The organism is Streptomyces sp. NPDC047917, from assembly GCF_043204345.1.
Taxonomy (GTDB): domain Bacteria; phylum Actinomycetota; class Actinomycetes; order Streptomycetales; family Streptomycetaceae; genus Streptomyces; species Streptomyces sanglieri.
The window spans coordinates 342,596-398,242 of record NZ_JBIDCA010000011.1; the positions used below are offsets into that span (position 1 = coordinate 342,596).

At 70.9% G+C, this 55,647-nt stretch carries 52 protein-coding genes and 2 pseudogenes (2 of these 54 only partly in view); 33 read left to right on the forward strand and 21 right to left on the reverse strand.

Annotated features, from left to right (window positions below):
* Window positions 1-408: the beginning of a chitinase gene (locus tag ACGF8B_RS27475; RefSeq protein ID WP_392743661.1), read on the reverse strand. Its footprint begins 639 nt before the window's first position; 408 of the gene's 1,047 nt are visible here — the first part of the coding sequence; it begins with the start codon at window positions 406-408; its stop codon lies beyond the left edge, outside the window.
* A gap of 308 nt (window positions 409-716) precedes the next feature.
* On the opposite strand from ACGF8B_RS27475, the gene ACGF8B_RS27480 reads away from it, so the two are divergent.
* From ACGF8B_RS27480 to ACGF8B_RS27490, 3 genes are read left to right on the forward strand one after another with little or no spacing between them, the layout of a single operon-like run.
* Window positions 717-1,130: a hypothetical protein gene (locus ACGF8B_RS27480; protein WP_392743664.1), complete on the forward strand. Its 414-nt coding sequence runs from the start codon at window positions 717-719 to the stop codon at window positions 1,128-1,130.
* Window positions 1,127-3,427 carry a bifunctional polysaccharide deacetylase/glycosyltransferase family 2 protein gene (locus tag ACGF8B_RS27485; protein ID WP_392743667.1) on the forward strand — a complete coding sequence of 767 codons (2,301 nt, stop codon included), beginning with the start codon at window positions 1,127-1,129 and terminating at the stop codon, window positions 3,425-3,427. The genes ACGF8B_RS27480 and ACGF8B_RS27485 overlap by 4 nt, the downstream gene beginning before the upstream one ends.
* A gap of 59 nt (window positions 3,428-3,486) precedes the next feature.
* Entirely contained in the window at window positions 3,487-4,626 is a 1,140-nt protein-coding gene (locus ACGF8B_RS27490; protein ID WP_392743669.1) for an acyltransferase, read from the forward strand.
* A 55-nt stretch (window positions 4,627-4,681) separates the two neighbouring features.
* Here ACGF8B_RS27490 and ACGF8B_RS27495 read toward each other — a convergent pair whose 3' ends face one another.
* Window positions 4,682-5,188 carry a DinB family protein gene (locus ACGF8B_RS27495; protein ID WP_392743671.1) on the reverse strand — a complete coding sequence of 169 codons (507 nt, stop codon included), beginning with the start codon at window positions 5,186-5,188 and terminating at the stop codon, window positions 4,682-4,684.
* 37 nt (window positions 5,189-5,225) lie between these two features.
* The gene (locus ACGF8B_RS27500; protein ID WP_392743674.1) at window positions 5,226-5,774 is read right to left on the reverse strand and encodes a helix-turn-helix domain-containing protein; all 549 of its coding nucleotides are present in this window, start codon (window positions 5,772-5,774) and stop codon (window positions 5,226-5,228) included.
* A gap of 236 nt (window positions 5,775-6,010) precedes the next feature.
* Here ACGF8B_RS27500 and def point away from each other — a divergent pair, with 236 nt between their 5' ends.
* Complete coding sequence (gene def / locus ACGF8B_RS27505; RefSeq protein WP_392743677.1) at window positions 6,011-6,670, forward strand: peptide deformylase; 660 nt, start codon at window positions 6,011-6,013, stop codon at window positions 6,668-6,670.
* A gap of 147 nt (window positions 6,671-6,817) precedes the next feature.
* On the opposite strand, the gene ACGF8B_RS27510 is transcribed toward def, so the two are convergent.
* Window positions 6,818-7,378 carry a hypothetical protein gene (locus ACGF8B_RS27510; RefSeq protein WP_392743679.1) on the reverse strand — a complete coding sequence of 187 codons (561 nt, stop codon included), beginning with the start codon at window positions 7,376-7,378 and terminating at the stop codon, window positions 6,818-6,820.
* A 216-nt stretch (window positions 7,379-7,594) separates the two neighbouring features.
* On the reverse strand, window positions 7,595-8,197 hold the full coding sequence (locus ACGF8B_RS27515; protein WP_392743682.1) for a TetR/AcrR family transcriptional regulator: 603 nt from the start codon (window positions 8,195-8,197) through the stop codon (window positions 7,595-7,597).
* 132 nt (window positions 8,198-8,329) lie between these two features.
* Between ACGF8B_RS27515 and ACGF8B_RS27520 the strand changes: the two genes are divergently transcribed.
* Entirely contained in the window at window positions 8,330-9,370 is a 1,041-nt protein-coding gene (locus ACGF8B_RS27520; protein ID WP_392743684.1) for an aldo/keto reductase, read from the forward strand.
* 15 nt (window positions 9,371-9,385) lie between these two features.
* Here ACGF8B_RS27520 and ACGF8B_RS27525 read toward each other — a convergent pair whose 3' ends face one another.
* From ACGF8B_RS27525 to ACGF8B_RS27540, 4 genes are all read right to left on the reverse strand, one after another.
* Window positions 9,386-10,129 carry a class I SAM-dependent methyltransferase gene (locus tag ACGF8B_RS27525; RefSeq protein WP_392743687.1) on the reverse strand — a complete coding sequence of 248 codons (744 nt, stop codon included), beginning with the start codon at window positions 10,127-10,129 and terminating at the stop codon, window positions 9,386-9,388.
* A gap of 131 nt (window positions 10,130-10,260) precedes the next feature.
* Window positions 10,261-12,720 carry a SpoIIE family protein phosphatase gene (locus tag ACGF8B_RS27530; protein WP_392743690.1) on the reverse strand — a complete coding sequence of 820 codons (2,460 nt, stop codon included), beginning with the start codon at window positions 12,718-12,720 and terminating at the stop codon, window positions 10,261-10,263.
* A 203-nt stretch (window positions 12,721-12,923) separates the two neighbouring features.
* Complete coding sequence (locus tag ACGF8B_RS27535) at window positions 12,924-15,389, reverse strand: MFS transporter (protein ID WP_392743693.1); 2,466 nt, start codon at window positions 15,387-15,389, stop codon at window positions 12,924-12,926.
* Between the two features lie 188 nt (window positions 15,390-15,577).
* A complete protein-coding gene (locus tag ACGF8B_RS27540) occupies window positions 15,578-16,021 on the reverse strand; it encodes an SRPBCC family protein (protein ID WP_392743696.1) in 444 nt (147 codons plus the stop codon).
* Between the two features lie 149 nt (window positions 16,022-16,170).
* Between ACGF8B_RS27540 and ACGF8B_RS27545 the strand changes: the two genes are divergently transcribed.
* The 3 genes from ACGF8B_RS27545 to ACGF8B_RS27555 all read left to right on the forward strand — a co-directional run bounded on the left by ACGF8B_RS27545 (window position 16,171) and on the right by ACGF8B_RS27555 (window position 19,586).
* On the forward strand, window positions 16,171-17,211 hold the full coding sequence (locus ACGF8B_RS27545) for an Rv2578c family radical SAM protein (protein ID WP_392743699.1): 1,041 nt from the start codon (window positions 16,171-16,173) through the stop codon (window positions 17,209-17,211).
* A 150-nt stretch (window positions 17,212-17,361) separates the two neighbouring features.
* A complete protein-coding gene (locus ACGF8B_RS27550; RefSeq protein WP_392743702.1) occupies window positions 17,362-18,969 on the forward strand; it encodes an alpha/beta hydrolase in 1,608 nt (535 codons plus the stop codon).
* 56 nt (window positions 18,970-19,025) lie between these two features.
* Window positions 19,026-19,586, forward strand: a complete 561-nt coding sequence (locus tag ACGF8B_RS27555) for a GNAT family N-acetyltransferase (RefSeq protein WP_392743705.1) — start codon at window positions 19,026-19,028, stop codon at window positions 19,584-19,586.
* A gap of 13 nt (window positions 19,587-19,599) precedes the next feature.
* Here the strand turns inward: ACGF8B_RS27555 and ACGF8B_RS27560 are convergent, their stop codons facing one another.
* A complete protein-coding gene (locus ACGF8B_RS27560; RefSeq protein ID WP_392743707.1) occupies window positions 19,600-20,181 on the reverse strand; it encodes a HEAT repeat domain-containing protein in 582 nt (193 codons plus the stop codon).
* Between the two features lie 407 nt (window positions 20,182-20,588).
* Between ACGF8B_RS27560 and ACGF8B_RS27565 the strand changes: the two genes are divergently transcribed.
* The 14 genes from ACGF8B_RS27565 to ACGF8B_RS27630 all read left to right on the forward strand — a co-directional run bounded on the left by ACGF8B_RS27565 (window position 20,589) and on the right by ACGF8B_RS27630 (window position 35,655).
* On the forward strand, window positions 20,589-22,370 hold the full coding sequence (locus tag ACGF8B_RS27565) for a 3-hydroxyacyl-CoA dehydrogenase family protein (RefSeq protein ID WP_392743710.1): 1,782 nt from the start codon (window positions 20,589-20,591) through the stop codon (window positions 22,368-22,370).
* A gap of 139 nt (window positions 22,371-22,509) precedes the next feature.
* Window positions 22,510-23,325, forward strand: a complete 816-nt coding sequence (locus tag ACGF8B_RS27570) for a TetR family transcriptional regulator (protein WP_392743713.1) — start codon at window positions 22,510-22,512, stop codon at window positions 23,323-23,325.
* A gap of 88 nt (window positions 23,326-23,413) precedes the next feature.
* Window positions 23,414-24,208: a GNAT family N-acetyltransferase gene (locus ACGF8B_RS27575; protein WP_392743716.1), complete on the forward strand. Its 795-nt coding sequence runs from the start codon at window positions 23,414-23,416 to the stop codon at window positions 24,206-24,208.
* A gap of 365 nt (window positions 24,209-24,573) precedes the next feature.
* Entirely contained in the window at window positions 24,574-25,911 is a 1,338-nt protein-coding gene (gene ccrA / locus ACGF8B_RS27580; protein ID WP_392743719.1) for a crotonyl-CoA carboxylase/reductase, read from the forward strand.
* A gap of 1 nt (window position 25,912) precedes the next feature.
* Window positions 25,913-27,925: a protein meaA gene (locus ACGF8B_RS27585; protein ID WP_392743722.1), complete on the forward strand. Its 2,013-nt coding sequence runs from the start codon at window positions 25,913-25,915 to the stop codon at window positions 27,923-27,925.
* Window positions 27,922-28,941 (forward strand): HpcH/HpaI aldolase/citrate lyase family protein, encoded by a 1,020-nt coding sequence (locus ACGF8B_RS27590; protein WP_392743725.1) that lies wholly within the window; start codon window positions 27,922-27,924, stop codon window positions 28,939-28,941. The genes ACGF8B_RS27585 and ACGF8B_RS27590 overlap by 4 nt, the downstream gene beginning before the upstream one ends.
* A 2-nt stretch (window positions 28,942-28,943) precedes the next feature.
* Entirely contained in the window at window positions 28,944-29,477 is a 534-nt protein-coding gene (locus ACGF8B_RS27595) for a MaoC family dehydratase (RefSeq protein ID WP_392743728.1), read from the forward strand.
* Complete coding sequence (locus ACGF8B_RS27600; protein WP_392743731.1) at window positions 29,474-30,679, forward strand: acyl-CoA dehydrogenase family protein; 1,206 nt, start codon at window positions 29,474-29,476, stop codon at window positions 30,677-30,679. Before ACGF8B_RS27595 ends, ACGF8B_RS27600 begins: the two co-directional genes overlap by 4 nt.
* Window positions 30,680-30,860: 181 nt before the next feature.
* A complete protein-coding gene (locus ACGF8B_RS27605; protein WP_392743734.1) occupies window positions 30,861-31,508 on the forward strand; it encodes a phosphatidylserine decarboxylase in 648 nt (215 codons plus the stop codon).
* Window positions 31,509-31,530: 22 nt separating this feature from the next.
* Entirely contained in the window at window positions 31,531-32,352 is an 822-nt protein-coding gene (gene pssA / locus ACGF8B_RS27610; RefSeq protein ID WP_371094961.1) for a CDP-diacylglycerol--serine O-phosphatidyltransferase, read from the forward strand.
* A 152-nt stretch (window positions 32,353-32,504) separates the two neighbouring features.
* Window positions 32,505-32,903 (forward strand): DUF6221 family protein, encoded by a 399-nt coding sequence (locus tag ACGF8B_RS27615; RefSeq protein ID WP_259929501.1) that lies wholly within the window; start codon window positions 32,505-32,507, stop codon window positions 32,901-32,903.
* Window positions 32,904-33,133: 230 nt separating this feature from the next.
* Complete coding sequence (locus ACGF8B_RS27620; protein WP_392743738.1) at window positions 33,134-33,979, forward strand: PP2C family protein-serine/threonine phosphatase; 846 nt, start codon at window positions 33,134-33,136, stop codon at window positions 33,977-33,979.
* Window positions 33,980-34,078: 99 nt separating this feature from the next.
* Window positions 34,079-35,017 (forward strand): MASE1 domain-containing protein, encoded by a 939-nt coding sequence (locus tag ACGF8B_RS27625; RefSeq protein ID WP_392743741.1) that lies wholly within the window; start codon window positions 34,079-34,081, stop codon window positions 35,015-35,017.
* A gap of 128 nt (window positions 35,018-35,145) precedes the next feature.
* On the forward strand, window positions 35,146-35,655 hold the full coding sequence (locus ACGF8B_RS27630) for an SRPBCC family protein (protein ID WP_392743744.1): 510 nt from the start codon (window positions 35,146-35,148) through the stop codon (window positions 35,653-35,655).
* 226 nt (window positions 35,656-35,881) lie between these two features.
* Here ACGF8B_RS27630 and ACGF8B_RS27635 read toward each other — a convergent pair whose 3' ends face one another.
* On the reverse strand, window positions 35,882-36,997 hold the full coding sequence (locus ACGF8B_RS27635) for a glycerate kinase (RefSeq protein ID WP_392743747.1): 1,116 nt from the start codon (window positions 36,995-36,997) through the stop codon (window positions 35,882-35,884).
* Window positions 36,998-37,131: 134 nt separating this feature from the next.
* Here ACGF8B_RS27635 and ACGF8B_RS27640 point away from each other — a divergent pair, with 134 nt between their 5' ends.
* From ACGF8B_RS27640 to ACGF8B_RS27650, 3 genes are all read left to right on the forward strand, one after another.
* Window positions 37,132-37,626, forward strand: coding sequence for an NUDIX domain-containing protein (locus ACGF8B_RS27640; protein ID WP_385207060.1), 495 nt, complete (start codon window positions 37,132-37,134; stop codon window positions 37,624-37,626).
* A 166-nt stretch (window positions 37,627-37,792) separates the two neighbouring features.
* The gene (locus ACGF8B_RS27645) at window positions 37,793-39,007 is read left to right on the forward strand and encodes a hypothetical protein (RefSeq protein WP_392743751.1); all 1,215 of its coding nucleotides are present in this window, start codon (window positions 37,793-37,795) and stop codon (window positions 39,005-39,007) included.
* Window positions 39,008-39,054: 47 nt separating this feature from the next.
* Window positions 39,055-39,816, forward strand: coding sequence for an NAD-dependent deacetylase (locus ACGF8B_RS27650; protein ID WP_392743753.1), 762 nt, complete (start codon window positions 39,055-39,057; stop codon window positions 39,814-39,816).
* A 30-nt stretch (window positions 39,817-39,846) separates the two neighbouring features.
* Here the strand turns inward: ACGF8B_RS27650 and ACGF8B_RS27655 are convergent, their stop codons facing one another.
* A complete protein-coding gene (locus ACGF8B_RS27655) occupies window positions 39,847-40,251 on the reverse strand; it encodes a (2Fe-2S) ferredoxin domain-containing protein (protein ID WP_392743755.1) in 405 nt (134 codons plus the stop codon).
* A gap of 337 nt (window positions 40,252-40,588) precedes the next feature.
* Here ACGF8B_RS27655 and ACGF8B_RS27660 point away from each other — a divergent pair, with 337 nt between their 5' ends.
* The gene (locus ACGF8B_RS27660; RefSeq protein WP_392743759.1) at window positions 40,589-41,173 is read left to right on the forward strand and encodes a TMEM165/GDT1 family protein; all 585 of its coding nucleotides are present in this window, start codon (window positions 40,589-40,591) and stop codon (window positions 41,171-41,173) included.
* A gap of 85 nt (window positions 41,174-41,258) precedes the next feature.
* On the opposite strand, the gene ACGF8B_RS27665 is transcribed toward ACGF8B_RS27660, so the two are convergent.
* Window positions 41,259-41,783 (reverse strand): methylated-DNA--[protein]-cysteine S-methyltransferase, encoded by a 525-nt coding sequence (locus ACGF8B_RS27665; protein ID WP_392743762.1) that lies wholly within the window; start codon window positions 41,781-41,783, stop codon window positions 41,259-41,261.
* 19 nt (window positions 41,784-41,802) lie between these two features.
* A complete protein-coding gene (locus ACGF8B_RS27670; protein WP_392743765.1) occupies window positions 41,803-43,275 on the reverse strand; it encodes an AlkA N-terminal domain-containing protein in 1,473 nt (490 codons plus the stop codon).
* A 747-nt stretch (window positions 43,276-44,022) separates the two neighbouring features.
* Between ACGF8B_RS27670 and ACGF8B_RS27675 the strand changes: the two are divergent.
* The 3 genes and pseudogenes from ACGF8B_RS27675 to ACGF8B_RS27685 all read left to right on the forward strand — a co-directional run.
* Window positions 44,023-45,000: pseudogene (locus tag ACGF8B_RS27675) on the forward strand (class E sortase); the annotation flags it as partial.
* A gap of 918 nt (window positions 45,001-45,918) precedes the next feature.
* Entirely contained in the window at window positions 45,919-47,331 is a 1,413-nt protein-coding gene (locus ACGF8B_RS27680) for a Cys-Gln thioester bond-forming surface protein (protein WP_392743768.1), read from the forward strand.
* Between the two features lie 620 nt (window positions 47,332-47,951).
* Entirely contained in the window at window positions 47,952-49,508 is a 1,557-nt protein-coding gene (locus ACGF8B_RS27685; protein WP_392743770.1) for a PAS domain-containing protein, read from the forward strand.
* Window positions 49,509-49,853: 345 nt separating this feature from the next.
* Here ACGF8B_RS27685 and ACGF8B_RS27690 read toward each other — a convergent pair whose 3' ends face one another.
* The 3 genes from ACGF8B_RS27690 to rpmB all read right to left on the reverse strand — a co-directional run bounded on the left by ACGF8B_RS27690 (window position 49,854) and on the right by rpmB (window position 50,751).
* The gene (locus tag ACGF8B_RS27690) at window positions 49,854-50,039 is read right to left on the reverse strand and encodes a hypothetical protein (RefSeq protein ID WP_392743772.1); all 186 of its coding nucleotides are present in this window, start codon (window positions 50,037-50,039) and stop codon (window positions 49,854-49,856) included.
* Between the two features lie 170 nt (window positions 50,040-50,209).
* A complete protein-coding gene (gene rpsN / locus ACGF8B_RS27695; RefSeq protein WP_392743774.1) occupies window positions 50,210-50,515 on the reverse strand; it encodes a 30S ribosomal protein S14 in 306 nt (101 codons plus the stop codon).
* Entirely contained in the window at window positions 50,515-50,751 is a 237-nt protein-coding gene (rpmB, locus tag ACGF8B_RS27700; protein ID WP_392743777.1) for a 50S ribosomal protein L28, read from the reverse strand. The genes rpsN and rpmB overlap by 1 nt, the downstream gene beginning before the upstream one ends.
* A gap of 67 nt (window positions 50,752-50,818) precedes the next feature.
* Here rpmB and rpmG point away from each other — a divergent pair, with 67 nt between their 5' ends.
* From rpmG to ACGF8B_RS27715, 3 genes are read left to right on the forward strand one after another with little or no spacing between them, the layout of a single operon-like run.
* Window positions 50,819-50,983, forward strand: coding sequence for a 50S ribosomal protein L33 (rpmG, locus tag ACGF8B_RS27705; RefSeq protein ID WP_266687626.1), 165 nt, complete (start codon window positions 50,819-50,821; stop codon window positions 50,981-50,983).
* A gap of 30 nt (window positions 50,984-51,013) precedes the next feature.
* A complete protein-coding gene (locus tag ACGF8B_RS27710) occupies window positions 51,014-51,268 on the forward strand; it encodes a type B 50S ribosomal protein L31 (protein ID WP_392743781.1) in 255 nt (84 codons plus the stop codon).
* Window positions 51,268-52,422, forward strand: coding sequence for a CobW family GTP-binding protein (locus tag ACGF8B_RS27715; RefSeq protein ID WP_392743784.1), 1,155 nt, complete (start codon window positions 51,268-51,270; stop codon window positions 52,420-52,422). The genes ACGF8B_RS27710 and ACGF8B_RS27715 overlap by 1 nt, the downstream gene beginning before the upstream one ends.
* Before the next feature lie 98 nt (window positions 52,423-52,520).
* On the opposite strand, the gene ACGF8B_RS27720 is transcribed toward ACGF8B_RS27715, so the two are convergent.
* Window positions 52,521-52,661, reverse strand: a complete 141-nt coding sequence (locus ACGF8B_RS27720) for a hypothetical protein (RefSeq protein WP_392743786.1) — start codon at window positions 52,659-52,661, stop codon at window positions 52,521-52,523.
* 416 nt (window positions 52,662-53,077) lie between these two features.
* Here ACGF8B_RS27720 and ACGF8B_RS27725 point away from each other — a divergent pair.
* Window positions 53,078-53,399, forward strand: a pseudogene (locus tag ACGF8B_RS27725) (IS5/IS1182 family transposase); the annotation flags it as partial.
* Here the strand turns inward: ACGF8B_RS27725 and ACGF8B_RS27730 are convergent.
* The 3 genes from ACGF8B_RS27730 to ACGF8B_RS27740 form a co-directional block, all read right to left on the reverse strand.
* Complete coding sequence (locus ACGF8B_RS27730) at window positions 53,395-53,622, reverse strand: hypothetical protein (RefSeq protein ID WP_392743789.1); 228 nt, start codon at window positions 53,620-53,622, stop codon at window positions 53,395-53,397. The pseudogene ACGF8B_RS27725 and the gene ACGF8B_RS27730 sit on opposite strands and share 5 nt — an antisense overlap.
* Window positions 53,623-53,792: 170 nt before the next feature.
* On the reverse strand, window positions 53,793-54,251 hold the full coding sequence (locus ACGF8B_RS27735; protein WP_392743791.1) for an SMI1/KNR4 family protein: 459 nt from the start codon (window positions 54,249-54,251) through the stop codon (window positions 53,793-53,795).
* A gap of 471 nt (window positions 54,252-54,722) precedes the next feature.
* Window positions 54,723-55,647, reverse strand: partial view of a phytoene desaturase family protein gene (locus tag ACGF8B_RS27740; RefSeq protein ID WP_392743794.1) — the 3' portion only. Its footprint extends 491 nt past the window's final position; 925 of the gene's 1,416 nt are visible here — the last part of the coding sequence; the start codon falls outside the window, past its right edge; it ends in the stop codon at window positions 54,723-54,725.

Below are 55,647 nucleotides of genomic sequence, written 5' to 3' on the forward strand. Positions count from 1 at the left end.
CTCGTTCCCCGCGGCCCCACCGAAGGAGACCCGGACGTTCGCGCCGGTCGCGGTGAGCGCGGCGATCCGCGAGGCCACCGCCCGGTCGCCGGCCTCCGCGGTGCCGCCCCACAGCGGGGTGCAGTCATCGCCGTCGGCGACGACGAAGGCCAGGTTGTACGTGTCCGGGGAGCCTTCCGGGTCCGTGCCGGCGGCGGTCGTGGCGCTGACGTACGGGCTGTACGCCGTGGTGGCAGCGGAGGCGCCGGGGCCGGGGGCCTTGCGGGCGCCCCGGTCCTGGTCCGCCACCGCGCCGGTCGAGCAGGCGGAGCAGGCGAGTCCGAGGGCGAGCAGCCCGGCGACGACCGGGGCGGCACGCCGCCTGCGGCCTGTCCCGTGATCGGGCGAACGCTTCGATGAAATCCGCATGGTGTTTGCACCTGCTCTCGTGAAGGGTTTCCGGAAACGGCAAGGGACAAGGGACCGGAACACACCGGAAACCTCTCACACGGGCGTACCGCTCCCACTCACAGGAAATTCACGGCCGGAGGCCGGAGAGCACTGACCACTGTCATCAAGTCCCGTTCCAGCAGTGCTTTTCGGGTACGCGGAACAGGAGTACGGAACAGTCTCGGCGGCGCTCGTACTCTCAGCTCGTCACAGGTTGGCCGCCCATCCACAGCGGCCGGCCAGAAATGGCCCAGGTTTCGCACATCGCCGTTCGCCAGCATGCGCACATGCAATCCGTCACCTCCATCGAGAACGACCCGACGCCGTCCGGGCGCCGCCGCAAGCACGCCGGAGCGCCCAAGCCCCGTGCCGGGACGGGAGCCGGAGGCCAGGAGGGGCCCGTATTCGTGGACAGCACCGGGCGCCGCGCCAGACTGCTTCGCCGTGCGGGCATCGCGCTGGGTGTCGCCTGTGCCGGTTACGCGGCCGTGCTCGGGCTCGCCTTCGTGGGAGGCATCTCCGTGTCGCCCTCGCAGCTCCTTCCCTTCGGCGGCGCGCCCGCCTCGCGGGGCGGGCCGGCCGGGAACATGCCTCCGGGCACGGAGGGCGCGCAGCCGGACGCCCGGCCCGGCGTCGGAGCGGGCGGGCCGCCCTCGGCCGCTACCTCGCCCTCCGCCTCCGCCACCGGGGCGGCCCGATGAGCATGCTCCACGGCCGTTCCCCGGCCGGGCGACGGCACGCCGCACCGAGCAGGATCGGACGGGTCCGCCGTCAGGCCGCTCCCCGGCCGCGGGTGGTCGTCGCCCTTCTGCTGCTGCTCGGACTCGTCTCGGTGATGTTGCTCGACGGCTATCTGCGGGCCGAGGTCGGAAACGACCAGCGGGTCCGCTCCGGCGCCAGTTCGAGCAAGGTTCCGCGGAGCGTCCTGGACGGCGGCCCCTTCCTCAGCTTCGAGGGCGGTACTGCGCGCACGCAGTCGGTGCCGGACAAGACCATCGTGCTGACCTTCGACGACGGCCCGGACCCCGAGTGGACACAGCAGGTGCTCGACATCCTGGACGACAACGACGTGCCGGGCACGTTCTTCCTGGTCGGCTCGATGATCTCGCGCTACCCGGACGTGGTGCGCCGGATGGTGGACGACGGCAACGAGGTGGGTGTCCACACCTTCACCCACATCGATCTCTCGTACCAGAGCTCCGCGCGCGTCACCCGTGAGATCGCCCAGACGCAGCTCGCCCTCGCAGGGGCCGCGGGCATCACGACGACGCTGTTCCGCGCCCCGTACTCCTCCACCAACGACGCCATCGACAACTACAGCTGGCCCGTCTACAAGAAGCTCGGCGCCCTGGGCTACACCAGTGTCTTCATCGACACCGACAGCGAGGACTGGCAGAAGCCGGGCGTCGGCAAGATCATCAAGTGGGCCACTCCGAAGGACGGAAAGGGCGCCTCGGTGCTCTTCCACGACGCCGGCGGCGACCGGGCCCAGACCCTCAAGGCGCTGCCGCAGTACATCAAGAAGATGAAGGCGAAGGGCTACACCTTCACCACGGTCAGCGGCGCCCGGAACGCGCAGTCCACGCAGCGGACCCGGAACTCCCCTGACGCGCAGACCGCACCGAGCGCGCGGGCGACACGGCACACGCAGGACGCACCGGCCGCCCCGGGCGACGCCCGGCAGAGCAACCCCGATCAGGCCGCCCACCGGACCGCCGACACCGCGACCCGCTGGGAGGGCCGCGCCCTCCTCGCCGCGGTGGCCGTCGCCGAGTGGACCGTGCCGGGCCTGGCCGCCGCACTGGTGGTGGTGGGAATCGCCGTGATGGCCAGATTCGGCATGATGCTCCTCCTCGCCCGGCGCCACCACCGGCAACGCAACAGCGGCCGGTTCAGCTGGGGGCCCGCGGTCACGGAACCGGTGACTGTGATCGTCCCCGCGTACAACGAGAAGGAGTGCATCGCCAACACGCTCGGCTCCCTCGCGGCGAGCACCCATCCGATCGAGATCATCGTCGTCGACGACGGTTCGACCGACGGCACCGCCGAGATCGCCGAGTCGCTGGGACTGCCCAACGTACGCGTCGTCCGCCAGGAGAACGCGGGCAAGTCCGCGGCGCTCAACAACGGTGTGCGGCAGGCGCGTTACGGCATCGTCGTGATGATGGACGGCGACACCGTCTTCGAACCCGACACCGTGCACCGGCTCGTGCAGCCGTTCGGCGACCCGGAGGTCGGCGCGGTGGCCGGGAACGCCAAGGTCGGCAACCGCAACACCGTGATCGGCGCCTGGCAGCACATCGAGTACGTGATGGGCTTCAATCTCGACCGCCGGATGTACGACCTGCTGCGCTGCATGCCCACCATCCCGGGCGCGATCGGCGCGTTCCGCCGCGAGGCCCTGCTGGCGGTCGGCGGAATGAGCGAGGACACGCTCGCCGAGGACACCGACATCACGATCGCCCTGCACCGCGCCGGCCGGCGGGTCGTGTACGCCGAGCACGCACGCGCCTGGACCGAGGCACCCGCGTCGCTGGGGCAGTTGTGGCGGCAGCGCCACCGCTGGAGCTACGGCACGATGCAGGCGCTCTGGAAGCACCGCGGATCGGTCACGGACCGCGGACCCTCGGGCCGCTTCGGCCGGGTCGGCATGCCCCTGGTCGTGCTCTTCCAGATCGTCACGCCCGTCTTCGCGCCGCTGATCGACGTGTTCACGCTGTACGCGATGGTCTTCGTGGACTTCCGGATGTCGCTGCTGGCCTGGACCGCCGTGCTGCTGGTCCAACTGGTCTGCGCGGCCTACGCGTTCCGTCTCGACGGCGAGAGGTACCGCTACCTGCTGATGCTCCCCCTGCAGCAACTGGCCTACCGGCAGCTGATGTACCTGGTGCTGATCCACTCGTGTGTCACCGCCGCGACCGGCGGCCGGCTGCGCTGGCAGAAGCTGAAGCGCACCGGTGAGGTGGGTGCCCCCGCGTCCGGCACGGAGTCGGGCTGATGGCGGGCGCACACCGCAGGCGTACACACCGCCGGGGCGCACCACCCCGTACGCCGCACATGAAAGACGCGACAGACACTGCGGACACCGCGGAGACGGCGGACGGGAGGAACACGAAGGGCACGGCAGCGACGAAGAACGCCGGGGAGCGCGCGGCGCCCCGCGCCCCCAAGGCCCCGGGTGGCGGTCGGGACCGCTACTTCGACGCGCTGCGGGCGTTCGCCCTGGTGCGCGTGGTCACCTATCACACCTTTGAATGGCCGTGGCTCGGGCTGGTCTTCCCGTCGATGGGGGTGATGTTCGGGCTCGCCGGTTCGCTCATGGCGCGTTCCCTGGAACGGCCCGCCGAGCAGGTGGTCCGCGGCCGGCTGCGCAGGCTGCTGATCCCGGTGTGGGCGTTCGGCCTGGTGCTGGGTGCGGCGATGCTGCTGCACGGCTGGCGGCCCGGTACCGACATCCTGTACTGGGTGCTGCCGGTGGGCGACCCGCCCGGCAACGCGTGGGGCGAACAGGCATGGGCGGTGCTCTGGTACCTGCGCACCTACCTGTGGTTCGTGCTGCTGTCTCCCCTCCTGCTGCGCCTCTTCCGTCTCGCCCCGCTGTCCGCGCTCGCCCTGTCGCTGGTCCCCGTCGTGCTCCTGACCGTGGTGTGGAGTGTGCCGGACGGGCGTACGGGTGCCGCGCTCAGCGACCTGTCGGTCTTCCTGTTCTGCTGGCTGCTGGGTTTCGCGCACCGGGACGGCGCCCTGGACCGGTTGCGACCCGCGGCCGTCCTGGCCTGTGCTCCGCCCCTGATGGCGGCGGGCGGCTGGTGGGCCCTCCGCCACCGGGTGGACGGTTCCTACGACCTCGACGACATCCCGCTCGCCCAGGCGTTGTGGTCGGCGGGGTTCGTCCTGCTGCTCCTGCGCTTCCGACCGGACTTCGGGTGGCTCGCCCGCCGTCGGGTGGCGGACCGGATCGTGCGGGTCTTCAACGCCCGTGCCGTGACCGTCTATCTGTGGCACGAGATCGCGCTGATGGTGAGCGTGCCGCTGATCGACCTGCTGTGGAACGTGCCGGCCTTCGAACGGGGGCTGCCGCTGGACAGCGTGTGGTTCCAGTTCGCGGTCGTCTGGGTGCTGATAGCCGCGGCGGTGGCCCTGTTCGGCTGGGTCGAGGACCTGGCGGCGAAGCGGGGTCCTCGACTGCTGCCTTGATCCGCTGCCGCCGTGCATCCGCGCGAGCGCCGGTCTCCGTGGCGCGGTCCGGCGGCTACTCGCCGGTGACGCCGTCGATGCGCTCCCGGATCAGGTCGGCCTGGCCGTTGTGCCGCGCGTACTCCTCGATCATGTGCGTGAGGATGTAGCGGAGCGAGAACACCTCGTCGCCGTAACTCCCGGTGATGTCGAGGGACTCGGCGGCATCGACGACGGCCCGGGAGCGGGCGCACTCCTCGTGCCAGATACGGAACGCCTCTTCGGTGTCGGCGTCCGCGACCTCGAACTCGGCGAACTCGCCGGGATTCGGCCCCGGCCAGTGCGCCGGCGCGACCTCGTCCCTCAACACCCTTCGGAACCAGGACCGTTCGACCTCGGCGAGATGCCGGACGAGCCCCAGCAGCGTCAGGTCCGAGGGGGGAACAGCCGACTCCCGCAGCTGCGCGTCGGTGAGCCCCTCGCACTTCATGGCCAGGGTCTCGCGCTGGTACTGGAGAAAGCCGGTCAGCGAGGCGCGCTCGCCGCCCACCTGCGGAGGTCTGTTCCTCGGGTCGTCGTTCATCACGCCATGATGGCAACCACGGCGGCTGCGCGCCCGGTCATTTCGCCCTCCGCCGCGGTGCGGGACGCTCGGCCAGCAGGGGGAAGAGCCTGGTGACCGCGGCCACGGCCACGGTACCTGCCGGGCGCGCTCCGGGCCGCTGGTCCCGTTCGCGGTAGCCGGCCAGCAGATGGCGGATCGAGGCGGCGAGTTCGGCCGTCTCCGCCGGGGTGAGGTGGACCACGGCGCTGAAGGATTCGTCGTGCTGCCACTCGGCGGGTGCCCGGTCCCGGTGGGCCAGCCAGTGCTGGTAGCTCTCGTCCTCCAGCCCGCGGGCGAGCGCATCGAACTGTTCCGGTGCCGACTCGTCCGGCTGGTGCCCGGAGTCCCAGCGCAGCCGCCACGGCCGGGCCCGTCCGCCCCGGTGCGGGACTTCCTCGATGAGGCCGTGCCGGGCGAGTTGGCGCAGATGGAACGAGCAGAGGCCGGAACTGTGGCCGAGACGGGCCGCGGCCTGCGTGGACGTGACGGTGCCGACCTCGGCGAGCAGGTCCAGCAGGGCGATGCGTACGGGATGGTCCGGGAGCGAGCGCCGGGCCCGTTGCACGGGCGGTAGCTCCGACCGGGCACTTCGGCCCTCATGGCTATGGACCGCGTCCTGCCGGCGTTTGTCCTGCCGGTCTTGGTCCTGCCGGTCTTCGCTCTGCCGGTCTTCGCTCTGCCTGTTCTCATCGCTCACTTTGCAAAGCCTGCTACTTTGCAAAGCATTCGGTCAAGTGGCCTGCTGCCGGAGGGGGTTCCTCCCGGGCCGGTTCGGGCATGCGCGGAAGGCGTTGATGATCCATGGCTGTCGGTTCCGGTGACACCTCGCAGGACCGCCGGGTGCGCCTGCAGGGCGAACCCGTCGAGTCCTTCCCCCGGTTCGCGCCGGAGGTGGGGCGGGGTTCGGTACGCCGCATCACCGTGGTCGGCGAGGAGATCCTGCGCCGCCGGTGCCGGGAGATCAGTGAGTTCGGCACGCCGGAACTCTCACGGCTGGTCGACGACATGTTCGCCACGAACCAGGTGGCGGAGGGCGCCGGGCTGGCCGCCAACCAGGTGGGCGTGGACCTTCAGTTGTTCGTGTGGGACATCACGGACGAGTGGGGAGTGCGCCACGTGGGGCACATCACCAATCCCGTACTGGACGAGGTGCCGGCCGAGCAGCGTGGGCTGATCGACGAATCCGAGGGGTGTCTGTCCGTTCCCGGACCCTACCGCGTGGTGCCGCGGCTCGACCGGGCAGTCGTACGGGGCCGCGACAAGGACGGCAGATCGCTGGTGATCGAGGGCAGGGGCTACTTCGCCCGCTGCCTCCAGCACGAGACCGACCACCTGCACGGCCGCCTCTACCTGGACCGGCTCTCCCAGCGGGAACGCAGAACGGCCCTGCGTGAAATGGCCGGGGCCAGGGACGACACCTTCGCCCGGCGCGCCGCGTTGGCCGCGAAGCTGGGCAAGTAGGGGGCCGCGCGGACCGTCGCGTACCCACGCTCGACGGTTCCGGGGTCGGGGCCTTCCGGGCTTCGGAATCTCCGGCGTTCGGGCATTCGGGCGTTCCGGCGTTCCGGCTTCCGTGGGGATGAGCCCGGGTCGGGGGAACCGGGCGGCTCAGTCGTGGAGAGTGACGCCGGGCAGCGGGAGGCCGGCGGCGTCGAACAGCGCGGTTCCGCATTCGCAGCGCTCGTCCGCCAGGGTCTGGTTCGCCGCCAGCTCCCAGACCAGCATCGACGAGCAGTCCGGGCAGTCCAGACTGATCAGGGCCCCATCGGGTTCCGAACCCCAGGCCCGCACCGGGAAGCCCTGGTGCGTCAGCCCGGTCGGCTCGTTCCCTCCGGTCAGCGCGACCAGTACCTCGTAGGTGTCGGTGCCGCTGTCACACACAAGGAGCGTACAGCCGAGATTCGCCAGCACACCGGACAGATGATCGAGCTGACGGACCGGGAAGTCTCCGCGACGCGCGGTCGGTTCGGATTCGGCCGCACGGTAGACGGCATCGGTGTCGACATCCACCGGCTCCACCCCGAAGGCCCGCACCCGCCCGGCCGCGAACTCCGCCAGCAGACCCGGTGATTCCTCACCGGTCCAGTCCATCTCGAACACCACACTGTCGACCCGAGTCTCCCGGGCCCGCTCGCCGGGGGTCAGGACCAGCTCTTCCAGTTCTGTCACGACGAGCACGCTATCAACTGCCGGATTCTCGGACCGGTCGGATGCCGCACCGCCGTCGTGCCGTTGTGTCGTTGCGCCTTCGCGCGTTCGTGCCGTCGTGCCTTTGCGCCGTCGTGCCTTTGTGCCTTTGTGCCGTCGTGCCTTTGCGCCGTCGTGCCTTTGTGCCTTTGTGCCGTTGTGCCTTTGTGCCGTCGTGCCTTCGTCGCACATGCCCGATCACACTCCCGCGAGCCCCGCCGGCCCTCCCGTCCCGCGCAACAGGGTGTCCACGACGCGCGTGGCCAGCACGTCGGTGTCGCCACCGCCTGCCCCCTCCTTGGCGGCCTCGTGGATGAGGGCGTAGTAGACGCGCCGGGTCCAGTCGAGATCGATGTCGGGCCGGAGCACGCCGGCTTCCTGTGCGCGGCGGAAGACCCGGGCGCAGGTGGAGCGGACCTCGGCATGGATGCGGGCCGCCTCGGGGTGGGTGTCGTCGGCCGTGCGGTTCATGGCGAACGACCAGTCGGTCTTCACGCGGAGGACGTTGGCGGTGACCTGATAGAGGGCGACGAGCGGCGGGGCGGCGTCCGGGCGGGCGGTGTCGACGGCCTCGGCGAACTGGCGGGCGGCCCAGCCGGTGAGCTCGTCCAGCAGCGCATCCCGGGTGGCGAAGCGGCGGTGGACGGTGGTCCGGGCGACGCCGGCGGCCCGCGCGATCTGCTCCATGCTCGCCGCCGGGTTGACCGCGAGGACCTGCTCGGCCGCTTCCAGGATCGTCCGCACGGTCCGTTCGCTGTCGGCCCGGAGCGGCCGTTTCGTCTGCTGCTTCTGCTCCGTCATGCCGACACGCTACATCAGTACCCCTCTAGAGCCCCTACTTGCATCACTCATGTCGCAGGTTGTAAGTTTTCGGCATCGGGGAAGTAGCGACTCCGCGTCCCGTTCGTGAGGAAACGACATCAGGGAGCAGTGATGCAGCATCGGATTCTCGGCCGCACCGGCATCTCCGTCAGCAAGTTCGCCCTGGGCACCCTGCGCCTGGGCGCCTGGGGGAACAGCGACCACGACGATGCGGTCCGGTTGATCCGCACGGCGCTGGACGGCGGGATCAACTTCATCGATACCGCCGACCAGTACTCCGGCGGCGAGGCCGAGGTGATCGTCGGCAAGGCCCTCCACGGCCGTCGCGACGACGTGGTGCTCGCGACCAAGGGCCACTTCCCGGTCCGGATGGGGGACGACGACCCCAACCGGCGGGGCAACTCCCGGCGCCGGCTCACCCGGGCCGTCGACGACAGCCTGCGGCGGCTGGGCACCGACCGCATCGACCTCTACCAGGTGCACCGCCCCGACCCGGCCACCGATATCGACGAGACGCTCTCCGTGCTCTCCGATCTGGTCCGCGCGGGCAAGATCATGGCGATCGGCACCTCGGACTTCCCCGCCGAGCAGCTCGTCGAGGCCCAGTGGGCCGCCGACCGGCGCAACCACATCCCCTTCCACACCGAGCAGCCGCCGTACTCGCTGTTCGTGCGTGGCATCGAGGCCGATGTGCTGCCCACGGCACGGAAGTACGGGCTCGGCGTGCTGACCTGGAGCCCGCTCAACAGCGGCTGGCTGGCCGGGCGGTTCCGCGGCAACCAGCCGATCGAACTGGACGCCTTCCGCCGCGTGGTGGCGCACAAGTTCGACCTCGAACTGCCCGGCAACCGGCGCAAGCTCGAAGCCGTGGAGGAGCTGCTGGTCGTGGCGCGGGACGCGGGCGTCCCGCTGACGCACCTGGCGCTGGCGTTCGCCGCGACGCATCCGGCGGTGTCCTCGGTGATCCTCGGGGCCCGCACCATCGACCAGTTGACCGACCAGCTGGCCGCCGCCGAGGTCCGGCTCGACGACGAGATCCTCGACCGCATCGACAAGATCGTCCCGCCCGGGGTCACCCTCAACCCCTCGGACGCCGACTACCGCCGCCCGGCCCTGGCCGCCGCGGAGCGACGACGCGGGCCCACCGCCTGACCCGCCCTCAGGACGTCAGCCGGCACCACCGGCCGCCGCCGACCGCGGACCCAGCACGAACCAGCGTGCGGGCAGCGCGACCCGCGTACCGTCGGGCAGGTACTCGGTCTGGGCCAGGGCCGTCGCGCCCTCGTCCAGGGTGGTGAGGCCGGCGTCCCTGAGCAGCCGCCGCACCTCCTCCGCGGTGGCACTGGCCGGCTTGAGCCCGTGGGCCAGCACCCGGCGCAGCTTCTCCGGCGGCCCGTCCGGGCCCTGCGCCACCTGCCGGAGCACCTCCTTGGAGGCCGGGGTCGGCTCGGTGACGAAGGCCCGTCCCCGTTCCCCCAGCAGCGCCGCGACCGCCGCGGCGACGGCGGCCCTGGCCCCGGGCTCGCTCTGGTGGATCACGGCACGCATATAGACATTGGTGTCGCCGATCCGCTCGCGCAGGGCCGCCACGGCCTCCGCGTCGACGAGGTCGAGCTGGGCGAACTCCGCGACGCCCGCGGTGTCGGCCCGGCGGGCGTGCTCGACGGCCGCGCGCGCGAGGTCCACACCGATGGCGCGGGCGAAACGGGTGGCGAGGTAGCGGGTCTGGGTGCCGTTTCCGCAGCCGAGGTCGACGAGGGGCAGCGAAGTGTCGGCGTGCGGCAGCAGCAGTTCGGCGTGGGGTACGGAGGTGAGGGAGGGGTCGGAGTCCCAGATCGCCTCGCCGGGCGCGTCCGAGGTGGCGGACCAGTAGCCCTCCCACGCCTCGCGGTAGTGCTGTGACACGTCCATGCGCGCTCCCGGTCCGTTCGTCCCGCGACGCCGTGCGGTGTTCCGCGGCGTCCTGCTCAGGACCGGACTACCTTCCCCGGACGGCCCCGGCAAGACCCCGCACAGCATCCCCCCGGCCCCTGGCCGGGCTTTCACCAGGTGTGCGGCCTGGGGCCGGGGATCTTGCCGAGTGCCTGTTCGAACCAGACGGTCTTGCCGTGCGCGGTGGTGCTGGTGCCCCATTCGCGGGCGAGTCCGCTCACCACGCGCAGGCCGCGCCCGGACTCGTCGTGGGAAGTGGCGTCGAGCAGCGTGGCCGGGGCGGGTTCGTCGTCGCTGACCTCGCACAGCAGAGCGCCGGTGCGCACCAGCCGGAGCACGATGTGATGGGACCGGCCGTGCTTCACGGCGTTGGTGACGAGTTCGCTGACCATCAGCTCGGCCGACTCCACCGCGTCCGGCAGGTTCCAGTCGAGCAGCTTCCCGCGCACCAGTCGTCGTGATCGCGCCACTTCGCGTGGGTCCAGGGCGAGTTGCCACTCCGCGACGTCGTCGCCCGGGATGCCGTTCAGCCGGGCCATCAGCAGCGCGACGTCGTCCTTGCGGCCCCCGCTCGGGTTCAGTGCGCGGATGATGGTGTCGCAGGCGTCGTCCATGGAGGCCGCGGGATGGGCGGCCGAGGCGCAGAGCGCGGCGAGTCCGGCACCGATGTCCTGGCCGCGCACCTCGACCAGACCGTCGGTGCACAGGATCAGCCGGTCGCCGGGCCGCACTCGTACGGTCGCGGTCTCGAAGGCCACACCACCGACACCGATCGGGGCACCGGTGGGGAGGGTCAGGAGTTCGGCGCGGCCGTCCTCGGCCCGGACGAGCACGGGCGGGATGTGCCCGGCGTTGGCGATCTGGACCTCGGAGCGGATCGGGTCGTAGACGGCGTAGAGGCAGGTCGCCAGATACTGCTCGCCCAGGCGCTGTGCCAGGTCGTCCAGGTTGCGCAGCAGTTGGGACGGTGGCATTTCCATCGTGGCCATGGTCAGTACGGCGGTACGCAACTGCCCCATCATCGCCGCGGAGTTGAGGCCGTGCCCCATGACGTCGCCGACCACGAGGGCGGTCCGGGAGCCGGGCAGCTTCACCGAGTCGAACCAGTCGCCGCCGATCCTGCCGAGCCGGGCGCCGGGCAGGTACCTGGTGGCGATGTCGCAGCCGGCCATCCGGGGAGCGACCTGGGGCAGCATGCTGTCCTGGAGCGTCTCCGCGACGTTCTCCTGGAAGGTGTACATGCGGGCGTTGTCGAGTACCAGCCCGGCACGGGCGGCCAGTTCGGCGCCGGTGGTGCGGTCCATGTCGTCGAAGGGCTCACGGCCGGGACGGCGCATCAGGACCATGAAGCCGAGGACCACGTCGCGGGCCTTGAGCGGCACGATCAGCAGGGAGCGGTGGGTGATCAGCGGGCGCAGGTCCCGTTTCTCGAACTCGCCGGAGATCCGGTTGCTCGCCTCCTCGCTGACGTACGGGACGAGGACGGGTTCGCCGGTGACCATGCACTGGAAGAACGGGGTGTGTTCGGGGAAGGCGATGGACTCGCCGACGGGGACGGTGTCGTCCCAGCGGCCCGGTTCGTCGTTGTGCTCGACCCAGACCCGGTGCCAGACGGTGGTGACGTCGGGCGGTCCGTCCGGGAAGCCCTCGCCGGCCAGGACCGCGGCACGCAGGTGCGTACCCGCGAAGTCGGTGAAGCGGGGCACGGCGGCGCTGGTGACCTCTCGGATGGTGCGTTCCAGGTCGAGGGAGGTGCCGATGCGGCCGCTGACCTCGTTGAGGAATTCCAGCCGTTCGCGGACCGCCGCGTATTCGAGGTCCAGTTCGGGGCGGGGGACGGTACGGGGAGCGGGCGTTGCCCCGCCGTCGCCGAGCGGAGAGCGGGCGGGGTGCCGGGAGCCGCGTCGCGGCACACCCCAGTCGGGGGTGACCGGGACCTGGCTGCGGTGGCTGAACTCCAGGACGGGGTATCCGAGTTCGAGCACCTGGGCGACGATTCTGGTCGCCTCGCCGACGCTCATGCTGGGCAGGATCTCGGGCAGCCGGCCCGCCAGCTCCCGGTAGCCGGGGAAGTCGGTGTGGAGCGCGAACGCGGGGGCGACGGTCCCCGTGTCCCGGCCCTCGCCCGTGCCGCCGCCGCCCAGCCGGCCGGCGTCCGCGGCAAGCACCAGCAGCCGTTCGGAACCCGGGCCGACCAGCGGATAGGCCCACCACAGCACGTCGATCCGGCCGCGCCCCGGTTCGTCGATCCGCGCCCGGCCCGCCATCGGGTACGACAGGCTCCCGCCCGGCGGTCCGTCGGACCCGGGGCCGGGTCCGCAGTCCGGAGCGGGACCGGCTCCGGGCCGTTCCTCTTCCTCCACCCGGTCCAACACGCCGATGACCGGGAGGAGTTCACCGGCCGGGCAGCCGACCGCATCCTGTCTGGTGACCCCGAAGAGCCGTCTCGCGCCGCTCGACCAGTGCGAGACGAGGCCATGCGTGTCGACCACCGCGACGGCCAGCGGCACACGGCCCGACATGGCGTCGCGCGACAACGGTGTCCGCTGCGGCGGCACCTCGGATTCCATGGGCGGAAGGCTCCTTCCCCACCGCAATGTTCTGCGGTCTGTGACTCCACGGTACGGCTCCGTGACCGGCGTCCGCCGGGCATCGGCGTAATCGCCCCGGCGGGTTGTGCGCCCGGCGCACCGGGACGCGCACCCAGCGGCGGGTCCACGGGTACGGGCCGGCCCCGGAAATCCGCCGGCCGGCCCGTACCCGCTCCGGACTCTCAGTCCTCGTGGCCCAGTTGGAGATCGCGTTCGGTGCGTCCGCCGCCCGCCACCTGGAGCACGGTGGCCACCGGCGGATACCCGGCCGCGATCACGGTGTACTCGCCGGTGGACAGGTCCACGAAGCGGAACGCCCCGTCGGGGCCCGTGGTGAGGGTGTCGACCACATTGCCGGCCGCGTCCAGGAGGGTGACCCGGGCATCCTCGACGTGCCGCCCGCCGCCGGCCCGTACGATGCCGCGCAGCACCGCGCCGCCGGCGAGTTCGACGTCCTGCCGGGTCTCCCTGGCCGCCTGCACGCTCACCGGCAGAGCGGCGGGCCGGAAGGCCGGGGCGCTGGCGGCGAGGGTGTACTCCCCGGCCACCAGCTCCGAGATCACATAGCCGCCTTCGCGGCCGCTCCGGGTCGACGCGACGACCTCGCCGCGGACGTCGGTGAGGGTGACGGCGGCGTCGCGGACCGGGATGCCGTCGGCGGTGACGACCGTCCCGGCGAGCCGCCCGGCCCCGCCGAGCACCACGTCGAGCTCGACGGGCCGTTCGCCCACGGTGACGCTGACGGCCTGCGGCTGGTGGCCACCGGCGGCGGCGATGAGCACGTACGAACCGGCGCCCGGCACGCTCAGCGCGTACCGCCCGTCGTCGCCGCTCGCGCCCCGTCCGACCTGCTGACCCTGGACGTCGATGAGGGTGAGGGCGGCGCGCGGGACCTTCGTACCGTCGGGATGCTGGACGCTGCCGCACACCGGTACGCCCGAGAGGTGGACGGACGGCGGCGCGGCGGCCTCGGTGCCCGTGGGGGTCGGGGTGGTGCGGGCGGCCGGAACGGTCACGGACTCGGCGGCGCTTTCGGGGCTGTGGTGGGACACCAGCGGTTTCTCCTTGAGGAAGAAGGCGAAGAAGAGGCCGAGCGCGAGCACCGGCACGAGGTAGAGGAAGATCCGCGGCATCGCGTCGGCGTATGCCTGGATGTAGCTGTCGCGCAGCGCGGGCTCCATGGCGTGGACCAGCTGCGGGGTGATCGACTCGGGGTCGGGGAGGTCGGCTCCGGACGGGAGCCGGACGGCGAGCGCGTCCGCGAGGCGCCCGGCGAAGAGCGTCCCGAAGACGGCGGCGCCGACGCTGCCGCCGATCTGCCGGAAGTAGTTGTTGGCACTGGTGGCGGAGCCGATGTCGGCGGGCGCGACGGAGTTCTGCACGGCGAGCACCAGGACCGGCATGATCAGCCCGATCCCGATGCCGAGCACGGCCTGCGCGATGCTGTATTCGAGCCACGGGGTGTCGGTTTCGAGGCGGGAGAGCAGCCACATCCCGGCCACCGAGAGGCCGCTGCCGAGGATCGGGTGGATCCGGTAGCGCCCGGTGCGGGAGATCAGCTGGCCGGAGACGACCGACGCGACGACGATGCCGCCCATCATCGGGAGCATCAGCAGCCCGGACTCGGTGGCCGTGGCGCCGTCGACCATCTGGAGGAAGGTCGGCAGATAGCTGGCGGCGCCGAACAGCCCGACTCCGACGATCGCCCCGACGAGCGCGGTGACGTTGAAGATCGAGTCACGGAACAACCGCAGCGGAATGATGGGTTCGGCGGCCCGGTGCTCGACCACCAGGAACAGCAGGGCCGTTCCGACGGCCCCGGCCCCCAGTCCCAGGATGGTGCGCGAGCCCCACGCGTACTCCGTGCCGCCCCAGCTAGTCAGCAGCACCAGGCAGGTGGAGGCGGCCGCGAGCAGCAGCGCGCCCAGCACGTCGAGGCGGGGCCGGACGGTGGGCCTGGGGAGTTTCAGCACGACGGTGATGACGGCGAGCGTGGCCAGGCCGAACGGGACGTTGATGTAGAAGCACCAGCGCCAGGACGCGTGGTCGGTGAAGAAGCCGCCGAGCAGCGGGCCCGCCACGGACGCGAGGCCGAACGCGGCCCCGATGAGGCCCATGAACCGGCCGCGTTCCCTGGGCGGCACGACGTCCGCGATGATCGCCTGGACCCCGATCATCAGCCCGCCGCCGCCGATGCCCTGGACGGCGCGGAAGGCGATCAGCTCGTCCATGGTGCGGGACCAGCCGGCGAGCGCGGAACCGATGACGAAGACGATGATGGCGAACTGGAAGACGCCCTTGCGGCCGAAGAGGTCGCCGAGCTTTCCGTAGATCGGCAGTCCGATCGTGGAGGCGAGCAGGTACGCGGTGACGGCCCAGGACATCTTCTCCAGGCCGTGCAGCTCGCCGACGATCTTCGGCAGCGCGGTGGCGACGATCATCTGGTCGAGCGCCGCGAGCAGCAGCGTGAGCATCAGCCCGATGAAGATCATCCGGATGCGGCGGCGGTCCGTCTCCGGTTCGCCGTACGGGGCGGGGGCCGGTGCCGGTCCGGCCCCGGCGGAAGGCGGCGAGGGCGGTGCGGTGGCCGTTCCGGCGGTCCCCGCGCCGCCCGGCTCCTCCTCCAACAGAGTGATCCCACCCACCACGTGCCGCTCCCCTCGTCGCGTCTGCGCCGCCCATTTCTGCATTGCGCAACAACGGAGGGCAAACGCGACGGGAGGGGCGCCGGCGGCGCACACAGGTGCTTAGTTCCCGGTGGGAGCCACTACGGCGCACAACCGGCGGGCCGTGAAAAACCACCCGAACCGGTGAGGCCGGTCAAGCACGAAGAGGGCTACTTCTCGACCTCGGTGGCGAGATTCTGCAGCAGCTCGTCATAGATCCGCCCGAGTCCCTTGGGCGCGAAGGTCTTCTCGAAGAATCCGCCGATGCCGCCGGCGCCGTTCCAGACGGTCGAGACGACGGCCTTCGACCTGCCCTCGCCGGCCGGGGTGACGGTCCAGGTGGTGACCATCGAGGAGTTGCGGTCCGTCTCCACGAGCTGTCCGTCGGTGGGCTCGGTGACCTCCAGCAGGCAGTCGCGCACCCGCTTGCTGGTGGCCTGGAGCTTCCAGTGGACGAGGGTGCCCTCGCCGTCACCGCCCTCGCGCACCTCGTACTCGCTGAAGTGTCCGGGCAGCACCTTGCCCCGGACCTCCTTGTAGTCGGCCAGCGCGTCGAACACCGTCTCCGCGTCCGCCGCGATGACTCGCTCTGTCGTGGCCTCGACCTGCGCCATGGCTGTTCCTCCAGCACTCGGTTGTTCGGGGGTGTGCTGAGCCAATCACCTCGGACACTCCGCTCAAAATCCGGCCCGGGACGAAGGGGAGAAAACGATCAAGGGAACAAGTGTTCTATTCTCTGTCCAGTACTACCGAGGAGGCGTCCATGCGCTGGGACAATCTGGTCGAGAACCCCGCCACGACCGGGAACAGCGCGCTCTTCACCGCCGACGCGGTGACCACGCGCACCTTTGACACCCCCGAATTCCGGGGAATCACCTTCCACGAGATCCGGGCCCGTTCGATCGTGAACCGGGTGCCGGGCGCATCGCGGATGCCGTTCGAATGGACGGTCAACCCGTACCGGGGCTGCTCGCACGCCTGTGTCTACTGCTTCGCCCGAAAGACCCACAGCTATCTGGACCTCGACACCGGCCTCGGCTTCGACTCCCAGATCGTCGTCAAGGTCAACGCCCCGGAGCTGCTCCGCGCACAGCTGGCGTCCAGCCGCTGGCACGGCGCGCACATCGCGATGGGCACCAACGTCGACTGCTACCAGCGCGCCGAGGGCCGGTACCGGTTGATGCCCGGCATCATCTCGGCGCTGCGCGATCACGCGAACCCGTTCTCGATCCTGACCAAGGGGACGCTGATCCTGCGCGATCTGGAACTGCTGCGGCAGGCCGCCGAGGTCACCGACGTCGGCGTCTGCGTCTCGGTCGGCTTCGTCGACGAGGCACTGTGGCGCACCGTCGAGCCGGGCACCCCGTCCCCGTCGCGCCGCCTGGACGCCGTCCGCACGCTGAGTGAGAACGGTATCGACTGCGGCGTACTGATGGCCCCCGTCATCCCGTTCCTCGGCGATCATCCGGACCAGCTGCGCGCCACGGTCCGGGCGATCGCCGCCGCCGGGGCGACCTCGGTGACCCCGCTCGTCCTCCATCTGCGGCCCGGCGCCCGGGAGTGGTACATGCAGTGGCTCGGCGACCACCACCCCCATCTGGTACGGCGGTACGAGCGGCTGTACGCCGAGGGCGCCTACGCGCCCAAGTGGTACCAGCGCCGCATCACCCGGTACGTCCACGAGCTGGCGGCCGAGTACGGCATCGGCCCCTCGCACCGCGGCACCGCCCGGCGGCTCCCCACACGCAAGGAGCGGCCCTCGCCGCCCGACGCCCCCGGGGCCACACAACTGACCCTGCTCTGATCCGCAGGCACCGTCACGGAGATCGTGACCGAACAACACCGGCAAACGGGTCAACTCTCCACACAACAGGTCCTTCCTGGCGCGAATGCGGGGAGCATGCGGCGGGGGCTGCGCCACGCGCAGCCGTGTTTCCCCACCACGGGAGGCCATATGACGAAACGTTCAGGAGTTCTGTTCGCCGTCGGTGCGACGGTCGCCGGTCTGGTGACCGCCGCACCGTCCCCGGCGGCCGCCGACAACGGTGCACGGCTCGCCGCCGCCGCACAGCTCGAATGGACCGACTGCGGCACCAAGTCGCATCCGCGGCTCCAGTGCTCATCGGTCAGTACCCCGCTCGACCATGACGACCCGTCGGGCCGGCGGATCACTCTCGCCCTGTCCCGCATCCCGCACACTTCGAAGACCTTCCAGGGCCCCCTGCTCGTCAACCCGGGCGGCCCGGGCGGCAGCGGACTGTCGATGGCCGGGTTCGTGGCGTCCTCGCTGCCCAGGTCGATCGCCTCGCAGTACGACGTGATCGGCTTCGACCCGCGCGGTGTCGGAAAGAGCCGGCCGGCGCTGGACTGCGTGCCGAAGTACTTCGCCCCGGTGCGCCCCGACTCGGTGCCCGGCTCGCCCGGTGTCGAGCAGGCCAACCGGAACCGGGCCCGTTCGTTCGCCGAGGCGTGCGGGCGCAAGTACCCGGACCTGCTGCCGTACATGGACACGGTCAGCGCCGCGAAGGACCTCGATGTGATCCGGCGGGCCACCGGTTCCCGGCAGCTCAACTACTTCGGCTACTCCTACGGCACCTACCTCGGCGCCGTGTACGCGAAGCTGTTCCCGGACCGGGTGCGACGCTTCGTGCTCGACTCGAACGTGGACCCGGACGGCGTCTGGTACGACGACAACATCAGCCAGGACTACGCCTTCGACGCCCGTCACAAGGCCTTCGCCGCCTGGGTGGCGAAGCACGACTCCACGTACCGGCTCGGCAGCGACCCGGCGAAGGTCGAGGCCGCCTGGTACGCGATGCGCGAGGCCGTCCGGACGCGTCCGGCCGGCGGGAAGATCGGCCCGAGCGAGCTGGAGGACACCTTCCTGCCGGGCGGCTACTACAACGGGTACTGGCCGCTTCTGGCCGAGGCGTTCGCCTCGTACGCGAACGACGGCGACGAGAAGGCGCTGATGAAGGCGTACAAGAAGTTCGGTGCGGTCGACGCAGAGGGCGACAACGGGTATTCGGTCTACACGGCCGTGCAGTGCCGCGACGTCCAGTGGCCCCGGCAGTGGAACACCTGGCGCGGCGACAGCCGTCGGGTGCACGCCAAGGCGCCGTTCTTCACCTGGAACAACAACTGGTACAACGCTCCGTGCGCCGACTGGCCGGTGGAGCCGCTGAATCCGGTACGTGTCTCCAACAGCGCCCTGCCCCCGGTGCTGCTCTTCCAGGCCACCGACGACGCCGCCACACCGTACGAGGGCGGGGTCACCCTGCACCGCAGGCTGCGCGGTTCCAGCCTGGTCGTCGAACAGGGCGGCGGCAACCACGGCATCACGCTGAGCGGCAACGACTGCCTGGACACCTATCTGGCGGACTACCTCGCCAAGGGCATTGTCCCACGCGGCGAGGGCGGCCGGGCCGACGCGGACGCGGTGTGCGCCAAGTCCCCCGACCCGCAACCGCTGACCGGCGAGGCGGCGTCGAAGTCGGCCCCGCGTGCCGGCTCGGGCAGCAGGGGCAGCGCCCTGCACGGGCTGCTCGGCTTCCGCGGCTGACACCCCGGTCCGGCTCGGGCACGGGCCGTCCTGGCGGATGCGCCAGGATGGCCCGTATGACGACAGAACCCACACCCACCGGGATCCGGGTCCGGGACATGACCGTCGACGACTGCGAGACGGTCACCCGGATCCGGGCACGCGGCTGGCAGAACGCGTACGCGGGGCTGGTTCCGCAGTCGTACCTGGACGAGATGCGACTCACCGTCGCCGACGACGCGGAGCGGCGGCGGGCGTCCTTCGCCCGGGGCACCACGATCGTGAACCTGGTGGCCGAACGGCCGGGCGCCGGAGTGATCGGCTGGGGCTGCTACGGCCCGTCCCGGGAGATGGGCGGGCCGGTCGGCCGGGGCGAGCTGTACGCGCTCTACGTGACGCCCGAACAGATCGGTACCGGGGCGGGCCGTGCCCTGATGACCGAGATACTCGGCCGCGCCGCGGCCGCCGGCTTCCCGGACCTGGCGCTGTGGGTGCTGAAGGAGAACGCCCCGGCCCGCCGCTTCTACGAACGCGCGGGTTTCCGCCCCGACGGCGCCGAGGAGTCCTTCGAGGCGGACGGCGCCCCGGTGCCCGAGGTCCGCTACGTACGCGCTCTCGGCGATGCCGGGGCCCGCTGAGCCCGGCGGCCGCTCAGGGCGCGTCCAGCCGGCCGAGCGCGTCGCGCGCCGCACCGCCCAGTCCCGGGTGCGGCAGCGCGGCCTCCAGGAGCGGACGGGCCCGCTCGTCCCCCAGCTGCCCGAGCCCCTCCACACAGGCCAGTGCCACCCGCCAGTGCGGATCGCCGGGCGCGAGCAGCGGCTCCAGGGTGCTCATCAGCGCCGGTACGGACTCCGGGGCCCGCAACGCGGTGAGCAGCCGCACCGGGTGCAGGGCGTACGCGGTGCGCAGGGTGTTGGTCGCCAGGGCCGCCGCGGCCCGGGGCGTACGGGGGTCGCCGAGGAGCACCAGGGCGTGGGCGGCCGAGACGCAGCGCTCCGGGTCTCGGTGGTTGAGCAGCAGGACCAGCGCCTCGAAGGCCCGCCGGTCCCCGCCGCAGCCGAGCCGGAAGGCGGCGATCTCGCGGGCCCAGAGCGGGCGTTCGCGTTCCACCAGGACCCGGGCCAGCTCCTCCTCGTCCTCGGTGGCGAGCAGTCCTCGGCACTGCGCCGACTCCCCCGCCGCTTCCGCCTCGTCGGCAAGCCGGTCCGCCAGCGACCGGAACTCCTCATCCATGACAGTCAGCTTATCGGCGGAGACTCTGTGTATCGAGAGGCGGGGGGTTTTCGTATCGGGGCGAGGGCTCCGCTCGTCGAGGGGCGGGGAAATGTGGCACGGGGCACAACGACCGGGGGCTGGCGCGCTCGTTACCGGGCAGTTAATCTCATGTGAGCGGGACACCATCCCCGCTTGCTCCGGTGGCCTGGTGACGCAGCCACCCGGAGTGCCTGTCGGTTCGGCAGTTGTGCCAGACGTGACTCCGGGACAGAGTCCGTCGCCCCTTTCCGGGTCCGGGCGTGCTCATCGCGCCGACGGCCCCGAGTACCACGACACGCAATTCCCGCACGTGTCGCGCCGGTTCCCCTTCTTCCTGTGCGCGCCGTGCCTCCTCACAGTCGTCACTCATTCTCTGGAGTCCCGTGATGGACACCCCGCTCAGCACCATTGCCGTCGTCGGTCTCGGCACCATGGGCACCGGCATCGCCGAGGTCCTGGCCCGCGCCGGCCACGAGGTCATCGGCATCGACACCAGCGACGCGGCCGCCCGCCGGGCCGTCGCCGCCCTGGAAGCCGCCACCGCCCGCGCCGTGCGGCGCGAGCGGATCACCGAGGAGGAGCGGAGCGACGCCCTCGCCCGGTTCCGTACGTTCGCCGACCTCCAGGCCGCCGCGGAGGCGGAGCTGGTCATCGAGGTCGTGCCCGAGTCGTACGAGATCAAGCAGCAGGTCTTCCGGGAGCTCGACGCGATCGTCTCCCCCACCGCGATCCTGGCGACCGGCACCAACGCCCTGTCGGTGACCCGGCTGGCCGCCGAGTCGCTGCACCCGGAGCGGGTGCTCGGCCTGCACTTCTTCAACCCGGCGCCGGCGATGAAGCTGGTCGAGGTGGTCTCCTCGGTGCTGACCGCGCCGCCGGCCGTCGAGGCGGTCACGGCGCTCGCCCGGAGCCTGGGCAAGGAGCCGGTCGCGGTCGGCGACCGGCCGGGCTTCGTCGCCGACGGGCTGCTGTTCGGCTACCTCAACCAGGCCGCCGCGATGTACGAGGCCAGTTACGCCTCCCGGGAGGACATCGACGCGGCGATGAAGCTCGGCTGCGGTCTGCCGATGGGACCGCTCGCCCTGCTCGACCTGATCGGGATCGACACCGCCCGTACGGTCCTGGAGGCGATGTACGCCGAGTCGCGCGACCGGCTGCACGCCCCGGCGCCGGTGCTCAGGCAGCTGAGCGAGGCGGGGCTGACCGGCCGCAAGTCGGGCCGCGGCTTCTACACGTACGAGGGGCCCGGCAGCCAGACCGTGGTGCCGGACGCGCTGACGCCGCGGGACAACGGGGCGGCGACGGCCGGGCGCGCGGTGCGCTCGGTGGGTGTCGCGGGTTCCGGGACGATGGCCTCGGGGATCGCCGAGGTCTTCGCGAAGGCCGGGTACGACGTGGTGCTGGCCGCCCGCGGCCAGGAGAAGGCGGACATCGCGAAGGGCCGGATCGCCAAGTCCCTGGAGCGTTCGGTCGCCAAGGGGCGGCTGACGGCCGAGGCCCGGGACGCGGCGCTGGCCCGGATCACCGCGGCCGGATCCCTGGACGCCTTCGCCGACGTCGACCTCGCGGTGGAGGCCGTCGCCGAGGACCTGGCGGTCAAGCAGCAGCTGTTCGGGACCATGGACAAGGTCTGCCGGCCGGGCGCCGTCCTCGCCACCACCACCTCGTCGCTGCCGGTGGTGGCGATCGCGCGGGCCACCTCGCGTCCCGAGGACGTGATCGGGATGCACTTCTTCAACCCGGCGCCGGCGATGAAGCTGGTCGAGGTGGTCCGCACGGTGCTCACCGCCGACGATGTCCACGCCACGGTCCGCGAGGTGTGCGGCAAGGTCCGCAAGCACCCGGTGGACTGCGGGGACCGGGCCGGGTTCATCGTGAACGCACTGCTGTTCCCGTACCTCAACAACGCGATCAAGATGGTCGAGGAGCACTACACGACCATCGACGACATCGACGCCGCGATGAAGCTGGGCGGCGGCTACCCGATGGGCCCGTTCGAGCTCCTCGATGTCGTCGGTCTCGATGTCTCGCTGGCCATCGAGAAGGTGCTGCACAGCGAGTTCCGCGACCCGGGCCTCGCTCCGGCGCCGCTGCTCGAACACCTGGTGGCCGCCGGCTGCCTCGGCCGCAAGACGGGGCGCGGCTTCCGCGAATATGCCCGGCGCTGACCGGGCCCGGCGCCGCGGCACCGCGAAGCCCGCCGACGGGTCCTCCGAGGCCAGGGGCGGTTGGGGCGGGCTGCTCGATCCCTCGGGCGGCCCGCCCCCACGGGCGCACTCCCCCGACCCGATGCAGTACGTTCACACCATGTCCCAGCCCGCCAGGTCCTCCCGTGTCTCCGCCGCGCCCGACGCCCAGGAAAGTGCCGCAGGCACGCGCGCCGCCGCCCAACGGCTCAAGATGCGCCGCGAGCTGGCCGCCGCGGCGATGGAACTCTTCGCCACGAAGGGGTACGAGGCGACCACGGTCGACGAGATCGCGGGCGCCGCCGGAGTCGCCCGGCGGACCTTCTTCCGGCACTTCCGTTCCAAGGAAGAGGCGATCTTCCCGGACCACGACGACACCCTCGTCAGGGCCGAGGCCGTCCTCAACGCCGCGCCGGCGCACGAGCATCCCCTCGACACCGTCTGCCGCGGCATCAAGGAAGTCATGAAGATGTACGCGGCGAAGCCCGCGGTCTCCGTGGCCCGTTACCAACTGACCCGCGAGGTCCCCACCCTGCGCCAGGCGGAGATCGCCTCGGTGGCCCGCTACGAGCGGCTGTTCACCCGCTATCTGCTGGGCCACTTCGACGAGCGCGACCACCATGTCGGCAACGACGACCCGCTGCTGGCGGAGGTCGCGGCCTCGGCCGTGGTCACCGCGCACAACCATGTGCTGCGCCGCTGGCTGCGGGCGGACGGCGAGGGCGACGTGGAGGCGCAGCTCGACCATGCCTTCGCTATCGTCCGGGACACCTTCGGGTCCGGCATCGGGGCCGGCCGGACCGTCGGCGCCGAGCCCGCGAAGCAGCCGGCCGCCTCCGTGACGTCCCAGGGCGAGGTGCTGGTCGCCGTGGCGCGTACCGACGCACCGCTCGACGAAGTGATGCGCACGATCCAGCAGGCGCTCCAGGACCGCTGAACGGGTACGGGCGGGGGTGGCACGCCGCCGCCTCCGCCCGGGCCGAAATCTGGTTGCCGCTCCCGTGCACCGGTGTTGTGGTGGGCGGATGAATTCTGGACATGAAGCGCTTCTGGCCCTGTTCGACCGCGAGATGCGCGAGCACGCCCGCCCCGACGCCCCCGGGGGCCGGGTCGAACGCACCGGAGACGTCGTACGGCAGGTCGGCGCGGCCGACGACTGGAACGGGGTCGTCTGGTCGTCGCCGGACCTCGATCCCGCCCGGGCGGACGCGGTGATCGCCGAACAGGTGGCGCACTACACGGCGCTGGGGTACGGCGAATTCGAGTGGAAGCTGTACGCGCACGACCGGCCTGCCGATCTGGCCCAGCGGCTGCCGGCGGCCGGTTTCGAGGCGGAGGAGCCGGAGACCCTGCTGGTCGCCCCGGTCGCGGAGCTCTCGACCCGGGTGGCGCTCCCCGAGGGCGTACGGCTGCGCACAGTGCGTGACGCGGACGACGTGGAGCTGATGGCCCGCGCCCATGAGCGGGCGTTCGGCTCCGACTGGTCGCGGCTGCGCCAGCAGGTGCTGGCCCGGCTGGCCGAGGACCCGGACGGTTTCGTCGGCGTGCTCGCCATGGTGGGCGACGAGCCGGTCAGTTCGGCCCGGATGGAGCTGTACCCGGGCACGGGCTTCGCGGGGCTCTGGGGCGGCGGCACGGTCGAGGCGTGGCGCGGGAAGGGCATCTACCGGGCGCTGGTGGCCTTCCGCGCCCGGATCGCGGCGGAGCGCGGCTACGGCTACCTTCAGGTCGACGCCACCGACATGAGCGCCCCGATCCTGCGGCGGCTCGGATTCCTCGCCCTGAGCACCACGACCCCCTACGTGTACCGCTCGCGCTGATCGATCATTCGCGGTTCATTTCCGGGCACATCACTGCGAAACACCCTCCACGCTGCTCATACGTGCCCGGCGGGTGACAAGTGAGAGAAATTGTTGGCACCGAGTGCCTTGCCAGGTGTCACGGAGTGCCATACGTTGAAGGTGTCCGGGCGGCCGGCGTGCTGCGAACTCACGTACGCCGGCTGTCCCCGCAAGCGATTCGCCTGCGCGCCCGGACGCCTGCGTCACAGGCAAACCCTTCTGCTCCACAGAGCAAGCCGAAGCTTTGACAGCCGAACCGACGGCAGCACCTCCTCACCGTTCCCTCTCCTGCTCGCAGGGATCGCAAGCGTTCCCTCAGCGCCCCCATCCGCCGGAGGCACCCCGTGAAGGAAATCCTGGACGCGATCCAATCGCCGGACAGCACGACCGCGGACTTCGCGGCCCTGTCCATCCCCGAGTCGTACCGCGCGGTGACCGTGCACAAGGACGAGACCGCGATGTTCGACGGCCTCGCCACCCGCGACAAGGACCCCCGCAAGTCGCTGCACCTCGACGAGGTCCCGGTGCCCGAACTCGGGCCCGGAGAGGCCCTGGTCGCCGTCATGGCGAGCTCGGTGAACTACAACTCCGTCTGGACCTCGATCTTCGAGCCGATGGCCACCTTCGGCTTCCTGGAGCGCTACGGAAAGCTCAGCGAGCTCACCAGGCGCCACGACCTGCCGTACCACGTCATCGGTTCCGACCTGGCGGGCGTCGTCCTGCGCACCGGTCCCGGCGTCAACGCCTGGCACCCCGGCGACGAGGTCGTCGCCCACTGCCTCTCGGTCGAACTGGAGTCCTCGGACGGCCACAACGACACGATGCTCGACCCCGAGCAGCGCATCTGGGGATTCGAGACCAACTTCGGCGGGCTGGCGGAGATCGCGCTCGTCAAGTCCAACCAGCTGATGCCGAAGCCGCAGCACCTGAGCTGGGAGGAGGCCGCGGCCCCGGGCCTGGTCAACTCCACCGCGTACCGCCAGCTCGTCTCGCGCAACGGCGCGGGCATGAAGCAGGGCGACAACGTGCTGATCTGGGGTGCCAGCGGCGGACTCGGCTCGTACGCCACGCAGTTCGCGCTGGCCGGCGGCGCCAACCCGATCTGTGTCGTCTCCAGCGAGCAGAAGGCCGACATCTGCCGGCGGATGGGCGCCGAGGCGATCATCGACCGCACCGCCGAGGGCTACAAGTTCTGGAAGGACGAGCACAACCAGGACCCGCGCGAGTGGAAGCGGTTCGGCAAGCGCATCCGTGAACTCACCGGCGGCGAGGACGTGGACATCGTCTTCGAGCACCCGGGCCGCGAGACCTTCGGCGCCTCGGTGTACGTGACCCGCAAGGGCGGCACGATCGTCACCTGCGCCTCCACCTCCGGCTACAACCACGAGTACGACAACCGCTACCTGTGGATGTCGCTGAAGCGGATCGTGGGCTCGCACTTCGCCAACTACCGCGAGGCGTGGGAGGCCAACCGGCTCGTCGCCAAGGGGAAGATCCACCCCACGCTGTCGAAGGTCTACTCACTGGAGGAGACCGGCCAGGCCGCGTACGACGTCCACCGCAACCTCCATCAGGGCAAGGTCGGCGTGCTGGCCCTGGCGCCCACCGAGGGCCTGGGCGTGCGCGACGAGGAGCTGCGCGAGCAGCACATCGACGCCATCAACCGATTCAGGGACATCTGACATGACCGGCCGTCAGAAGGACCGCCCGTGGCTCATGCGGACGTATGCCGGTCACTCGACCGCGGAGGCGTCCAACGAGCTCTACCGGCGCAACCTCGCCAAGGGCCAGACCGGCCTGTCGGTCGCCTTCGACCTGCCGACGCAGACCGGTTACGACCCCGACCACATCCTCGCCCGCGGCGAGGTCGGCCGGGTCGGCGTACCGGTGTCGCACCTCGGTGACATGCGCCGGCTGTTCCAGGACATCCCCCTGGAGCAGATGAACACCTCGATGACGATCAACGCCACCGCGATGTGGCTGCTGGCGCTCTACCAGGTGGTCGCCGAGGAGCAGGGCGCCGATCCCACGAAGCTCCAGGGCACCACGCAGAACGACATCGTCAAGGAGTACCTCTCGCGCGGGACGCACGTCTTCCCGCCCGGCCCCTCGCTGCGGCTGACCACCGACATGATCACGTACACGGTCAACCGCATCCCGAAGTGGAACCCGATCAACATCTGCAGCTACCACCTGCAGGAGGCGGGGGCCACCCCGGTCCAGGAGATCGCGTACGCCATGTCGACGGCGATCGCCGTGCTCGACGCGGTCCGTGACTCCGGACAGGTGCCCGAGGAGAAGTTCGGCGATGTGGTCGCGCGGATCTCCTTCTTCGTGAACGCGGGCGTCCGTTTCATCGAGGAGATGTGCAAGATGCGCGCCTTCGGCCGCATCTGGGACCGTGTCACCCGCGAGCGCTACGGCATCGAGAACCCCAAGCAGCGGCGCTTCCGCTACGGCGTCCAGGTCAACTCCCTCGGGCTGACCGAGGCGCAGCCGGAGAACAACGTCCAGCGCATCGTCCTGGAGATGCTGGCCGTCACGCTCTCCAAGGACGCCCGCGCCCGCGCCGTGCAACTGCCGGCCTGGAACGAGGCGCTGGGGCTCCCGAGGCCCTGGGACCAGCAGTGGTCGCTCCGCATCCAGCAGGTGCTCGCGCACGAGAGCGATCTGCTGGAGTACGAGGACATCTTCGCCGGGTCGCACGTCGTCGAGGCCAAGGTGGACGAGCTGGTCGCCGAGTCGCTCGCCGAGATCGGCCGGATCGAGCGGATGGGCGGCGCCATGGCGGCCGTCGAGTCCGGCTATCTGAAGTCCGAGCTGGTCTCCTCGCACGCCGCCCGCCGGGCCCGGATCGAGGGCGGCGAGGAGCGGATCGTCGGCGTCAACATCTACGAGACGACCGAGCCGAACCCGCTCACCGAGGACCTCGACGGGGCGATCATGACGGTCGACCCCGCCAACGAGGCCAAGGTCGTCGCCGCCCTGCACGACTGGCGCGACAACCGCGACGAGGCCCGCGCCACCGAGGCGCTGGCCGCGCTGAAGAAGGCCGCCGCGGGCACCGGGAACATGATGGAAGCGACCGTGGAGTGCGCCCGGGCGGGTGTCACCACCGGCGAGTGGTCCTGGGCGCTGCGCGACGTCTTCGGCGAGTTCCGTGCCCCGACGGGCGTCTCGTCCGCACCGGTCGCGGTGACCGCCGAGGCGGGCACCCCGCTGGCCCTGGTCCGCGAGAAGGTCGCCCGGACCGCGGCCGACCTGGGCACCGGACGGCTGCGGCTGCTGGTCGGCAAGCCGGGGCTGGACGGGCACTCCAACGGCGCCGAGCAGATCGCCGTACGGGCCCGTGACGCCGGTTTCGAGGTCGTCTACCAGGGGATCAGGCTGACCCCCGAACAGATCGTCTCGGCCGCTCTCGCGGAGGACGTGCACTGCGTCGGTCTGTCGATCCTGTCCGGCTCGCACGCCGAACTCGTGCCGGACGTGCTCACCCGGCTGCGCGAGGCGGGCGCCGCCGACATCCCGGTCATCGCGGGCGGGATCATTCCGCCCGCCGACGCGTCGGCCCTGATCGCGGCCGGTGTCGCCGCCGTATTCACCCCGAAGGATTTCGGTATCACGGAGATCATCGGCCGTATCGTCGACGAGATCCGGAAAGCGAACAAGCTCGACCCTCTGGAGGTCCCCGCATGACTGCCGTCAACCGCCCGCCCGTCTCCCACCACCACCCTCAAGAGACGTCCCTGCGGGACGGCACCTCCCGCCTGCGCCCGCGCCGTTCGTGCCTGGCCGTGCCCGGCTCGAACCCGCGGTTCCTGGAGAAGGCCCAGGGCCTCCCGGCCGACCAGGTCTTCCTCGACCTGGAGGACGCCTGCGCGCCGCTCGCCAAGGAGGGGGCCCGGCACACCATCGTCGACGCGCTGAACAACGGCGACTGGACGGGCAAGACCCGGGTCGTACGGGTCAACGACTGGACCACGCACTGGACGTACCGCGACGTCATCACGGTCGTCGAGGGCGCCGGCCAGAACCTCGACTGCATCATGCTGCCCAAGGTCCAGGACGCCCAGCAGGTCGTCGCCCTGGACCTGCTGCTGACCCAGATCGAGAAGACGATGGGCTTCGAGGTCGGGAGGATCGGCATCGAGGCGCAGATCGAGAACGCCAAGGGCCTCGTCAACATCGACGACATCGCCGGCGCCTCACCGCGTCTGGAGACGCTGATCTTCGGCCCGGCCGACTTCATGGCGTCGATCAACATGAAGACCCTGGTCGTCGGTCAGCAGCCGCCCGGCTACGGCGCGGACGCGTACCACTACATCCTGATGCGCATTCTGATGGCGGCGCGCACCCACGACCTCCAGGCGATCGACGGCCCCTTCCTGCAGATCCGTGACGTGGACGCGTACCGCGAGGTCGCGGGCCGGGCGGCGGCGCTGGGCTTCGACGGCAAGTGGGTGCTGCACCCGGGTCAGGTCGACGCGGCCAACGAGGTGTTCTCGCCCTCGCAGGAGGACTACGACCACGCCGAGCTGATCCTCGACGCGTACGAGTGGTGCACCTCCGAGGAGGGCGGCAAGAAGGGCTCGGCGATGCTGGGCGACGAGATGATCGACGAGGCGAGCCGCAAGATGGCCCTGGTCGTCGCGGGCAAGGGCCGCGCGGCCGGCATGCAGCGCACCTCCAAGTTTGAAGCGCCGGAGGCCTGACCATGCAGTTCGGACGCACATACGAGGAATTCGAGGTCGGTGCGGTCTACAAGCACTGGCCCGGAAAGACGGTCACCGAGTACGACGACCACCTCTTCTGTCTGCTGACCATGAATCATCACCCGTTGCACATGGACAGCAACTACGCGGAGCGGACCACCGATTTCGGAAAGAACGTTGTCGTCGGCAACTACATCTACTCGCTGTTGCTCGGCATGTCCGTTCCGGACGTCTCGGGAAAGGCGATCGCCAATCTTGAGGTCGAGTCGCTGAAGCATGTCGCGCCGACCTTCCACGGCGACACGATCTACGGCGAGACGACCGTTCTCGACAAGACTCCGTCAAAGTCCAAGAGCGACCGCGGAATCGTTTACGTGGAGACCAAGGGCTACAAGCAGGACGGGACGCTCGTCTGCGTGTTCCGTCGCAAGGTGATGGTCCCCACCGAGACCTACATCAAGGAGCGCGGCGGCGAGCAGCCCGGCCGCCCCGAGCTGAACCAGCCTTCGCAGAAGAACGTGGAGAAGCAGCCATGACGCGACTCGCCCGGACCGCCGGCCTCAGCGACGTCCAGCAGGAAATCCTCTCCACGGTCCGGGATTTCGTCGACAAGGAGATCATTCCGGTCGCGACCCAGCTGGAACACCGTGACGAGTACCCCACGGAGATTGTCGACGGACTCAAGGAACTCGGCCTGTTCGGGCTGATGATCCCCGAGGAGTACGGGGGCCTGGGTGAGTCGCTTCTCACATACGCGCTCTGCGTGGAGGAAATCGCCCGCGGCTGGATGAGCGTGTCGGGAATCATCAACACGCACTTCATCGTGGCGTACATGCTCAAGCAGCACGGCACCCAGGAACAGAAGGACACGTTTCTGCCGCGAATGGCGCTGGGCGAGGTCCGGGGCGCGTTCTCGATGTCGGAGCCGGCGCTGGGCTCGGACGTCTCGGCGATCAGCTCCAAGGGCGTCAGGGACGGCGAGGAGTACGTACTCGACGGCCAGAAGATGTGGCTGACGAACGGTGGCACGTCCTCGCTCGTCGCCGTCCTGTGCCGGAGTGACGAAGGCCACCCCGAGGGGACCGCCCCGCACAAGTCGATGACCACGTTCCTGGTCGAGAAGGAGCCGGGCTTCGGCGAGGTCCGGCCCGGCCTCACCATTCCCGGCAAGATCGACAAAATGGGTTACAAGGGTGTCGACACGACCGAACTCATCATGGACGGACTACGAATTCCGGCCAATCGGGTTCTGGGCGGCACCACTGGCCGAGGGTTTTACCAAATGATGGACGGAGTAGAGGTCGGCCGGGTGAATGTGGCGGCGCGTGGCTGCGGTGTCGCACAGCGTGCATTCGAACTGGGCGTTTCCTACGCCCAGCAGCGCCAGACCTTCGGAAAGCCCATCGCCCAGCACCAGGCGATCCAGTTCAAGCTGGCCGAAATGGCCACCAAGGTGGAAGCCGCCCATGCGATGATGGTAAACGCAGCGCGCAAAAAGGACTCCGGGGAACGAAACGACCTGGAGGCAGGGATGGCGAAGTACCTCGCCTCCGAGTACTGCAAGGAAGTCGTCGAGGACGCCTTCCGTATCCACGGCGGTTACGGCTTCTCCAAGGAGTACGAGATCGAGCGCCTCTACCGGGAGGCCCCGATGCTGCTTATCGGTGAAGGTACCGCCGAGATCCAGAAAATGATCATCGGGCGCCGACTCCTTGAGGAGTACCGGTTCCAGGGGTGATTGTCCCTTTCGAGGCGATTTAGCCGCGAAGAAGATCACACCCTGTCACCCTCGGTCGGTGCCTTCCCACCGTCCGACTCGGCTGCTGGCTTGCCCAGTTGTTGCTCGCAACCGATAACATCGCCGGAAAAGCCGCCGTCCCCCGTTGCCAGCGCGGCATCATCCGCTACGAAGGTCATCCATGCCCGACAGCCAAACCTCTGCACCACGCGGCGGGGTCCGCCTTGCGCGCGGAGCTTCGCCGTGGCTCCTCCCGACCGTCGCCACCGCGGCACTCAGCCTCGCCCGGGCCCGCAGGTCCGGACGCTGGGCCGCGGTCGCCGTGCCCACCACCGCGCTCGCGGCGGGCATGCTGTGGTTCTTCCGCGACCCCGAGCGCGAGATCGCCCAGGGCCGGGTCATCTCGCCCGCCGACGGTGTGGTGCAGAGCATCATGCCGTGGAAGGACGGACGCACCCGCGTCGCGATCTTCATGAGCCCGCTGAATGTTCACGTCAACCGTGCACCACTGGCCGGCACGGTGACCTCGGTCGAGCACGTCCCCGGCGGGTTCGTTCCGGCATTCAACAAGGAGAGCGAGAACAACGAGCGCGTTGTCTGGCACTTCGAAACCGAGCTCGGCGACATCGAGATGGTGCAGATCGCGGGTGCGGTCGCCCGGCGCATCGTCCCGTACATCCCGCAGGGCACGAAGGTGGAGCAGGGCGAGCGCATCGGCCTGATCCGCTTCGGTTCACGGGTCGACATCTACCTTCCGGAAGGTGTCGAGGTCGCGGTCGAGGTCGGCCAGGCCACCACCGCGGGGGTGACTCGAATTGACCGTGATTGATCCCGACACACAGGCAGGCTGGGTGCCCGAGGCCGAGTCCGAGGAGGACGCCGGCGAGGACATGCCGCTCTCTCTGCGGCTGTCGATAGCGGACACCCTTACTCTCGGTAACGCGACATGTGGATTCATGGCGGTGTACTTCACCACCACCGGAATCCTCATCCCGCACCTCACCGGCAGCGACGAGAGCGGCATGGCCCGGCACTCCGCCGCCACCGCCGTGATCCTGATGCTCCTGGCGGCCGTCTTCGACCTCTTCGACGGGCTCGTGGCACGCAAGCTGCGCTCCTCGCCGATGGGGGCCGAGCTGGACAACCTCTCGGACCTGATCAGCTTCGGGCTCGCCCCGGCGTACTTCGTCCTCGTGTACGGCATGGTCGCGGACGACGCACACCAGCGGGTCTCCGCACTGGCGGCCATCGTGGTGCTGCTGGCGGTGGTGCTCAGGCTTGCGAGATTCTCCTGCGTGACCATGAAGGACGGCATGTTCCAGGGCATGCCGAGCCCCTTCGGAGCGCTCACGGTCGTCTCGATCGTGCTCCTGGAGCTGCCCTTCGTACCGACGCTGCTCGCGATCGTCGGAGTGGCGTGGCTCATGGTCAGCCGGGTCGAGTACCCGAAGCCGCGGGGTGTCCTCGCGGTGGCGATGCTCAGCTGGATCGTGGCCGCGATGGGGCTCCTCGCCGCGTGGGCGTTCGACGCCCCCGGCGGGCAGCTGCTCCTCCAGACCGGCTGCGCGCTCCAGGTGGTCCTGGGAGCCGTCATCCCGCTCTTCGCGACGGCCCGGCGGGTGAACACCTTCCGTGACAACCGGCGCGAGGCACGGACGGCACAGCTGCCGTAGCGGCACGCACGACACACAGAAGGACCCGGGTGCTCCCCAGCACCCGGGTCCTTCCGCGTTTCCGCCCCGCTCCGCCCAGTATGTTTGGGCCCCACCGGCTTGCGGGCGCCGTCCCCGGAACCAGGCCTTGATGATGAAGGACTCGGAACCCGATGACAGACAACTCCGACATGATCGACTTCGTGCGCGCACGCCTGGCCGAGGAGGAGCGCATCGCGCAGGCGGCGGGCGGCGACAGCTGGCGGTGCCCTGCCGACGTGCCCGGCGAGGTCCACGACCGCTCCGGGGGCATCGCGTTCAGCGTGCGGAATCTCGGCTTCGACCAGCACATCGCCTTTCAGGACCCCGCACGCACGATGCGCCGCATCGAGACGAGCAGGGTGCTCCTCGACGAGTACGCGGAGGTCGCCGGCCTGGACACCGACCGCCCGGACCAGGACTTCCGGTCCGGGCGGGCGGTCGGGCTGGGATTCGCCGTCCGGCAACTGGCCGCTGAGCACGCCGGCCATCCCGGGTACCGGGCCAGGTGGCTTCCCCGGTTCATCCAGTAGCGGCGGTGGGCCGGTTTCGGGGTCCTCCCGCGCGCAGGCGTGTGCCTCGGTGCCGGGCGTCCCGGGAGGCGCCCCGGAGCCCCGGCCGTCGCGAGTACGGCGCCCCGCAGGCGCAGGGCACCGGCCCGGCCGTTCGCCGCGGGCTCCGTGTCCCGGCCACGTGACCGCTGCGGATGGCCGCAGGAGGGCTAAGGTTTCAGGAGGAGCCCGTCGCACCGCGCGGGGACGCCATGCACCGACACCGCAACACATCGGACAACACCCAGGAGCTCCTCCTCACCCTTGGGCGCCTTGTCGACCAGGCCCTGGAGAACATCAGGCTCCAGCGCGCCCGGGCGGAAATGGGCCTGGCCCTGCAACGGCACATGCTCCCCGCCGAGCTGCCCGATTTCCCGGGCATCAGGATCGGCGCCCGGTACTCGCCCTCGCAGGACGGCATGGCTGTCGGCGGCGACTTCTACGACGCCTTCCCGATGCGGGACGGGGTCGCGGGGATCACCATCGGCGACGTGCAGGGGCACGGGGTGGAGGCCGCCGCCTTCATGGGTGAGGCCCGCGCCAGCCTCAGAGCGCTCGCCAGCGTCACGACCGACCCCGGCACGGTGCTGTCCTGTGCCAACGATCTGCTGATCTCGCTGGGCGGTGACCTGTTCACGACCTGCTGCCTGCTGAGCATCGCCCCGCAGCGCGGCGAGCTGCTCGTGGCCCGCGCCGGACACGTGCCGATCGTATGGGGCACCGACGACGGCGACTCCGGCATCTCCCAGGACGACGGCGGGGTGCCCCTGGGCATCATGCACGAGCAGTGGTACCCCGTGACCCGCCGGCGGCTGGCCCGGCCCGGGTACCTGGTCCTGCTGACCGACGGGGTCGTTGAGGGGCCGTCGTACCCGATCGACGAAGGGCTCGCGGCGGTGGCCGAGGTGGTGGCCTCGGCCGGCGGGGCCGACCCCGGAGAGCTGGCCTCGCGGGTGCTCCAGGTGGCGGACCTCACCGGTCACGAGGACGACGCCGCCGTGCTCGTCGTCCGCTACGACGGTCCGACGGAGACGAGCGGGCCGGTGGACGGGACCTGACCCGTTCGCGGACCGCGGCGGCGGACGGGACGTACCGTGTTCACCGGCTCCGCACGCCCCTCCCCGGCGGCACACAACGCCGCGGTGCCCGATGCTGGAATGGTGGACAGAGCACGGCTCCGACAGCACGCGGTCGAAGTCCTGACGGTCATCGCGGTGGCGGCCTGCTACTACGCGACAGCCCGTCTGGGACTGCTCCAGCAACTGGTACGCGGCCAGGTCACCCCGCTGTGGCCGCCGACCGGGATCGCGGTCGCGGCACTGCTGGTGTTCGGGGTACGGATCTGGCCCGGCATCGCCCTCGGCGCCCTCGCCGCCAACATCACCATCGGGCCCTCGCTGGTGCCGGTACTGATCATCGCCGCCGGAAACACGGTCGCCCCGGTCTGCTCGTACCTGCTGCTGCGGCGTGCGGGGTTCCGTGACGGACTCGACCGGCTGCGGGACGCGCTGGCGCTGGTCTTCCTCGGGGCGCTGGCGGGCATGCTGATCAGCGCGACGGTGGGCACCGGCGCCCTGGTCGTCTCGGGGGCACTCCCGGCCGAGGAGTTCTGGCCGACCTGGTCGGTCTGGTGGACGGGCGATGCCATGGGCGTCATGGTCGTGACACCGTTCCTGCTCGTCGTCCGCAACGCCCGCCTGCCGTACGGCATCAGCCCGGCGCGATGGGCGGAGGCCGTCGCGCTGGGAGCCTGCACGCTGGGCATCACCCTGCTGGCGACCGACACCAGCGCCTCGCTGCTCTTCCTCGTCTCCCCGTTCCTGGTCTGGGCCGCCTTCCGCTTCGAGCGGGCCGGCGCCGCCGCCTGCGCGCTGGCCGTGTCCACGCTCGCGATCCTCGCCGCCGGACGGATGACCGGCCCCTTCGCCCACCACAGCCTGCTCACCAACATGATCACTCTCCAGGCGTTCAACGGCACCACCGCGCTCACCGCCCTGCTGCTGGCGGCGGTCGTCACCGAGCGGAGCCGCACATACCGCGAGATCAAGCGACTCTGCACGCAACTCTCCGAGAAAGTGACCCGTCAGGACCTCTGAGTCACTCCATCGGTCCTGCGACGGGTGCGCCGCCCCCCGATCGGCGGCAGGCTGATGGGCGACGGCACCGCGACGAGGGCTACCGGACGCCGAAACTCGGGCGTACGGGCGCCGTAAGAGGTGGAGCCATGCCCCATGTGTCTGCGAATGTCCATGTGTCCCGCCCCGCCGGCGAGGTCTTCTCGTTCCTCCGGGATCCGCGCAACCTGGCCGAGTGGTCATCGAGCATCGACCGGGTGATCGAGGGCCCGATCACCACCGAACTGGGTGACGAGTACACCTGCAAGTTTCCGGGCAGACGACGGGCGCACCGCCTCCGGTGCACCGCGAGCACCCCCGTCGAGTACCTGGCCTTCCGCGGTGCGGGCATGTGGACGCCGCTGGGCCGCCACTCCCCGGAGCTGGAGTTCCGGCTGAGTCCGGGCCGGCTGGGCACGACGGTCACCGTCTCGGTCAAGCCCCATCTGGACGGCGGCATGATACTTCTCGCGCCGTTCGTGACGATGGCCTGGCGCCGGGACCTGCCTTCCGAACTCCAGAACCTGGCCGATCTGCTGAGCGGCCGGGACGGTGCGCGGGACGGCCGGGACACCGGCGGCGGTCAGGACACGACACCCTCCGTGGGATGGCCGGGCTGATCTCCGGTGGCCGGGCGCGGCTTCAGCGCCCCGCCCGGCCACCGGAGGAGACCGCCGGAGCCGGGGCCCCCGCCGGGATCAGGCCGGGCCCGCGTGCCCCGGTGCCGCGCCTCGCCGCGTTGCCGTCGGCCGCCGACGCTCCATCCCCGGGCTCTCGGCTCCGCCCTGTGACGCCGTCGGACACCGGACCCCGCTCCCCGGTCCGGCCCGATCCGGACGAAAGCCCCTAGAGCAGGAAGTCGCGCGCGATCGACTCGGACGCCCGCTCCAGCAGCGGTCCCGCCTGGGCCATCGAGACCGCGGGGTCCGGTTCCAGGTCAGCGAGGGCGTACGCGCGGCGGATGCCCGCCCCGCTCAGGGCCTCCGGCGACAGGGCGAGGCGGCCGCAGACCGCCACGACCTCGATCCCCGCGGCACGGGCCGCCGCCGCCACTCCGGCCGGGGCCTTGCCGTGCAGGGTCTGCTCGTCTAGCGAGCCCTCCCCGGTGATCACCAGCGTGGCGCGCGCCAGCGCCGGGGCGAAGCCGAGGACGTCGAGCATGACCTCGATGCCGGGGCGGAAGCGGGCGCCGAGGGCGACCAGCGCCCCGTAGCCGATGCCGCCCGCCGCGCCCGCTCCGGGCAGCGCGGCGTGGTCCGGGCCGAGGACGGCCGCGTAGTGGGCGAGCGCGGCGTCGAGCGTCGCGATGTCCTGCTCGGTCGCGCCCTTCTGCCTGCCGTAGACCTCGGGGGCGCCCTTCGGCCCCGTCAGCGGGTTGTCCACGTCGCTGGCAAGGATCAGGTCCACCCCGGCCAGTCGCGGATCGAGGCCGGACAGATCCGCCTCCGCCAGCTCGGCGAGCCCACCGCCCCCCGGGCCCACGGGCTTGCCGTCCGCGTCGAGGAAGCGGGCGCCCAGCGCGGCCAGCATGCCCGCGCCGCCGTCCGTCGTGGCGCTGCCGCCGACACCGAAAACGATCGTCCGGGCGCCCGCGTCCAGTGCGGCGGCGAGCAGCTCGCCGGAGCCGTACGTCGTGGCCGTGAGCGGGGCGAACACCCCTGCGGGCAGGTGCTGGAGGCCCGATGCCTCGGCCATCTCCACCACCGCCGTGGTGCCGCGCAGCGCGTACGCCGCGGTCACCGGATCACCGAGCGGTCCGGTCACCCGCGCCTCGCGGCGCTCGAATCCGGCGGCCACCGCCGCCGCCACCGTGCCGTCGCCGCCGTCCGCCACGGGCAGGGTCTCGACCCGCACGTCGGGGACGACCCGCCGCAGCCCGGCCGTCACCCGCTCCGCGACCTGTACGGCCGTGAGCGAGCCCTTGAACTTGTCCGCCGCGACGAGCACGCGTGCGGTCTCCATCACTGCTCCGTCCGCCACCTTGCATCCCTTGCTTTCGAACAGGCAGTCGCGCCGCCCCCGACCCTATCCGCAGCGGATACCCGCTGCCCAGAGCCGTCTTCGTCCGGGCCCGCCCCTGCCACTACGCTGCCCGCGTGACCACCACTGATTACACCTCCTACATCGCGGGGCTCCCCCGGGTGCTGGCCGCCGCGGCCACCGTGTTCCGGGACGGCCGGGGGCGAGTGCTGCTCGTCGAGCCGAACTACCGGGACGGCTGGGCGCTGCCCGGCGGAACGATCGAGTCCGACGACGGCGAGAGCCCGCGGCAGGCCGCGCGACGCGAGACGGCCGAGGAGATCGGCCTCGATCTGGCGCCGGGGCGGCTGCTCGCCATCGACTGGGCACGCAGTTCCCGACGCCCGCCGATCGCCGCGTATCTGTACGACGGCGGAGTGCTGGACGAGGCTCAGCTGAAGGGGATCCGGCTCCAGGAGGAGGAGCTGCTGTCCTGGAAGCTGGTCGAGCGCGCCGAGTTCGACCGCTATCTGCTCGGCCCGCTCGCGCTGCGCCTGAAGGCCGCGCTGGACGTGCTCGACTCCGGTGACGGTGCGGCGGAGCTGGAGGACGGCCGTCCGGTGGACGGCTGACACCCGAGGGCGGCATTCATCCCGGATCACCGTTCTGTCCCATTGTGCTGACCGCTCGTCGGCTGATAGTCCGGTCGGCGGCTGCCGGACTCCCGAGTTCATGTGCCATTGGTCCGCAGTGCACGCTCGACCGGCATCATCCGGACTCCACGACAGCGGAGGGATCATGCGTACGCACAAGGGACACCTCGGCGGGCGACCGGCCACGATCGTCGCGGCGCTCGCCTGCACGGCAGTTGTCGCCATGGCTCCGACGGCACTCGCGGACCCGGCGTCGGCCTCGGCCGCGGCCCGGGCCGCGCACAGCAGGCCGCCGCTGTCGGTCGACGGCGGCGCCTGGCAGTCCGGCCACGTCCAGGGCATGGCCATCGACCGCCGCAAGGGCTTCATGTACTTCTCCATGACCAATCTGCTGGTCAAGACCGATCTCAGGGGCAAGCCGGTCGGCTCGGTCACCGGATTCACCGGCCACCTCGGCGATCTGGACTTCGACGAGAAGGACGGCCGGGTCTACGGCTCGCTGGAGTACAAGGAGGCGAAGTCCTTCTACATCGCGATCCTCGACGTCGACCGCATCACCCGGATGGACATGGACGCCCAGTCCACCGGGGTCGTCTCGACCGTCTACCTCAAGGAGGTCGTGAAGGACTTCACCGCCGACATGAACGGCGACGGGGTCTTCGACGGCGACACGGGCAACACCCCCGACCACCGTTACGGCTGCAGCGGCATCGACGGCGTCGCCTTCGGTCCGGCGTTCGGCGACGGGCGCGGCAAGCGTGCCGCGAGGCGGCTGACGGTCGCGTACGGCGTGTACGCCAACGCGGGCCGCGCGGACAACGACCACCAGGTGCTGCTCCAGTACGACGTCACCGGGTGGAAGAAGTACGAGCGCCCGCTGACCGAGTCGGCCCCGCACACCAGCGGGCCCGCCCGGACCGACGGCAAGTTCTTCGCGTACACCGGGAACACCACCTACGGCGTGCAGAACCTGGAGTACGACGGGCACAGCGGGAACTGGCTGATGGCCGTCTACAAGGGGACCAAGCCGGGCTTCCCCGGCTACTCGGTCTTCGCGCTGGACGGTGCGCGCAAGCCGGTGCGCGGGCCCGTCCGCGGGCAGCAGCGCCCCGAGCAGGGCCTGCTGCTCCCGCTGCTGCGCAAGGGCGCGCACGACGCCGCCACGGACACGTACGGGTGGCCGGCGCCGGGACAGTACGGACAGTACGGCCTGGTGTCGCTCGACGACGGGCGGTTCTACGTCGCACGCAGCGGCACGCTCCAGGACGGCGGCGTCACCAAGCAGACGGCGCGGGCCGAGCTGAACACCTGGACGGGCCTGACCCCGTCACCGTTCAGGCCCGCCGGTCCGGCGGTCTGACGGAAATCGTCTCGCGGACGGTGACCGGCGCTGCTTAGGCTCGCGGCATGACTCTCGTCGCGATCTTCAGCGGCGCCGGCATCTCCACGGACTCCGGCATCCCCGACTACCGCGGTCCCAACGGGCTCTGGCGCAAGGACCCGGAGGCCGAGAAGCTCGTCACGTACGACTTCTACATGGGCGATCCGGAGATCCGCCGCCGCTCCTGGCTGATGAGGCGCGCCGGCGCGGCCCTGGCAGTGGAGCCCAACGCGGCCCATCGTGCGGTGGTGGAGCTGGAGCGGTCCGGCACCCCGGTGCGGGTGATCACGCAGAACGTCGACGGGCTGCACCAGCGCGCCGGACTCCCCGGCCGCAAGGTCCTGGAGCTGCACGGCACCGTGCACGAGGTGGTCTGCACCCGCTGTCACGCCCGTTCCGCGATGGCCGAGGCGCTGGCCCGGGTGGACGCGGGAGAGGCCGACCCGTCGTGCACGGTCTGCGGCGGCATCCTGAAACCGGCCACGATCATGTTCGGGGAGCGGCTCGACCCGGTGGTGCTGGGCCGGGCGGTGTCGATCGCGAAGGCCTGCGAGGTGTTCGTCGCGGTCGGTACGTCGCTCCAGGTGCACCCCGCCGCCTCGCTGGCCGGGGTCGCGGCCGACCACGGGGCACGGCTCATCATGATGAACGCGGAGCCGACCCCGTACGACGAACGGGCCGAGACGATCGTCCGCGAGCCCATCGGTACGGCGCTGCCCGCGCTGCTGGGGCGGCTGGCCTCCGGTACGGAGCCGGGCACGGGTTCCGGCGGGACCTCCGGGGGCTGAGAGGGCGGGTGGTGCCGTGGTCCGCCGGCCTCAGTGGTCGAGTTCCTGCTGTATGCGCCGCGAGGGGCGGAAGGTGTACAGGTCGAGGATCTCCGGCGGGTCCACCAGCCCCGGACCGCCCGCCTCGACCCAGGTGACGATGTCGGTCACGGCGTCCGGGTCGTTGACCAGGCCGAGCCAGACCGGCCTGCCGCCCGCGCGGCGCCCCTCGGCCGACGGCTGGACCACGATGACGTTGGCCTGTTCGCAGGCGTCCAGGCACTCCACGGCACGTACCGTGGCTGCCCCGCCGAGTGAGCGCCGCAGCTCGGCGAGCTGGCCGGCGTGGTCCACGTCCGGGATCTTGGGCGTTCCGCAGCAGCAGCCGCGGCAGACGCTGACGGTGGGGGCGGGCGTGCCCCCGGCGGGGGCCGCTCTGCGGGTGCGGCGGCTCATGCGGGAGCCCTTGCGGTGCGGGCGCGGGTGATCACCAGGGGACTGTACCGATCCCCGTCACCGGATCGAACACCTGCTCTGTGCGGTGAGCGGGTGGGGTAGAGTTGATGGCTGCGAAGGGGAGTAGCCCCGCAAACCGGTCGTCGACACACTGGAACCCTCGGGTTCCCGGTGGCCGGGCCCGTGGATCGTCACGGGCGGGCGAGACCTTCGGTCAGGTATGACACGCCCGCGTCCAGTGGGCGCTGACGTCATGCCGGGCCGAGTGGTCCTCCGGACGCCCGAGTGGCGCTTCGCGAAAGGCCCGGGGCCCGGCTCTCACAGAAAGCCACCCCGAATGCACCTCGACCCCTGGGCGATCCTCACCGCCTTCGGTCTGATCTTCCTTGCGGAGCTCCCCGACAAGACGATGTTCGCGTCGCTCGCCATGGGCACCCGCATGCGACCGCTGTACGTCTGGTTCGGCACGTCGTCCGCGTTCATCGTCCATGTCGCCATCGCGGTGGGGGCGGGCAGCCTGATCGGGCTGCTGCCCGACTGGATCGTCAAGCTCGTCTCGGCCTCCCTCTTCGCGTTCGGGGCCTTCATGCTGCTGCGTGCCGGCGGCGGCGATGACGACGAGGACGGCGGCACGAAGACGGTGACCGGCTTCTGGCCGGTCTACTCGACCGCGTTCATGGCCGTCTTCATCAGCGAGTGGGGCGATCTCACCCAGATCACCACCGCCAACCTGGCCGCGAGCAACGGCACCTGGTCCACGGCGATCGGGTCCGCGGCCGCTCTGATGTCCGTCTCGGCCCTGGCGCTGCTGGCAGGCCGGTTCATCGCGAAGCGGGTGCCGCTCAAGACGGTCCAGCGGATCGGCGGGCTCTGCATGCTGGGGCTGGCGATCTGGACCCTGGTGGAGATCTTCACCGGCTGACGGCCGCCACGCCCGCAGGTGGCTTCGGGGCGGGCCCGGACCTCGGTGTCCGGGCCCGCCCTCGTCGTTCCCGGGGCCCGGGATGTCAGAACAGTGGCGGAGTGTCGTCCTGGCTGCCGCTCTCGAAGGCCAGCAGCCGCTGCTTGCGGTCGAGTCCGCCGCCGTAGCCGGTGAGGCCGCCCGAGGCACCGATGACTCGGTGGCAGGGGACGATGATGCCCACCGGGTTCTTGCCGTTGGCCAGCCCCACCGCACGGGAGGCGCCCGGTTTGCCGAGGTTCTCGGCCAGTTCGCCGTACGACCGGGTCTCGCCGTACGGGATCAGCCGCAGCTGCTCCCAGACGCTGCGCTGGAACGGGGTGCCGTCCAGACGCAGCGGCAGGTCGAAGGTGCGCAGCTCCCCGGCGAAGTAGGCGTCGAGCTGGCGGACGGCCTCTTCGAAGGGCCGCGGGTCGGGTTCGCCGAAGGTCTCCTCGGGCGGGCGGTGCCGCTGGCCGGTCATGTAGAGGCCCGCGAGGACCCCGTCGGTGGCGACGAGGGTGAGGGGGCCGTACGGGCTGTCGACGACGGTGTGCTGCCGGTTCGCCGCGGGTGGATGCGGATCGGTCATGGCTGTACTTCCCGGCTTCTCAGGTGGGCAGGTGGTTGATGGGATGGTCGTCCACGGTCCAGAGGTACTGGACCGCGTACGCGCGCCAGGGGCGCCAGGCGGCCGCGCGGGCGGTGAGCGCCGCGGGTGTCGAGGGCAGGCCGAGCTCCTCGGCGGCGCGCCGGATGCCGAGGTCGGTGGGGAGGAAGGCGTCCGGGTCGCCGAGCGCCCGCATCGCGATCACCTCCACGGTCCAGGGGCCGAAGCCGGGCAGTGCGGTCAGTTCGGCCCGCGCCTGTTCCCAGTCGGTGTCGGTGCCCAGGCTGAGTGTTCCGTCGGCGAGTGCGCCGACGAGGGTGGTGAGGGTGGTGCGGCGGCTGCGCGGCAGGGCGAGCTGTTCCGGGTCGAGTCCGGCGAGTGCGCCGGGGTCCGGGAAGAGGTGGGTGAGGCCGCCTTCCGGGTCGTCGACCGGCAGGCCGTGCGCGCGGACCAGCCGGGCCGCGTGGGTGCGGGCGGCGGCGGTCGAGACCTGCTGGCCGAGCACCGCCCGTACGGCGAACTCCGCGCCGTCGACGGTACGCGGCACCCGCCGGCCCGGTGCCTTGCGGACCAGTGGGGCGAGCAGCGGATCGGTGGTCAGCTGCTCGTCGACGGCCTCCGGGTCGGCGTCCAGGTCGAGCAGCCAGCGGCAGCGGCTGATCGCGAGGGTGAGATCGCGGGGGTCGGTGAGGGAGAGCCGGGCGGCGATGTGGTCGGGGTGCGGGGTGAGGGCGGCGATGCCGTGCCCGTACCGCAGGGAGAGGGTGCGGCGGTAGGCGCCGTCGCGCCACTCCTCGACGCCGGGGACGGCGGTCGCGGCGAGGTGGCCGAAGAGGTTGCTGGGGTTGAGCGGTGCGCGGTAGGGCAGCCGCAGCGCGATCACGCCCGGGGTGGCCGGGGGCGTCCGGGACCGGGTGGCGCGGCCGCGCAGCTCGCCCGGGGCGAGTGCGAAGACCTGGCGGACGGTGTCGTTGAAGGTACGGATCGAGGAGAATCCGGAGGCGAACGCGACTTCCGCCATGGGGAGTCCGGTCGTCTCGATGAGCAGTCTGGCGGTCTGGGCGCGCTGTGCGCGGGCCAGGGCGAGCGGGCCGGCGCCGAGCTCGGCGAGCAGCTGGCGTTCGATCTGCCGGGCGGAGTAGCCGAGCCGGGCGGCGAGTCCGGGGACGCCCTCGCGGTCGACGACACCGTCCCGGATGAGCCGCATCGCACGGGCGACGGAGTCGGCCCGGGCGTTCCACTCCGGGGAGCCGGGGCTGGTGTCGGGCCGGCACCGTTTGCAGGCCCGGAATCCGGCCTGCTGGCAGGCTGCGGCGCTGGGGTAGAAGGTCATGTTCTCGACCTTGGGCGGCACGGCCGGGCAGCTGGGACGGCAGTAGATCCGGGTGGTCAGGACCGCCGTGAAGAACCAGCCGTCGAAGCGGGCGTCCTTGGAGCGGACGGCCCGCACGCAGCGCTCGGTGTCGGTGTGCATGGCTCAAGCATCGGTCACCCGGCACGCGGGGGCTGGCGAGAATCCGACATCGACGTCGCGCCGCCGGGAACTCCTCGACGCCCTGCCCCGGAGTCTGCCCGGCGGGCCCCGGTCCGGACAAGGGCCCCGGCTCCCGGGCGGAATGTCCGTCCACGGCGCGCCCCGACGCGGGAGTGGCCGGACTTCCGCAGGCAGCCGCGCGGCGGAGGTTCTTTCATCGGGTCCGGGACGGTACCGGGTTTCCACGGAATCGAACCCGGCGGACCAGGTTCCATTCAAACGCGACCGGCGCCCGTGAAGGAAATCCTTAAGGTTCCCTTGAATCTCGCTTTCGAATCGCATAAGTATCGTCCCGCATTTCGCATCCCACTGCCCGGCAGGCCCCCGAAGCGGCTGGACCGGAGTGAACTTCATGCGCCAGAATCGGATATCGTCGGCAGCCGACGGCCGATGACCCGTCAGGAATCGCCGAATGCGTCGTCCGCGAGCCCCCGCATCTCTTCCGACCCGTGGCAGAGCGTTGCCCAGGAATGTGCGGGCGGAACTCCGGAAAATGAACAGGATCAGGAACCAAGGAAGTCATGCACGACTGGACAGGACGACTTCTGTCGGGAAATCCATGGCGCGAGGCATCGATTCCGGTTGCGTCGGCGCCTGGACGCACCCACGGCGCCCCACATGTCCTCCGCCGTTCCGATCCCGCTCCGCCCTGCGACGGTGCGACGGTGAACGGCCGATGGTGATTCGCCTTCTCCCCCGCACCGGCCGCGCCCCTCGTCACCGCCCGGCCAGGTCGAAGGCCGTGGCATGACGGGGCCGGTGCCCGACGGCGGGCGGGCCGCACGCCGCAAGGCCGCGAAGCGGGCCGGCCGGCACGCCGCGTCGTTCCCGGGGCGCGGCGCGAAGCGACATGCCTCGCCCCGGTCCCGCGCCCCACTCGCTCCCCCGGCTCCCCCGGCTCCGTCGGCTCCGTCGGCTCCCCCGGCTCCCCCGGCTCCGTCGGCTCCCATGACGCGCGTCGAGGCCCGGCGGGCCGCACGGGCGCGGAAGCCCGGCGCCGCCACGACGGCGGGCCGGGTGGGCGGCGAAGTCCTCATCACCGCAGGCGTGTTGATGCTGCTCTTCACCTCGTATCAGCTGTGGTGGTCGAACGTGCGCGCCCACAGCATCACGGGCAGCGCCCGGCGCGAGCTGGAGCGTGAATGGGCGGACGGCGCGAACGGACCGGACACTTTCGAACCGGGTAGGGGCTTCGCGATCCTGCACATACCCAAGCTGGACGTGGTCGTGCCGATCGCGGAGGGCATCAGCAAGACCAAGGTCCTGGACCGGGGCATGGTCGGCCACTACGACAAGGCCAGCATTCCCACAGCGATGCCCGGGGCCAGGACGGGAAACTTCGGGATCGCCGGACACCGCAACACGCACGGTGAGCCGTTGCGGTATATCAACCATCTCAAGCCGGGCGACCCGATCGTCGTCGAGACGCACGACACGTACTACGTGTACAAGATGGCGAGCATCCTGCCGCAGACCACGCCGAAGAACATCGCGGTACTCGACCCGGTGCCCGCCGGCTCGGGATTCACCGGGCCGGGCCGCTACATCACGCTGACGACCTGCACACCGGAGTTCACGAGTACGTACCGGATGATCGTCTGGGGCGAGATGGCCGAGGTACGGCCACGCGCCGAAGGCGAACCGGCGGCGCTCAAGGAGCAGTGAGGCAGCGTCGGTCGGGGCGTGGGCGGGTGAGGGCTGTCGGCTGCGTTCTTCGGCCCGTGCGTGTGGGCGGCACCGGACGGCTCGGCCCGGTGCCACCCGATGGCGCCGGTGCGGAAGGCGTCAGGGGTGACCCGCCGCCGAACGGCGTCGGCCGACGGCGAACACCGCGGTCGCCCCCGGAGTCAGGACCGCTGATCCGGCGACGGCGATGCAGGGAGTGGTGCTGTCGCCACCGGTCTCGGCGGGCTCGGCGGTGCTGTCGCCACCAACCCCGCCGCGACGGCCGCCTTGCACTCCGCGGAGACCGGTGACTCCACGCCCTCCGCGTAGCAGGCGGAGACCCGGCCGACCGGGTCCGTCATCGGCCCGTGGGCCGACGCCGGAGCACTCGACAGCGCGGCTGGAACCATCGATGCGGCACCTGCGACGGTGCACGCGGCGGCCTTGTGACGAACAGTCACCGAAGGGCTCGTCGATGATGTCCGGGGGACAGGCCGGCACGGCCATTCGGCACGCTGCCGCTACGGCCCGGCAATCACCAACCCGGCCCCGGAAATCGCGTCGTCCGCCCACGCGGAAATCCGGTGGACCGTTCTTATGGATACCTTAAGGAATATTTCAGGTTGCGCTCACGCAAGCGGCGGATCGGTGCGAATCGATCAGTCGGCGACGGGTCGCGCGCCTCTCTTCCTCCCTGCTGTTCGCATTCTCGTTGTTGTTGGGCACCGTCGGTAACGATTGCGCCTCGCTACCCTTATCCCATCCATATGACCAGCAGTCAGCATGGGCTGCGCACCTAGGGTTTCCATGTACTCGGGTGGTGCGTCCGCTCCGCTCGATTCGGCATGTCTGCCGCAGGCCCCTTTCCCGTGCGTAACAACCCGCAGCGCGAAACAGCCTGCCTTCGAGGGGAATTCAATGTTTTCTGTCTTCAGACGCGGCGCCGCGCGGCTGGCCGCCATTTCTCTGGCCACGGGGCTCGTCGCGACGGGGGCGATGGCCCTCGCCGGTCCCGCCGCGGCCGACCAGGGCGACCGGGGTGCGGGTGGCGCCACCGCGAAGCTCGGCGGCTTGACCGACTTCGGCCAGGTCGGCATCGAGGAGAAGGACGGGAGCAAATGGTCCGTCGACCGCGCGGGCCTGTTCGAGATGCGGACCGAACAGGGCGGCACGCTCTCGACCTACTGCATAGACCTGCGCACCGGGGCACGGCACGACTTCCGCTACAAGGAGGTCGGCTGGGACCAGTCCTCCCTCCACAACAACAGCGACGCCGGGAAGATCTTGTGGGTCCTGAAGAATTCCTACCCCAAGGTCTCGGTGACGGACCTGGCCAAGAAGGTCGGCGCCAAGGACCTCGACCGGAATGACGCCGCCGCAGCGACACAGGCAGCGATCTGGCACTTCTCGGACAAGGTGACGGCCACTCCGGCCGACGCCGACGCCAAGCTGCTGACCGACTACCTGCTCGGCAAGGCGGAGCCCCTCCAGGAACCGAAGGAATCCCTCGTCCTCTCCCCCTCGTCCGTCGCGGGCAGGTCCGGTGACCGCGTCGGCCCGGTGACCGTCGCCACGAACGCGGCGGCCGTCGCTCTCGCGCTCGCTCCCGGTGCTCCGGACGGCGTCCGGATCGTCGACACGAAGGGCACGCCCGTCACGAACGCCAAGAACGGCGACCAGGTCTTCCTGGACATCCCCGCCGGCACCGCCGACGGCTCGGCGGAGCTGACCGCGCGGGCCACCACCGGGGTTCCGCTCGGCCGGGCCTTCGTCAGCACCGACGGGCCCAGCCAGACCCTCGTCCTGGCCGGGTCCAGCGATGCCACCGTCACCGCCGCGGCGTCCGCGTCCTGGGCCAGGAAGGGCGCGGTTCCCGCCGTCACCGTCGCCAACAACTGCGCGAAGGGCGGCGTCGACGTCACCGCCACCAACCAGGGCGACGAGGCCTGGACCTTCGGGCTCAAGGGCGCCCAGCACACCGTCGCCCCCGGTGAGACCAGGACGGTGACGGTCCCGGTCGCCGAGGACGCGGCGTACGACTTCACCGTCACCGGTCCGAACGGCTTCGAGAAGGCCTTCAAGGGCGTCCTCGACTGCAGGACGGCCGCACCCGGCGCCAAGCCTTCGCAGACCCCCTCCGTCATGCCCACCCACGCGGCCCCCGGTGACAAGGACACCGACGCCGCCGCCGGCTCCCCCGCCGAGGGCGACCTCGCCGAGACCGGCGGTTCCGGCGCCACTCCGATGATCGCCGGCATCGCCGCCGCACTCGTCGTGTTCGGTGGCGGCGCCGTCTTCTTCCTCCGCCGGAAGAAGACCACCGGCCAGTGAGCCACCGGCACGGTTGACGGCCGTCGCCGCACGGCGGCCCGACAGACCGGCCCACGAGGCCCCGGAAGCACCTTGCGGCTCCGGGGCCTCACGCATGCGCCGGTACGCGTACTCAGGCGCCGACCGGGCCGGAGGACGACGAAGGGCACGGCCGGCCTCCCTGCGGACCGGGCCGGGGCGGGTCGGACTGAGCCAGGTCGGGGCGGGTCGGGTCGGGTCGGGTCGGGGCAAGCCAGGTCGGGGCGGGGAGCAGCCGAACGGCAGCGCGAGACGACGCGTCCGCAGCCCGGTGAACGTTCGGGCCGCACCGGCTCAGCACACAACACAACACCCCTCCCATTCACGGGTGGGGACACCCGCCCCACAGCCTTCTGCGACACGCTTCAGGGCGGCGAAACACCAACGCCGTTAGCCCAGCCTGATCCCTTGCTTAAGGCATCCGTAAGAATGGTCCGGGCAGTGCCCGAGCCGCCTTTCCGGGGTGTGTGACGGGGTTAGGTTGTTGCTGTCGGAGTCTGCCGACCACGCCGCCGGATGTCATCCGCAGCTGTGTCGAAAAGCGCACAGCGGCGTGTCCACAACGGATCCCAGGCACACGGACTCGGGAAGGAAAATCTGTCGTGAACAGCAGGTCATTCCAAGGCGGTGCGCACCTCTCCGCCGTACTCGACGCCCTTCCCGATGGCCTCATGCTCATCGACGGGAACGGAACCGTCATCAGCGCGAACGCCGCCGCCCACGACATGTTCGAGACGCCCGGAACCCCGCTCGTCGGACACGGGCTGCGCGATCTGCTGCCGGACCACGGATCGCGAGTGATCTCGGGAACACCGCACGGTGCCGACGATCGCACCATCCGGCGGGGACGCGACAACCCGCCCCGGACGACGGCCCGTCGGACGGACGGCGGCGAGTTCCCCGCCGAGGTCATCACCACGGGTCTTGAGACCGGTCACACGCCGCACGGTCCCGGCCGGAACCACTCCGACGACGGGTTGGTCCTGCTCATGGTCCGCGATCTCACCGCCGCACACGAAACAGAAGCCGCGCTCGTCCGCTCCCAGCGGCAGACCGAAGTGATCCTCCGCGCGACGACCGAGGGACTGATCGGCACCGACACCAAGGGGCGGGTCGTCCTCGTCAATCCGGCGGCCGCGCGCATCCTCGGTTTCCGCGCAAGCGACCTCGACGGCAAGGAACTGCACCCGCTGGTGCTGCACTCGACGGCGAACGGCGAGCCGAACCCGTTCGTGGAGACGCCGCTGGCCGCCACTCTTGTCTCCGGGCTCAAGTGCCAAGCCCACGACCAGGCGCTGTGGACGAAGGCCGGTGACCGCGTTTCTGCAGACGTGACCACCATTCCGGTATGGGACGGCGATCAACTCGTGGGCACCATCATGGCTTTCACCGACCGCGGTCCATTCGAGAAACTGATCGGCGATCATGCCGTCGAAACGACACGGCAGAGCAAGGAGTACCACGCCCTCTCCGAGCGGCATCAACAACTGGAATCCAGGTTCGCGGCGCTGCAGGAACAACTGCGCCTGGAACGGGAAAAGAACACCGGTGACAAGGCCCGGGCCAAGGACACCGGAGATCTCGACGAAATTGCCGGATCCGGAGTCGGGGCGGCCACTGGACTCATCGGCCCCGGCCGGTCCCGGTACGCGGTGCCCGCGCCGACGGCCGGTGTCGAAGTGGATCGCGACCGCACCGCCACGGCTCTCGCCCACCGCCCCTCGCCCGTTGCCGTACGAGAAGACGCCTCGCGTCAGATCTCTCCGGTGGCAGGCTCGTGGATCATCGGGGCAGCGGTGCGCGCCCAGCGTGAACGGAGGCCTCCGGAGCAGCAGTCGCTCGCCGCGCTCTCCGGACGTCCCCTCAGAAGCGCTCTCCTGCGAGCCGCCTCGGCCGACGAAGCGGCTCCGCAGGATGTCCCCGACAACCCCGCCGTCCCCACCTGGGCCTGGACCGACTCCCCCACGCCGGGACGGCGCGTGATGCCCGCCACCGCTGCCGGGCCGCACCACGGTGCCGGCCGGCAGCAGAGCGGCGAACCGGTGGCCGTGTCCCGTCCTCTCCCCTCTGACAGTGTTCGCCAGGACGAGGGTGACGGCGGTTCGGCCCGCAGACGGCTTGCCGGACTGCTCACGGGGATCCGGAACCGACCCAGCTGAGGGGTTCTTCCCGCCCTGTCACTGCGGGGGCCCGGCAGTGAGGAAGACGCTCCGGTCCGTACTGGGGCGAAGTACGGGTGGGGGTGGCCGTGAGTGTTCTCAGTTCCGCGGGGGACCTACGGCGCACAATTCCGTCACTCCCGTGACCGTGTCCCGCGCCTCGGCCACGATTCGTCGCACCAGCTCCCCCGTCGGCCCGACGTCGTGTACGAGCCCCGGGGAGAGGCCGACGGACCGGATCCCGGCCTCGGTGTCGCCGTCCTCGAAGAACCGGCGCCCGCGCCCGCCGGCCACCAACGGCTGAACATCGGGGAACGTACCACCGGCCGCCAGGATCGGGACGACCTACTCGCACACCGAATTGCGGGCCACCCGGGCGGTGTTGCGCAGCTCGCGGAAGATGGGTCGGGTGTCGGGTCCGGAAGCTTCGACGATCCGCTGCTTGGCCGTCCCGGCGATCGGTGCCTCCGCTGAGCGCAGGAAGCGGGTGCCCGTGTTGACGCCGTCCGGGATCGCGAGGGCCGGCGGCACGCGGTGCGCATGGCCTCGGCAGCGCAGGCCGAGCACGGAAAGCCCGGGCCGGGGGCCGGTGCCGGGGGCCGGTGCCGGGGGGCCGGTGCCGGGCCGACACGGCCCATCGGCCCGGCATCCCGCCTGCCGACAGCCGGCGCCGGCGCCGGGCCTCCCGCACGGCGCGGCGTTCACCAGGAGGACTTGGTGACCCCCGGCAGGAATCCGGCATGGGCCTGCTCGCGCATACGGACGCGGGAGAGCCCGAACTTCCGCAGGTGACCGCGCGGCCGCCCGTCCACACTGTCCCGGTTGCGCACCCGGGTCGCGCTGGCGTCGCGCGGCTGGCGGCGGAGTTCGTCCGCGGCGGCGCGGCGTTCGGCATCCGTGGTGGACGGACGGCGGACGATCTCCTTCAACTCGGCGCGGCGGACGGCGTACCGCTCGACGGTCGCCCTGCGTTGCCCGTTCTTCGCGATCTTGCTCTTCCTGGCCATCAGACCTTCCCTCCCCGGGCCCGGATGCGGGCGACGGCCGCCTCGATGCCGATGCTGTCGACGGTCCGGATCGCCCTGGCGGCGAGCGTCAGCCGGATGTACCGGCCCTCACTCGGCAGCCAGTACCTCTTGCGCTGGACGTTGGGGTCGAAGCGGCGCGAGGTGCGCCGGTGGGAGTGGGAGATGTTGTTGCCGAAGCCCGGCCGGGCGCCGGTCAGTTGGCAGTGGGCGGACATGGCGCTACCTGCTCTCCGTGGACAACCACTTGTTGGAAATGGAAATCATTGCCATATAGTAGCGGTCATGGCTCGCAACGAACTACGCCCCGTCGTCAAGCTCCGCTCCACGGCCGGGACCGGCTACACCTACGTCACCCGCAAGAACCGCCGCAGCGACCCCGAGCGCATGGTTCTGCGCAAGTACGACCCGGTCGCCCGTCGGCACGTCGACTTCCGCGAAGAGCGCTGACCCTCCCCACCGACCCAGAAGGACACCGCCATGAAGCCCGGAATCCATCCCGCGTACGGCCCTGTCGTCTTCCGCGACAAGGCGGCCGGCGCCGCCTTCCTCACCCGCTCCACCGCGATCAGCACGAAGACGGTCGAGTGGGAGGACGGCAACACCTACCCCGTCGTCGACGTCGAGATCTCCTCCGCGAGCCACCCCTTCCACACCGGCACGGCGCGAGTACTGGACACCGCGGGCCGCGTAGAGCGGTTCGAGCGCCGCTACGGCCGCAGCGGGGCGAAGTGATGCGGGACAGCGGCCGGTTGCCCGTGGTGATCGTCGCCGGGCTCCACTCCGACGCACGCGGGCAGGCCGTGGACCGGCTGCTGCACACCGTCCCCGGCAGCGTCGCGCTCCACCACGATCTGTCCGCGGCCGCCGAGGGCACCGTACGACGCCTCGTCCGCGACGCGGCGGGCGAGCTGTCGCACGGGCAGACCCCGCTCGTCGACGACTGCGCCTGCTGTGCGCTGCGCGAGGACCTGGTGCCGGAGCTGGAGCGGCTGGCCGCCGACGGGCGGACCCGGCTCGCGGTGGTCGAACTGTGGGACTCCGTGGAACCGAGGGCGATGGCCGAGGCCGTCGTCGCGCACGGCGGCGGGGCCCTCGAACTCACCGGTGTGATGACGGCCGTCGACCCCTCCCTGGTGATGCCCTGCCTCGGCAACGGCGACGATCTGGCCGACGCGGGTCTCGCGGCCGCCGCCACGGACCGTCGGACGGTCGGCGACACCTGGGCGCGCCAGCTGGAGTACGCGCCGGTGCTCGTCCTCGCCGACGACGGGGCCGCCGACGACGAGGACCGTGCGCTGCTCTCGCAGCTCCACCCGACGGCACGTCAGGTACCGGTCGGTTCCGGGGAACTGGCCCGGCTCGCCTTCGCGGGCTTCGACGTGGAATCGGCGGCCGCTGCCCAGCACCCCGCGTGCGCGCTGCTGCCGCAGGACGCGGACGAGGCGGGGGTCGCCACCCTCGTCTGGCACCACCACCGCCCGTTTCATCCCGAGCGGCTCTTCCGGGCGCTGGAGGAGCTCTGCTGTGCGGCCGCGCGCAGCCGGGGCCGCTTCTGGCTCGCCGACCGCCCCGACACCCTGCTGGCCTGGGACGCCGCGGGTGGTGCGCTCTGCGTGGAGAGCGCGGGACCGTGGCTGGCCTCGCTGCCGGACGCGGCGTGGGACCTGGTGCCTCCGGTCCGCAGGGCGGCGGCCGCCCTCGACTGGCACCCGGAGCACGGCGACCGCTGCCAGCACCTCGTCTTCACCTCCCCCGGCCTCGACCGGGACGCTCTGGCCCGGCTCCTGGAGTCCTGTCTGCTGACCGACACCGAGTACGCCGCAGGCCCCGAGGCGTGGAGACGGCTCCCGGCCCCGTTCGACTCGTTCCTCGACCCGGTCCGCTGACACCTGACGGCCGGAGACCGCTGACGGCCGGAGACCGCTGACGGCCAGGGAACTCCCGTACCGTGAAGGGAGATTCGCCGCACGGTCGCGCCCGGAGGTCAGCCCTGCGCCGCCGGCGCCTCCGGCTCTTCCGCGAACTCCGCGTGCGCCTGCGCCTGCGCCTGCGCCTGCGCCTGCGCCTGCGCCTGCGCCTGCGCCTGCGCCTGCGCGCCGAACAGTACGAACCGCACCTCCGTCACGGGCGGCGCGGCCACCTCCAGACAACCCGACGAATTTCCTGGTGGACGGGCTTCTGGCCGAGATCACCCGGGTCCGGCTGTCCCGGCCGCGGTCAGAACCCCCATCTGGAGCGGCGACGCCTTCAGCGTCGTTGCCGCGAGCAGGGGCAGCACGGTCTGCCCCACGTACGTGCCGAACTGACTGACTGTCTGCCCCGCCCACTACTGACGGAACTCCTGGTGAACCAGAGGGAGTCTCGGTACATGGCTGCCGGCATGGTGCCAGTGATTGGTGATTGCCAATCACTGGTACGCACAACCACGCATGCAGGACGGTCGTGTGAATACCCTGCGCCAGGCGCCACCGCCGGAGGTGAAGCGTCCGCAGGGTGGGGCCGGCGTCGGGCGGGCGACCGTGAGGCCCTGGCCGCGATCGCGTCCGTGGCGACATCGGGCCACAATCCCGGCGAGGCCCACGCCGCCGAAGGCCCCACAGGCTCCACACGGACAAGGGCTACGGCTACGGCTACGGCTACGGCTACGGCCACCTGCGTCGATGGCTTCGCTCACGCGGCATCCGACACCGCGTTGTCCGCAAGGGCATCGAGTCCTCGCAGCGACTCGGACGCCGCCGCTGGGTGGTCGAGCGGACCGTGTCCCGGCTGTCCGCGCCTGCACCGCCGCTACGAACGCAAGGCCGAACACCTCCTCGCCTTCGTCGGCATGGCCGCCGTACTCATCCGCCATCGCCGCCTCACACGCGGTCGGCGGCCTGGAACACTTCGGGCAGGGCCGTTGCGATCCAGAAAAGCCCGACCAAAACCCATCCTCCTCCCACCAGACGAAACGTCCCAGCCGTGGCGCTTCCCATCGACACACGGCAGGAATAGTAGGAAAAGATCCGATCTGCGAGGTTCCACAGGTTCGCCGCGAGGCAGATCCCGAAACCCGCGACGACGACTCCGACCATGAGAGCAAACATCAGCCACACTTCCTACGCTCATGCATGCAGATGAGGATGCGCCTTCATACCCCGCTACCCTGAGCTGCCCCACACGACGAACCGATCGCTCGCCCTCATTCAACCAGTCCCGCCACAGGAGACGACCTCTTGCAACGGCCGGCACAATGAAGTGCTGGACCGGCCCGTCCCTATAGGTGCCCCGGTTCATCGTTGGCGACGAACCGTGTCAGGGCCTGCTCCAGCAGCTCCAGAAACTGCCTCAAGTCATCGGCCACGCGGTCGAGTCCAGGTTCGTCCAAGGATGCCGTTCGCGTCCGGTAGACCGCCCCGACCGGGGCGGCGACATAGGACTGGCCGCCGCCGTTCGAGCCGATGACCAGGCCGCGAGGCTTCTGGTTCGCACCTGCATCGACAGCGGCGTACTCCTCCAGCCGCAGAAGGACATCCGCTGCCGGGGCGACGAAGTGGCCATTGCCGACGTCCGCCCAGGTGACATCGCCAATGCTGCCGTAGAAGGTGATCAGGTCAGCAGGAGCCGGCGCCACCCGGGCAAGCAGGCGAGCTGCGGCCCGATCGTCGTGGTCGGCCGGCCGGACCTCGTTGGCGCCCGGGGGAAAGCCGTGCCGGCGCTCGAAGTCGTCGGTCATTGCCTTCAGAGCCTCTGAGACCCTGCTCATCCACGAAGCCAGCCAAGCGGGCGAAAGCGAACGGTCACTCATGAGAGCGGATCATGACATGCGTTGCGGACATGCACATGGTGACCAGCAATCCTGCTGTTCGAGGTCTACGCGGCGTCCTCGGTTCTCGGTGAGTGACGCGGCGGCACGAGCTTGAGGAAGGCTTCGGCGATCGGGCGGCGCTCCGGTGATCGGGCGGTGCTTCGATCCGGCTCGGGCACGATCGACCGGACTCGGTCCGTCCTGGTCCGCCCAATGCCTGTGGGCCCGGGATGGACGAACGCTCCGGACCGGGCCCACGGTGTGGACGACCCACCAGCGGGGAGGAGTTCACCGCGTTGACGATGACATCGGCGGACTGCCGGGTGTTGTCGCCGCGGACCAGGGTGACGGTCGCGCCCTCGGCTGTACGCATGCGGACCATCGTGCCCCGTGCGGCCCTCAGGCCGCCCGCAGGCGCCGCCAGACCGCCTTCGCCGCGTGGTGGCCCGACATGCCGTGCACCCCGGGGCCGGGCGGGGTGGCGGAGGAGCAGAGGAACACCGCGGGGTGCGCCGTCGCGTACGGGACGCGTGCGAGCTTGGGGCGCAGCACCGTCTGGAGGCCCGCGAAGGCGCCGCAGGCGGTGTCGCCGCCGACGTAGTTGGCGTTGCGCGCCGCGAGCTCGGGCGGGCCTGCCACCGCACGGGCGAGCACCAGGTCGCGGAACCCGGGGGCGAAGCGCTCCAGTTGCCGTTCGATGACGTCGGTGGCGTCACCCTCCCATCCCGACGGGACATGTCCGTACGCCCAGAAGACATGACGGCCCTCGGGCGCGCGGGACGGGTCGACCAGGCTGGGCTGTGCGGTGATCAGGAACGGCACGCTCGGGTCGCGTCCCGTCACCGCGGCGGTCAGCGCGGCGTCGATCTCACCGGCCGTGGGGCCGATGTGGACCGTGCCGGCCCGGCGGGCGTCCTCGGAGGTCCACGGGACGGGTCCCGACAGGGCGTAGTCGATCTTGAAGCAGGACGCGCCGTACCGGTAGCCGCGGTAGGCGCGGCCCAGGCCGGCGATGCGCGCGACGGCGGTGGGCGAGGTGTCGAAGACGTAGGCGCGGGCGGGCGGGAGCTCGTCGAGCCGCTTGACCTCGGTGCCGGTGCGGATCGTGCCGCCCTGTTCGCGTATGAACGAGGCGAGGGCGTCGGAGATGGCCTGCGAGCCGCCGCGCGGCAGGGGCCACCCCTTCTCGTGCGCCGCCACCGCGAACAGCAGGGCGATCCCGCCGGTCGCCAGGCCGGTGGTGGGCGCGATGGCGTGGGCGGCGAGCCCGGCGAACAGGGCGCGCGCCTTCGCGCCGCCGAAGCGGCGGGAGAGCAGCGAGGCG

Excerpts from the sequence above, each read along its gene's own strand:
- ACGF8B_RS27545 (WP_392743699.1), top strand. The coding sequence starts at position 16,171 with ATGCGCTGGGACAATCTGGTCGAGAACCCCGCCACGACCGGGAACAGC.
- ACGF8B_RS27710 (WP_392743781.1), top strand. The coding sequence starts at position 51,014 with ATGAAGCCCGGAATCCATCCCGCGTACGGCCCTGTCGTCTTCCGCGAC.
- ACGF8B_RS27595 (WP_392743728.1), top strand. The coding sequence starts at position 28,944 with ATGCAGTTCGGACGCACATACGAGGAATTCGAGGTCGGTGCGGTCTAC.
- ACGF8B_RS27730 (WP_392743789.1), bottom strand. The coding sequence starts at position 53,622 with ATGTTTGCTCTCATGGTCGGAGTCGTCGTCGCGGGTTTCGGGATCTGC.
- ACGF8B_RS27515 (WP_392743682.1), bottom strand. The coding sequence starts at position 8,197 with ATGACGGAGCAGAAGCAGCAGACGAAACGGCCGCTCCGGGCCGACAGC.
- ACGF8B_RS27575 (WP_392743716.1), top strand. The coding sequence starts at position 23,414 with ATGAATTCTGGACATGAAGCGCTTCTGGCCCTGTTCGACCGCGAGATG.
- ACGF8B_RS27630 (WP_392743744.1), top strand. The coding sequence starts at position 35,146 with ATGCCCCATGTGTCTGCGAATGTCCATGTGTCCCGCCCCGCCGGCGAG.
- ACGF8B_RS27550 (WP_392743702.1), top strand. The coding sequence starts at position 17,362 with ATGACGAAACGTTCAGGAGTTCTGTTCGCCGTCGGTGCGACGGTCGCC.
- rpsN (WP_392743774.1), bottom strand. The coding sequence starts at position 50,515 with ATGGCCAGGAAGAGCAAGATCGCGAAGAACGGGCAACGCAGGGCGACC.
- ACGF8B_RS27615 (WP_259929501.1), top strand. The coding sequence starts at position 32,505 with ATGACAGACAACTCCGACATGATCGACTTCGTGCGCGCACGCCTGGCC.
- ACGF8B_RS27495 (WP_392743671.1), bottom strand. The coding sequence starts at position 5,188 with ATGAACGACGACCCGAGGAACAGACCTCCGCAGGTGGGCGGCGAGCGC.
- ACGF8B_RS27600 (WP_392743731.1), top strand. The coding sequence starts at position 29,474 with ATGACGCGACTCGCCCGGACCGCCGGCCTCAGCGACGTCCAGCAGGAA.
- ACGF8B_RS27680 (WP_392743768.1), top strand. The coding sequence starts at position 45,919 with ATGTTTTCTGTCTTCAGACGCGGCGCCGCGCGGCTGGCCGCCATTTCT.
- ACGF8B_RS27645 (WP_392743751.1), top strand. The coding sequence starts at position 37,793 with ATGCGTACGCACAAGGGACACCTCGGCGGGCGACCGGCCACGATCGTC.
- ACGF8B_RS27650 (WP_392743753.1), top strand. The coding sequence starts at position 39,055 with ATGACTCTCGTCGCGATCTTCAGCGGCGCCGGCATCTCCACGGACTCC.
- ACGF8B_RS27480 (WP_392743664.1), top strand. The coding sequence starts at position 717 with ATGCAATCCGTCACCTCCATCGAGAACGACCCGACGCCGTCCGGGCGC.
- ACGF8B_RS27570 (WP_392743713.1), top strand. The coding sequence starts at position 22,510 with ATGTCCCAGCCCGCCAGGTCCTCCCGTGTCTCCGCCGCGCCCGACGCC.
- def (WP_392743677.1), top strand. The coding sequence starts at position 6,011 with ATGGCTGTCGGTTCCGGTGACACCTCGCAGGACCGCCGGGTGCGCCTG.
- ACGF8B_RS27590 (WP_392743725.1), top strand. The coding sequence starts at position 27,922 with ATGACTGCCGTCAACCGCCCGCCCGTCTCCCACCACCACCCTCAAGAG.
- ACGF8B_RS27555 (WP_392743705.1), top strand. The coding sequence starts at position 19,026 with ATGACGACAGAACCCACACCCACCGGGATCCGGGTCCGGGACATGACC.
- ACGF8B_RS27735 (WP_392743791.1), bottom strand. The coding sequence starts at position 54,251 with ATGACCGACGACTTCGAGCGCCGGCACGGCTTTCCCCCGGGCGCCAAC.
- ACGF8B_RS27540 (WP_392743696.1), bottom strand. The coding sequence starts at position 16,021 with ATGGCGCAGGTCGAGGCCACGACAGAGCGAGTCATCGCGGCGGACGCG.
- ACGF8B_RS27525 (WP_392743687.1), bottom strand. The coding sequence starts at position 10,129 with ATGGACGTGTCACAGCACTACCGCGAGGCGTGGGAGGGCTACTGGTCC.
- ACGF8B_RS27660 (WP_392743759.1), top strand. The coding sequence starts at position 40,589 with ATGCACCTCGACCCCTGGGCGATCCTCACCGCCTTCGGTCTGATCTTC.
- ACGF8B_RS27530 (WP_392743690.1), bottom strand. The coding sequence starts at position 12,720 with ATGGAATCCGAGGTGCCGCCGCAGCGGACACCGTTGTCGCGCGACGCC.
- ACGF8B_RS27485 (WP_392743667.1), top strand. The coding sequence starts at position 1,127 with ATGAGCATGCTCCACGGCCGTTCCCCGGCCGGGCGACGGCACGCCGCA.
- ACGF8B_RS27490 (WP_392743669.1), top strand. The coding sequence starts at position 3,487 with ATGAAAGACGCGACAGACACTGCGGACACCGCGGAGACGGCGGACGGG.
- rpmB (WP_392743777.1), bottom strand. The coding sequence starts at position 50,751 with ATGTCCGCCCACTGCCAACTGACCGGCGCCCGGCCGGGCTTCGGCAAC.
- ACGF8B_RS27625 (WP_392743741.1), top strand. The coding sequence starts at position 34,079 with ATGGTGGACAGAGCACGGCTCCGACAGCACGCGGTCGAAGTCCTGACG.
- rpmG (WP_266687626.1), top strand. The coding sequence starts at position 50,819 with ATGGCTCGCAACGAACTACGCCCCGTCGTCAAGCTCCGCTCCACGGCC.
- ACGF8B_RS27520 (WP_392743684.1), top strand. The coding sequence starts at position 8,330 with ATGCAGCATCGGATTCTCGGCCGCACCGGCATCTCCGTCAGCAAGTTC.
- ACGF8B_RS27670 (WP_392743765.1), bottom strand. The coding sequence starts at position 43,275 with ATGCACACCGACACCGAGCGCTGCGTGCGGGCCGTCCGCTCCAAGGAC.
- ACGF8B_RS27605 (WP_392743734.1), top strand. The coding sequence starts at position 30,861 with ATGCCCGACAGCCAAACCTCTGCACCACGCGGCGGGGTCCGCCTTGCG.
- ACGF8B_RS27655 (WP_392743755.1), bottom strand. The coding sequence starts at position 40,251 with ATGAGCCGCCGCACCCGCAGAGCGGCCCCCGCCGGGGGCACGCCCGCC.
- ACGF8B_RS27560 (WP_392743707.1), bottom strand. The coding sequence starts at position 20,181 with ATGGATGAGGAGTTCCGGTCGCTGGCGGACCGGCTTGCCGACGAGGCG.
- ACGF8B_RS27565 (WP_392743710.1), top strand. The coding sequence starts at position 20,589 with ATGGACACCCCGCTCAGCACCATTGCCGTCGTCGGTCTCGGCACCATG.
- ACGF8B_RS27635 (WP_392743747.1), bottom strand. The coding sequence starts at position 36,997 with ATGGAGACCGCACGCGTGCTCGTCGCGGCGGACAAGTTCAAGGGCTCG.
- ACGF8B_RS27620 (WP_392743738.1), top strand. The coding sequence starts at position 33,134 with ATGCACCGACACCGCAACACATCGGACAACACCCAGGAGCTCCTCCTC.
- ACGF8B_RS27715 (WP_392743784.1), top strand. The coding sequence starts at position 51,268 with ATGCGGGACAGCGGCCGGTTGCCCGTGGTGATCGTCGCCGGGCTCCAC.
- ACGF8B_RS27665 (WP_392743762.1), bottom strand. The coding sequence starts at position 41,783 with ATGACCGATCCGCATCCACCCGCGGCGAACCGGCAGCACACCGTCGTC.
- ACGF8B_RS27585 (WP_392743722.1), top strand. The coding sequence starts at position 25,913 with ATGACCGGCCGTCAGAAGGACCGCCCGTGGCTCATGCGGACGTATGCC.